The sequence below is a fragment of the Priestia taiwanensis genome (assembly GCF_014638355.1).
In the GTDB taxonomy this organism is placed as follows: Bacteria; Bacillota; Bacilli; order Bacillales; family Bacillaceae_G; genus Priestia_D; species Priestia_D taiwanensis.
In genome coordinates this window covers 1-47,149 of the sequence record NZ_BMFK01000009.1, presented here as the reverse complement: position 1 = coordinate 47,149, position 47,149 = coordinate 1, and the positions used below count along the sequence as shown (strand labels likewise).

Annotated in this window: 47 protein-coding genes and 1 pseudogene; 41 read left to right on the top strand and 7 right to left on the bottom strand. The window is 38.5% G+C overall.

Going from position 1 to position 47,149, the window contains the following annotated elements; translation table 11 throughout:
- The 24 genes from IEV41_RS19230 to IEV41_RS19115 form a co-directional block, all read left to right on the top strand.
- Nucleotides 1–1,558, top strand: a 1,558-nt coding sequence (locus IEV41_RS19230) for an N-acetylglucosaminidase (RefSeq protein WP_188390136.1), incomplete at its 5' end; no start/stop codon positions are given.
- Nucleotides 1,559–1,722: 164 nt separating this feature from the next.
- Nucleotides 1,723–2,097 carry an NADH-quinone oxidoreductase subunit A gene (locus IEV41_RS19225; RefSeq protein ID WP_188390135.1) on the top strand — a complete coding sequence of 125 codons (375 nt, stop codon included), beginning with the start codon at nucleotides 1,723–1,725 and terminating at the stop codon, nucleotides 2,095–2,097.
- Nucleotides 2,088–2,606, top strand: a complete 519-nt coding sequence (locus IEV41_RS19220) for a NuoB/complex I 20 kDa subunit family protein (protein WP_188390134.1) — start codon at nucleotides 2,088–2,090, stop codon at nucleotides 2,604–2,606. The genes IEV41_RS19225 and IEV41_RS19220 overlap by 10 nt, the downstream gene beginning before the upstream one ends.
- Nucleotides 2,603–3,973 (top strand): NADH-quinone oxidoreductase subunit C, encoded by a 1,371-nt coding sequence (locus IEV41_RS19215; RefSeq protein WP_188390133.1) that lies wholly within the window; start codon nucleotides 2,603–2,605, stop codon nucleotides 3,971–3,973. The genes IEV41_RS19220 and IEV41_RS19215 overlap by 4 nt, the downstream gene beginning before the upstream one ends.
- A gap of 6 nt (nucleotides 3,974–3,979) precedes the next feature.
- Nucleotides 3,980–5,080 (top strand): NADH-quinone oxidoreductase subunit D, encoded by a 1,101-nt coding sequence (locus tag IEV41_RS19210; protein WP_188390132.1) that lies wholly within the window; start codon nucleotides 3,980–3,982, stop codon nucleotides 5,078–5,080.
- On the top strand, nucleotides 5,080–6,081 hold the full coding sequence (gene nuoH, locus IEV41_RS19205; RefSeq protein ID WP_188390131.1) for an NADH-quinone oxidoreductase subunit NuoH: 1,002 nt from the start codon (nucleotides 5,080–5,082) through the stop codon (nucleotides 6,079–6,081). The genes IEV41_RS19210 and nuoH overlap by 1 nt, the downstream gene beginning before the upstream one ends.
- A 76-nt stretch (nucleotides 6,082–6,157) precedes the next feature.
- Nucleotides 6,158–6,577, top strand: coding sequence for an NADH-quinone oxidoreductase subunit NuoI (nuoI, locus tag IEV41_RS19200; RefSeq protein WP_188390130.1), 420 nt, complete (start codon nucleotides 6,158–6,160; stop codon nucleotides 6,575–6,577).
- The gene (locus IEV41_RS19195) at nucleotides 6,574–7,089 is read left to right on the top strand and encodes an NADH-quinone oxidoreductase subunit J (protein WP_188390129.1); all 516 of its coding nucleotides are present in this window, start codon (nucleotides 6,574–6,576) and stop codon (nucleotides 7,087–7,089) included. The genes nuoI and IEV41_RS19195 overlap by 4 nt, the downstream gene beginning before the upstream one ends.
- Complete coding sequence (gene nuoK / locus IEV41_RS19190; RefSeq protein ID WP_188390128.1) at nucleotides 7,082–7,396, top strand: NADH-quinone oxidoreductase subunit NuoK; 315 nt, start codon at nucleotides 7,082–7,084, stop codon at nucleotides 7,394–7,396. Before IEV41_RS19195 ends, nuoK begins: the two co-directional genes overlap by 8 nt.
- 25 nt (nucleotides 7,397–7,421) lie before the next feature.
- Nucleotides 7,422–9,284, top strand: a complete 1,863-nt coding sequence (gene nuoL / locus IEV41_RS19185) for an NADH-quinone oxidoreductase subunit L (RefSeq protein ID WP_188390127.1) — start codon at nucleotides 7,422–7,424, stop codon at nucleotides 9,282–9,284.
- Between the two features lie 5 nt (nucleotides 9,285–9,289).
- A complete protein-coding gene (locus IEV41_RS19180) occupies nucleotides 9,290–10,780 on the top strand; it encodes a complex I subunit 4 family protein (protein WP_188390138.1) in 1,491 nt (496 codons plus the stop codon).
- 12 nt (nucleotides 10,781–10,792) lie between these two features.
- Nucleotides 10,793–12,292 (top strand): NADH-quinone oxidoreductase subunit NuoN, encoded by a 1,500-nt coding sequence (gene nuoN, locus IEV41_RS19175; protein ID WP_275583754.1) that lies wholly within the window; start codon nucleotides 10,793–10,795, stop codon nucleotides 12,290–12,292.
- 84 nt (nucleotides 12,293–12,376) lie between these two features.
- Nucleotides 12,377–12,613, top strand: coding sequence for a DUF1146 family protein (locus tag IEV41_RS19170; RefSeq protein ID WP_188390125.1), 237 nt, complete (start codon nucleotides 12,377–12,379; stop codon nucleotides 12,611–12,613).
- A 60-nt stretch (nucleotides 12,614–12,673) separates the two neighbouring features.
- Nucleotides 12,674–13,390 carry a YwmB family TATA-box binding protein gene (locus IEV41_RS19165; RefSeq protein ID WP_188390124.1) on the top strand — a complete coding sequence of 239 codons (717 nt, stop codon included), beginning with the start codon at nucleotides 12,674–12,676 and terminating at the stop codon, nucleotides 13,388–13,390.
- Nucleotides 13,391–13,424: 34 nt separating this feature from the next.
- The gene (gene murA, locus IEV41_RS19160) at nucleotides 13,425–14,735 is read left to right on the top strand and encodes a UDP-N-acetylglucosamine 1-carboxyvinyltransferase (RefSeq protein ID WP_188390123.1); all 1,311 of its coding nucleotides are present in this window, start codon (nucleotides 13,425–13,427) and stop codon (nucleotides 14,733–14,735) included.
- Between the two features lie 234 nt (nucleotides 14,736–14,969).
- Entirely contained in the window at nucleotides 14,970–15,977 is a 1,008-nt protein-coding gene (gene spoIID, locus IEV41_RS19155) for a stage II sporulation protein D (protein ID WP_188390122.1), read from the top strand.
- A 183-nt stretch (nucleotides 15,978–16,160) separates the two neighbouring features.
- Nucleotides 16,161–16,976: a stage II sporulation protein SpoIIQ gene (gene spoIIQ / locus IEV41_RS19150; RefSeq protein ID WP_188390121.1), complete on the top strand. Its 816-nt coding sequence runs from the start codon at nucleotides 16,161–16,163 to the stop codon at nucleotides 16,974–16,976.
- Nucleotides 16,977–17,195: 219 nt separating this feature from the next.
- Nucleotides 17,196–17,468, top strand: coding sequence for a sporulation transcriptional regulator SpoIIID (gene spoIIID / locus IEV41_RS19145; RefSeq protein WP_188390120.1), 273 nt, complete (start codon nucleotides 17,196–17,198; stop codon nucleotides 17,466–17,468).
- Between the two features lie 173 nt (nucleotides 17,469–17,641).
- Nucleotides 17,642–18,643 carry a rod shape-determining protein gene (locus IEV41_RS19140; protein WP_188390119.1) on the top strand — a complete coding sequence of 334 codons (1,002 nt, stop codon included), beginning with the start codon at nucleotides 17,642–17,644 and terminating at the stop codon, nucleotides 18,641–18,643.
- A gap of 278 nt (nucleotides 18,644–18,921) precedes the next feature.
- Nucleotides 18,922–19,746, top strand: coding sequence for a flagellar hook-basal body protein (locus IEV41_RS19135; RefSeq protein ID WP_188390118.1), 825 nt, complete (start codon nucleotides 18,922–18,924; stop codon nucleotides 19,744–19,746).
- Between the two features lie 46 nt (nucleotides 19,747–19,792).
- Nucleotides 19,793–20,611, top strand: a complete 819-nt coding sequence (locus IEV41_RS19130) for a flagellar hook-basal body protein (protein ID WP_188390117.1) — start codon at nucleotides 19,793–19,795, stop codon at nucleotides 20,609–20,611.
- Nucleotides 20,612–20,626: 15 nt separating this feature from the next.
- A complete protein-coding gene (locus IEV41_RS19125; RefSeq protein WP_188390116.1) occupies nucleotides 20,627–20,893 on the top strand; it encodes a DNA-directed RNA polymerase subunit beta in 267 nt (88 codons plus the stop codon).
- Nucleotides 20,894–20,946: 53 nt separating this feature from the next.
- The gene (gene fabZ, locus IEV41_RS19120) at nucleotides 20,947–21,378 is read left to right on the top strand and encodes a 3-hydroxyacyl-ACP dehydratase FabZ (protein ID WP_188390115.1); all 432 of its coding nucleotides are present in this window, start codon (nucleotides 20,947–20,949) and stop codon (nucleotides 21,376–21,378) included.
- 60 nt (nucleotides 21,379–21,438) lie between these two features.
- Nucleotides 21,439–21,918, top strand: a complete 480-nt coding sequence (locus IEV41_RS19115) for a VanZ family protein (protein WP_188390114.1) — start codon at nucleotides 21,439–21,441, stop codon at nucleotides 21,916–21,918.
- An 85-nt stretch (nucleotides 21,919–22,003) separates the two neighbouring features.
- Here IEV41_RS19115 and IEV41_RS19110 read toward each other — a convergent pair whose 3' ends face one another.
- Together IEV41_RS19110 and IEV41_RS19105 are read right to left on the bottom strand one after the other, a co-directional pair.
- Entirely contained in the window at nucleotides 22,004–24,748 is a 2,745-nt protein-coding gene (locus tag IEV41_RS19110; RefSeq protein ID WP_188390113.1) for a DEAD/DEAH box helicase, read from the bottom strand.
- The gene (locus IEV41_RS19105; RefSeq protein ID WP_188390112.1) at nucleotides 24,738–26,354 is read right to left on the bottom strand and encodes a hypothetical protein; all 1,617 of its coding nucleotides are present in this window, start codon (nucleotides 26,352–26,354) and stop codon (nucleotides 24,738–24,740) included. Before IEV41_RS19105 ends, IEV41_RS19110 begins: the two co-directional genes overlap by 11 nt.
- A gap of 367 nt (nucleotides 26,355–26,721) precedes the next feature.
- On the opposite strand from IEV41_RS19105, the gene IEV41_RS19100 reads away from it, so the two are divergent.
- Nucleotides 26,722–27,459, top strand: coding sequence for a WecB/TagA/CpsF family glycosyltransferase (locus IEV41_RS19100; RefSeq protein ID WP_188390111.1), 738 nt, complete (start codon nucleotides 26,722–26,724; stop codon nucleotides 27,457–27,459).
- 228 nt (nucleotides 27,460–27,687) lie between these two features.
- Here IEV41_RS19100 and IEV41_RS19095 read toward each other — a convergent pair whose 3' ends face one another.
- The 3 genes from IEV41_RS19095 to IEV41_RS19085 form a co-directional block, all read right to left on the bottom strand.
- On the bottom strand, nucleotides 27,688–28,371 hold the full coding sequence (locus IEV41_RS19095) for an N-acetylmuramoyl-L-alanine amidase (protein WP_188390110.1): 684 nt from the start codon (nucleotides 28,369–28,371) through the stop codon (nucleotides 27,688–27,690).
- A gap of 142 nt (nucleotides 28,372–28,513) precedes the next feature.
- The gene (locus tag IEV41_RS19090) at nucleotides 28,514–29,734 is read right to left on the bottom strand and encodes a dicarboxylate/amino acid:cation symporter (protein ID WP_188390109.1); all 1,221 of its coding nucleotides are present in this window, start codon (nucleotides 29,732–29,734) and stop codon (nucleotides 28,514–28,516) included.
- 107 nt (nucleotides 29,735–29,841) lie between these two features.
- Nucleotides 29,842–30,612, bottom strand: a complete 771-nt coding sequence (locus IEV41_RS19085) for a polysaccharide deacetylase family protein (protein WP_188390137.1) — start codon at nucleotides 30,610–30,612, stop codon at nucleotides 29,842–29,844.
- A 297-nt stretch (nucleotides 30,613–30,909) separates the two neighbouring features.
- Between IEV41_RS19085 and IEV41_RS19080 the strand changes: the two genes are divergently transcribed.
- Nucleotides 30,910–31,974: a glycosyltransferase family 4 protein gene (locus IEV41_RS19080; protein ID WP_188390108.1), complete on the top strand. Its 1,065-nt coding sequence runs from the start codon at nucleotides 30,910–30,912 to the stop codon at nucleotides 31,972–31,974.
- 181 nt (nucleotides 31,975–32,155) lie between these two features.
- On the opposite strand, the gene IEV41_RS19075 is transcribed toward IEV41_RS19080, so the two are convergent.
- Together IEV41_RS19075 and IEV41_RS19070 are read right to left on the bottom strand one after the other, a co-directional pair.
- Nucleotides 32,156–33,418, bottom strand: a complete 1,263-nt coding sequence (locus IEV41_RS19075) for an LCP family protein (RefSeq protein ID WP_188390107.1) — start codon at nucleotides 33,416–33,418, stop codon at nucleotides 32,156–32,158.
- Nucleotides 33,419–33,586: 168 nt separating this feature from the next.
- The gene (locus IEV41_RS19070; RefSeq protein ID WP_188390106.1) at nucleotides 33,587–34,225 is read right to left on the bottom strand and encodes a YigZ family protein; all 639 of its coding nucleotides are present in this window, start codon (nucleotides 34,223–34,225) and stop codon (nucleotides 33,587–33,589) included.
- Nucleotides 34,226–34,622: 397 nt separating this feature from the next.
- Between IEV41_RS19070 and IEV41_RS19065 the strand changes: the two genes are divergently transcribed.
- From IEV41_RS19065 to csrA, 15 genes and pseudogenes are all read left to right on the top strand, one after another.
- Nucleotides 34,623–35,756 carry a sensor histidine kinase gene (locus tag IEV41_RS19065; RefSeq protein WP_188390105.1) on the top strand — a complete coding sequence of 378 codons (1,134 nt, stop codon included), beginning with the start codon at nucleotides 34,623–34,625 and terminating at the stop codon, nucleotides 35,754–35,756.
- Nucleotides 35,757–35,803: 47 nt separating this feature from the next.
- Nucleotides 35,804–36,484 (top strand): response regulator transcription factor, encoded by a 681-nt coding sequence (locus tag IEV41_RS19060; RefSeq protein WP_188390104.1) that lies wholly within the window; start codon nucleotides 35,804–35,806, stop codon nucleotides 36,482–36,484.
- 383 nt (nucleotides 36,485–36,867) lie between these two features.
- A complete protein-coding gene (gene tnpA, locus IEV41_RS19055) occupies nucleotides 36,868–37,266 on the top strand; it encodes an IS200/IS605 family transposase (RefSeq protein WP_188390103.1) in 399 nt (132 codons plus the stop codon).
- Nucleotides 37,267–37,277: 11 nt separating this feature from the next.
- Nucleotides 37,278–38,391 (top strand): annotated as a pseudogene (locus tag IEV41_RS19050) (RNA-guided endonuclease TnpB family protein).
- Between the two features lie 276 nt (nucleotides 38,392–38,667).
- Entirely contained in the window at nucleotides 38,668–39,510 is an 843-nt protein-coding gene (gene fakB / locus IEV41_RS19045; protein ID WP_188390102.1) for a DegV family protein, read from the top strand.
- Nucleotides 39,511–39,732: 222 nt separating this feature from the next.
- Entirely contained in the window at nucleotides 39,733–41,232 is a 1,500-nt protein-coding gene (locus IEV41_RS19040) for an ATP-dependent helicase ComFA (protein WP_188390101.1), read from the top strand.
- Nucleotides 41,210–41,920 carry a ComF family protein gene (locus IEV41_RS19035; RefSeq protein ID WP_188390100.1) on the top strand — a complete coding sequence of 237 codons (711 nt, stop codon included), beginning with the start codon at nucleotides 41,210–41,212 and terminating at the stop codon, nucleotides 41,918–41,920. Before IEV41_RS19040 ends, IEV41_RS19035 begins: the two co-directional genes overlap by 23 nt.
- A 62-nt stretch (nucleotides 41,921–41,982) precedes the next feature.
- Entirely contained in the window at nucleotides 41,983–42,387 is a 405-nt protein-coding gene (locus IEV41_RS19030) for a TIGR03826 family flagellar region protein (RefSeq protein ID WP_188390099.1), read from the top strand.
- A gap of 14 nt (nucleotides 42,388–42,401) precedes the next feature.
- Entirely contained in the window at nucleotides 42,402–42,674 is a 273-nt protein-coding gene (gene flgM / locus IEV41_RS19025) for a flagellar biosynthesis anti-sigma factor FlgM (protein WP_188390098.1), read from the top strand.
- Between the two features lie 32 nt (nucleotides 42,675–42,706).
- Nucleotides 42,707–43,198, top strand: coding sequence for a flagellar protein FlgN (locus tag IEV41_RS19020; RefSeq protein ID WP_188390097.1), 492 nt, complete (start codon nucleotides 42,707–42,709; stop codon nucleotides 43,196–43,198).
- A 22-nt stretch (nucleotides 43,199–43,220) separates the two neighbouring features.
- Nucleotides 43,221–44,780, top strand: a complete 1,560-nt coding sequence (flgK, locus tag IEV41_RS19015; RefSeq protein WP_188390096.1) for a flagellar hook-associated protein FlgK — start codon at nucleotides 43,221–43,223, stop codon at nucleotides 44,778–44,780.
- Nucleotides 44,781–44,790: 10 nt separating this feature from the next.
- Complete coding sequence (gene flgL, locus IEV41_RS19010; protein WP_188390095.1) at nucleotides 44,791–45,663, top strand: flagellar hook-associated protein FlgL; 873 nt, start codon at nucleotides 44,791–44,793, stop codon at nucleotides 45,661–45,663.
- Nucleotides 45,664–45,722: 59 nt separating this feature from the next.
- Nucleotides 45,723–46,298, top strand: coding sequence for a DUF6470 family protein (locus IEV41_RS19005; RefSeq protein ID WP_188390094.1), 576 nt, complete (start codon nucleotides 45,723–45,725; stop codon nucleotides 46,296–46,298).
- Between the two features lie 13 nt (nucleotides 46,299–46,311).
- Nucleotides 46,312–46,758: a flagellar assembly protein FliW gene (gene fliW, locus IEV41_RS19000; RefSeq protein ID WP_188390093.1), complete on the top strand. Its 447-nt coding sequence runs from the start codon at nucleotides 46,312–46,314 to the stop codon at nucleotides 46,756–46,758.
- 2 nt (nucleotides 46,759–46,760) lie between these two features.
- Nucleotides 46,761–47,000 carry a carbon storage regulator CsrA gene (csrA, locus tag IEV41_RS18995; RefSeq protein ID WP_188390092.1) on the top strand — a complete coding sequence of 80 codons (240 nt, stop codon included), beginning with the start codon at nucleotides 46,761–46,763 and terminating at the stop codon, nucleotides 46,998–47,000.
- Nucleotides 47,001–47,149 lie beyond the last annotated feature (149 nt).

Genomic DNA, 47,149 nt, shown 5'->3' with positions numbered 1-47,149 from the left:
AGGCGAGAAAAGCGGTTGGTACCAAGTAAAGGCAGCAGGCCAGACGGGTTGGGTATCAGCAGAGTTTGTGAAAGTGACGGACACACCAAAGCCAGACCCAAAACCAGACCCAAAACCACAACCAGAAGTGACGAAAAAGGCAGGAACAACAACGTCGAATTTAAATATGCGAACGACGAACAGCACGAGTGGGAAAATCATTACGACGCTGAAAACAGGAACATCTGTTGAAATTATAGGTGAGAAAAGCGGTTGGTACCAAGTAAAGGCAGCAGGTCAAACAGGTTGGGTATCAGCAGAGTTTGTGAAAGTGACGGATACACCAAAGCCAGATCCGAAACCAGATCCGAAACCAGAACCACAACCAGAAGTGACAAAAAAGGCAGGAACAACAACGTCGAATTTAAATATGCGTGATACAAATAGCACATCTGGAAAGATCATTACAACGTTAAAACCAGGAACATCTGTTGAGATTATAGGTGAGAATAGTGGTTGGTACCAAGTAAAGGCAGCAGGCCAGACAGGTTGGGTATCGGCAAAGTATGTGAATGTAACGGACTCACAAAAACCAGATCCGAAACCAGAAGTAACGACAAAAATGGGTAAGACAACATCAAACGTAAATATGCGTGATACAAATAGTACATCAGGAAAAATATTAGCAACTCTTCCGAGTGGCACAATCTTGAAAGTCCTTGATGAAAAGAATGGTTGGTACTATGTTGAAGCGAATGGATTAAGAGGATTTGTATCAGCTCAGTATGTAAAAGTGAACGCAGATGGAGAAACTCCAGAAGCTAGTATTACATATGCAACAGCAGATTTAAGAAAGCCATCAAACGTTACGGCAGCAGAGATTGATAGATATATCCAATCAATGCACCCTAATAGCCCGATGATTGGATTAGGAAAGTACTTTATTTCGGCTCAACAAGAATTCGGTGTTAATGCATTGTATTTAGCAGCTCATGCAATTTTAGAAACAGGCTACGGTAAATCTGAAATTTCATATCGTAAAAATAATTTATTTGGTTTAGCTGCATATGATAGCACACCATTCACAAGTGCAAAATACTTAACAAGTTATCATGAGAGTATTCGTTATAATGCAGACTTTGTACGTAAAAGTTATTTGAACCCAGGTGGTACATGGTATAAAGGTTCTGACTTAGTAAGTATGAATTTCTATTATGCGTCAGATAAAGGATGGGCAAGTAAAATAGCGAGTATTATGCAACGTATTAAACCGTTTGATGAAAAAGCATATAATAACGCTTCTATTTTACCAAGCAGTAGCAAAACATTAAGTATAAAAAATCTAAGTAATCAAATACCTTACGATATATATCCAGCTGGCAAAACAGCGGAAGTAAAGGTAGATGTTCAATATCGTACATCGCCGTTCCCGTATTCTACAACGAATATAAAGGGAGTATTAAAAGTAAATACAACAGTAAAAGTTATTAGGAAAGATCCTAAAGGATGGGTTGAAATTGTGAGCCCTACAGATGAAAGAGAGACATTCTGGGTAAAAGGTGAATTTTTAGGGATTTAATTAAATGAGCTTAGGAGAATTAGAGATTCTCCTAAGCTTTTTTTATATACTAGGCCTCTTAATCGACACTCGTCAGGTAAATTTGTTATAATAATTACAATTAAAAAAATTCTAAAAATTAGTACCGTAACTGTGTTTCACAAAGAAGAATTGAAAGATAGGGGATGAGATTTGTGAACTTGTACGAGAATAACTACCTCATTGTAACTGTATTCTTATTGTTAGGTATTTTGTTACCAGTAGTAGCGTTGTTTTTTGGGAAGCTACTTCGGCCGAACGTACCGACAAAAGGAAAGCAACTTACATATGAGAGTGGAATTGAACCGTTTCATCAGGCAAATGTTCGATTTCATGCTAGGTACTACATATTTGGGTTACTATTTGTCATCTTTGATGTCGAAACAGTCTTTTTATACCCTTGGGCAGTGGCATACGAGAAATTGGGCCTATTTGCATTAATTGAGATGCTCATTTTCGTTGTTATGTTATTAATTGGGCTTATTTACGCTTGGAAGAAGAAGGTGCTGAAATGGTTGTAAGAATGGATGGAATGTTACCAGAAGAGATGAAAGAGTTAGAGCAGAATATTTTTTTCACGACGTTAGAGCAGGTGAAGGCATGGGCGAGAAGTAATTCGTTATGGCCGATGACATTTGGTCTTGCTTGTTGTGCAATTGAAATGATGGGGGTAGGATCGTCGCACTATGACTTAGATCGTTTTGGATCATTTTTCCGAACGTCGCCACGTCAGTCAGATGTCATGATTGTATCTGGTACGGTCACGAAGAAAATGGCCCCAATTGTAAAACGTCTATACGACCAAATGCCAGAACCAAAATGGGTTATTGCAATGGGCTCTTGTGCGACAGCTGGTGGTCCGTATGTCAACTCATATGCAGTTGTTAAAGGAGTGGATCAAATTGTACCTGTTGATGTGTACATTCCAGGATGTCCACCAAATCCAGCTGCACTTATTTATGGTATTAACAAATTAAAAGAGAAAATTCGTTACGAAGCTAAGACTGGGAAGCAGGTGACGAATCGATGAGTGAAGAGAAGACGAAAGAACAGTTGAAGAAAGAAGCCGCGGAGAAAGCAAAAGCATTAGCAAAGCAAAAGTTAGCAGAACGACAAGCACAAGTAGAAATTACGGAAGCTTCTTTACAAGAGAAAGAATCGAAAGCGGTTACAGAAGATTTGGAGGGAGATGTTCCCTCAAGTATAAAATTGGAAAATACAGCACCCTCAGATGGATTATCAGTAGAAGAAGCATCAACAGAAAAAGAAGAGAATAATAAAGTAGAAGAATCTCCATCAGAAGAAGGAGACGAAAAAGCAAAGGCAATCGCTCTAGCAAAAGCAAAAGCGGCGGCGGCAGCAAAGGCAAAAGCAGCAGCATTGGCAAAGCAAAAGGGAGAAGCAGAAGTAACAGAAGAATCTCCATCAGAAGAAGGAGACGAAAAAGCAAAGGCAATCGCTCTAGCAAAAGCAAAAGCGGCGGCGGCAGCAAAGGCAAAAGCAGCAGCATTGGCGAAGCAAAAGGGAGAAGCAGAAGTAACAGAAGAATCTCCATCAGAAGAAGGAGATGAAAAAGCAAAGGCAATCGCTCTAGCAAAAGCAAAAGCAGTGGCAGCAGCAAAGGCAAAAGTAGCAGCATTAGCGAAGCAAAAGCGTGCGGGTGATACAGAAGAGTCTTCAACGGAAGAAGGGGACGAGAAAGCGAAAGCGATCGCAGCAGCGAAAGCAAAAGCAGTGGCAGCAGCAAAGGCAAAAGCGGCAGCATTAGCGAAGCAACGAGGCGATACGGAGGCGGCTGCGGAACAGTTAGCAGATGATCCGAAAGCGAAAGCAATTGCAGCGGCAAAAGCAAAAGCAGCAGCGTTAGCGAAAGCCAAGGCTGGAAAAGCTGAAGGGAAAGCAGTAGAAGAAAGTCCGTCACCAAATCAAGCAATATTAGATAAATTTGTAGAAATAATTACAAAGAACTTGGGCGAAGGCATATTAGAAGATACATATATTAATAGATTATCAAAAGATGTGCCGACGCTCGTCGCAAAGAAAGAGCATTACGGACAGCTTGCTCATTTTTTGAAGCAAAACGAACAATTGGCATTTCACTATTTATCAGAGATTCACGGCACGGATTTTGAAACGCATATGGAGGTATATATGCATCTGTATTCCCATCAATATGGTCATTCTGTTGCAGTGAAAGTAAAGATCGATCGAGAGAATCCAGTAGTAGATTCGGTAACCCCTGTTTGGGAAGGGGCAGATTGGCCGGAGCGAGAGGCGTATGATTTATTAGGTATTACATTCACGAATCATCCTTGCTTAAAGCGTATCCTACTTCCGGATGAGTGGATTGGCTATCCGCTACGAAAAGATTATGAGCCGTATGATGTGGAGGTGTAAGCTACTATGATTCGTACAGAAGAAATGCTACTGAATGTCGGACCACAGCACCCTAGTACGCACGGCGTATTTCGGTTAGTACTGAAAATTGATGGAGAAATCATTGTGGAAGCGACACCTGTTATTGGGTATCTTCATAGAGGAACAGAAAAAATTGCAGAAAGCTTGCAATATACGCAAATCATTCCGTATACAGATCGCATGGATTACTTATCAGCAATGACGAATAACTATGTTATTTGCCACGCAGTAGAGACGATGATGGGGTTAGAAATTCCATATCGTGCTGAGTATTTACGTGTACTTGTTATGGAGCTTGGGCGGATTGCAAGTCACCTCGTATGGTGGGGGACGAACCTACTAGATCTTGGAGCAGTGAGTCCGTTTTTATATGCATTTCGTGAGCGAGAAATGATTATTAATTTATTAAATGAAATATGTGGCGCACGTTTAACGTTTAACTATATGCGTGTTGGTGGTGTGAAGTGGGATGCTCCGGATGGTTGGTTAGAGAAAATAGAAGCATTTATCCCACATATGAGAGAGCAGTTAAAGGGATACCATGATCTTGTAAGTGGGAACGAAATTTTCTTACAACGTGTCAAAGGTGTTGGGAAATATACAGCAGAAGAGGCAATTGCTTATTCACTGAGCGGTGCAAATTTACGTTGTACAGGTGTAAAGTGGGATGCGAGGAAGGACGAAACATATTCAGTGTATGATCGTTTTGAATTCGATGTACCCGTTGGAGAGAATGGAGATGCATGGGATCGTTACGTATGCCGTATGCTGGAAATTGAAGAGTCACTGAAAATTGTCGAGCAATCGCTCGAACAAATCCCAAGAGAAGGGGATATTCTGGCGAAAGTACCAAAAATCATTAAAGCACCGAAAGGAGAGGCATATGTACGCATTGAATCTCCACGAGGTGAAATTGGGTGTTACATTGCTAGTGATGGGAAAAAGGAGCCGTATCGTTTGAAGTTCCGTCGTCCGTCTTTCTACAATTTGCAAATCTTACCTAAGTTACTAAAGGGAGAAAATATTGCGAACTTGATTACAATACTTGGCGGCGTTGATATTGTACTTGGGGAGGTTGACGGCTAATGATTGAGAGTTTGCTGCAATCGGAATCAGGTTGGATGAACTTTCTTATCTTTTTTGGATTAGGTGTTGTGTTCTTGTTTGTTGTTTTAGGATTTGTAACGTATGCAATTTTGGCAGAGCGTAAAGTAATGGGATTCATGCAAGGGCGTATTGGACCGAACCAAGTGGGAGGTCGCTTTGGTTTACTGCAAACGGTGGCAGATGTACTTAAACTTCTATTAAAGGAAGATACAATTCCGAAAGCTGCAGATAAGCCGTTATTTATCATTGCACCGGTTATTGCGTTTGCACCAGCTTTCATGGTGCTTGCAACAATTCCATTAACAGATCAATTACAGTTTGCAGATATTGGAGTAGGACTACTTTATTATATTGCAATTTCAGGTATTACAACGATTGGTGTCGTAGCAGCTGGTTGGGCATCGAATAACAAGTATTCGTTATTAGGTGGAATGCGTGCAGCTGCACAAATGATTTCATATGAAATCCCGCTTGTAATGAGTGTTATAGGTGTTGTCTTATTAACAGGTAGTTTGAATTTGAATGAGATTGTTGCAGCACAGGAGAATGTTTGGTTTATCTTTATTCAGCCGATTGGATTCCTTATTTTCCTTATTGCGTCTGTAGCGGAGTTGAATCGTACACCATTTGACTTACCAGAGGCAGAATCAGAGCTCGTTGCAGGGTATCATACAGAGTACTCAGGGTTCCGTTGGGCGTTCTTTATGTTAGCGGAGTATGTGTATGTGTTTGCGATGGCTTCACTAACGACTGTTTTATTCCTTGGTGGTTGGCATCCTGTTATGTTCCTAGACTTTATTCCGGGAGCCATTTGGTTTGCGTTGAAATTTAGCTTCGTGTTCTTCTTACTTATGTGGTTTCGTATTTCATTCCCACGTATTAGAGGAGACCATCTGATGGAATTTGGGTGGAAAGTACTTCTACCAGTAGCACTTTTGAACATTTTCTTAACAGCTATTATAAAGGAAATATTCTTATAGAGAGAAGCGATGCAACTGTGTGAGAGGATGTACTGGATGAGAAACAAAGTCGCTTTAAACTCAAGGGGGGTTTGAGATGATTGGATTATTGAAAGGGTTGAAATATACCCTTCAAAATTTAACGAAAGAGAAATTAACGTATGATTATCCGAATGAACCGATACCGCTACCAGATAGATTTCGAGGTATTCAAAAATTCTATCCGGAGAAGTGTATTGTCTGCAATCAATGTTCGAATATTTGTCCGACAGATTGCATTCAATTAACAGGAAAAAAGCATCCGGATCCAACGAAAAAAGGGAAAATTATCGATACGTATGATATTAATTTTGAAATTTGTATTCTATGCGATCTATGTACAGAAGTATGTCCGACGGAAGCGATTATTATGACCAATAACTTTGAGTTAGCAGAATATACACGAGATGATTTATTTAAGAATCTTGAATGGTTGGATGAAAATGATACGAATATACGGAAGGAGAATAAAGCATGAGTGGAGAGATGATTGCTTTTTCGGTCTTAGCATTCGTAGCCATCTTGGGCGGCATTATTATGTTAAATGTAAAGAAAGTCATGCATATGATGGTTGCACTCGTATTCACCTTCTTAAGTATTGCGGGCATTTATGTCTTGTTGCATGCAGAGTTTGTAGCAGTTGTGCAAGTATTAATTTATTCAGGTGCTGTAACAATTTTAATGATTTTTGGAATTATGTTGACGAAGCATAATGATGAACATGAGAATCGCGGTAGTACGCTGAAGCGAATGGGATTGTTAACGAGTGTTATTGCATTTGGAGTAGTAATGTACCTCCTTGTTCGAGATTTTCCTGTATTTGAGCAAGCGACGACGCTTCAAGAGAAGAATACAGAACAAATTGGGGTTCTTATTTATTCTCATTATGTGATTCCTTTTGAATTAACATCTATCTTGTTACTCGTTGCGCTTGTGGGAGCAATCATTTTAACGAAGAAAGATGATGAGGAGGACAATCGTGATGAGTGATATTCCAGCACAAGCATATTTATTTTTGGCAGTTATTTTGTTTTGTATTGGCTTATATGGAGCTCTTACGAAGCGAAATACAGTCATTGTATTAGTATGTATTGAACTAATGCTGAATGCAGCAAATATTAACTTAGTTGTGTTTAGTAATTATGGATTTCAGGCGAACATTACAGGGCAAGTATTTTCATTGTTTACGATTTCAGTGGCAGCGGCAGAAGCTGCAGTTGGCTTAGCCATTTTAATTGCATTATATCGTAATAAAACAACCGTCAATATTGATGAGATGGATGAATTAAAGCATTGATGGACGGACAAAGGGGCTGGATTAAATGATGGAGTTAGCATGGATTATACCACTTTTTCCATTGTTATCATTTGTGTTGCTTCTCCTTTTTGGGAAAAGGTTGAAGGAGCATAGTGGGATAGTCGGAATGGTACTTGTTGGTTTTTCGTTTCTTCTATCTATTCTTGTATTCGTAGATCGATATTCGAACGCTACGTTTAAGCAAGAATTTACATGGTTACAAATTGGAGACACAATTTTAACAGTAGGATTTGAAGTAAATGCGTTAAATGCGATGATGCTTGTAATCGTAACGCTCGTTAGTTTTCTTGTACATATGTATTCAAGAGGGTATATGCACGGGGACAAACGAATACCTGTCTTCTATGCATATTTAGGCCTCTTTACATTTGCGATGTTAGGGCTGGTTATTTCAACGAATTTATTACAAACGTATGTATTTTGGGAGTTAGTAGGTTTAGGCTCATTCCTTTTAATTGGTTTCTATTTTTATAAAGAGGAAGCTAAAGCTGCGGCGAAGAAGGCGTTCATTATGACACGTATCGGAGATATAGGCTTCTTCATCGGGATGATTCTATTATTCTGGCAAGTTGGTAGTTTTGAGTATGATGAGATTTTTGCTAGTATTTCATCAAGTTCAATCTCGCCAACGATGGTAACGTTATGCGCTATTCTTCTGTTTATTGGAGCTGTTGGTAAATCTGGTCAATTCCCGCTTCATTCGTGGTTGCCAGATGCGATGGAAGGGCCAACACCTGTATCGGCATTAATTCATGCGGCGACGATGGTTGCGGCAGGGGTGTATTTAGTAGCAACGATGTTCCCGTTGTTTGCAGCAAGTGAAACGGCTATGACGATTGTTGCTGTTATTGGAGGTTTTACAGCGATCTTTGCAGCCCTAATTGGTATGACCCAAACAGATATTAAGCGTGTACTAGCGTATTCAACGGTTAGTCAGCTTGGGTATATGATGTTAGCATTAGGTTCGGCTGGTTATGTGGCAGGAGTGTTCCATTTAACCACGCATGCGTTCTTTAAAGCGTTATTATTTTTAGCCGCAGGAAGTGTTATCCATGCGGTGCATACACAGTCAATCAATGAAATGGGTGGGCTGTACTCGAAAATGAAAACAACAGCAGTCTTGTTCTTACTTGGAACAATGGCAATTAGCGGTGTGCCGTTCTTATCTGGATTCTTTAGTAAAGATGAAATTTTGATTGCTACATGGATGAACGGCAACAAAGGATTATTTGTTCTAGCATTAATTGCGGCATTCTGTACAGCATTTTATATGTTCCGTCTATTCTTCCTTGTGTTCACAGGAGAATCAAAAGTGAAAGGGCATGTACATGAATCGCCGAAAACGATGACGATTCCGATGCTAGTATTAGGTGTGTTAGCAGTTATTGCTGGATATATGAATACACCTTGGTTTGGAGCATTTTTACATGATTTCTTAGCGCAAGATGCTGCGCATGTAGGGGAGGTTGTGCATGGTCCAGCATGGATTATGATTGTAGCAACCGCTGTATCAATGTTAGGGATTTTACTTGCTTATGTGATGTATAAAAAGCAAGCAGTGCAACGAGATTGGTTTACAAGTTATATACCAATGACATACAGTGCCGTGAAGAATAAGTTCTACATTGATGAATTGTACCGTGTAACGTTTGTGGCGTTAACAAGTGGTATTAGTAAGGTATGTAAGTATATTGAATTATACGTAGTAGAAGGAGTAGCGAAAGTTGTTACAAGTATTGTAACAGGTGTGAGCTCTATAGGATCGAAAACACAGAACGGTCAAGTACAAATGGCAGGAGCAGTCGCCTTTATCGGTCTTACTATTCTACTCGCTGTGATGGTTGTGAAAGGGGGATATTTCGGCTAATGGATATGTATTTGACTCTACTCATTTTTTCCCCGCTCGTAGGTATTATTTTGTTAGCATGTATGCGCAATAGTGAAATGAAAATAGTGAAAGTTATCGGTATGATGAGTACACTTCTTCCACTAGGGCTTACAATGGCACTATATGCATTATATGTGGGTGGTACGCCGTTACGTGAGTTTGCTGTACAAAAGGAATGGATCAAATTTGGGGATTTCCCGTTTTTACAAGGAAGGCCATTTGCGATTGAGTATGAACTAGGTATATCAGGATTATCGTTAGCGATGTTACTATTAACTAGTCTATTAGCTTTGCTCGCAGCAATTCGTTCATTTTCCATTCAAGAGGGAGCAAGAGGTTACTACATTCTTTTCTTGTTACTAGAAGTAGGGATGCTCGGCGTGTTTGCAGCAGAAAACCTTCTTTTATTCTTTATTTTCTTTGAAATTACCTTGATTCCGATGTTCTTTTTAATTGGTAAATGGGGTGGATTTAATAGTGAAAAGGCGGCTTATCAATTTCTTATTTATAACGGAGTTGGTTCGGCAATCCTCCTAATCGTGTTTACGGTTTTATTTGCAAAAATAGGTACGACGAATTTTGGATTGTTACAACATGCATTATCAACGACGGAAGTGTTAGATGCAACAACGCGTTATGGGCTTCTTATCTCGTTAATTGTAGCATTCGGTGTAAAGCTACCAATCTTCCCGTTACATCGTTGGATGGTTAGTGTGCACGTTGAGGCGCCAATCGGTGTTGTCATGCTTCATGCTGGTGTATTACTGAAGATAGGAGCATATGGTCTTGTGCGCATGGGGGCAGGCTTGTTCCCGGAAGAATTTACGCAATTAGCACCGATGCTTGCGATTTTGGGTGTTGTGAACTTGTTGTACGGAGCGTATTTAGCGCTTATTCAAACAAATTTCCGGAAAATGCTAGCTTACTCCAGTATCTCCCATATGGGTATTGTTTTGATTGGAATGGGTGCAGTAAATGATATTGGCATGCAAGGCGCAATTTTCCAAGTTGTTTCTCATGGCTTAATTGCAGCGTTCTTATTCTTCTTAGTAGGGATGATGGAAGAAAACGTTAAAACGATGGATATAACGCGTCTTGGTGGTCTAGCTAGTTCAATGCCGATTTTATCAGGATTCTTGTTAACTGGTGCAATGGCTTCATTAGGCTTACCAGGCATGTCAGGATTTGTTAGTGAATTTATGGCATTTACAGGATTATTCTCATCAAAACCAATTATTGCAGCCATTGGTACACTCGGCATTATTTTAACAGCAGCGTATTTATTACGTGCGACATTGGGAGTTACGTTTGGAGAGAGAGGAACATATCCAGAAGTGAAAGAATTGCCGATTATGCAATATGTACCAGTAATGATTTTACTTGTATGTATTATTGGAATCGGTGTATTTCCTTCCGTGTTAGCGTCTCTTGTACAACCAACAATCGAAGCAATTATGTTAGGGATAGGGGGATAAAGGCACATGGATATGGAAACGTTGCTTAGTTATGATTGGCATACAATGATGCCAGAATTCATCATCGTTGGATTTGCTATCCTCTTATCACTATTAGATTTGTTTTTAGGTAAGAAGGTAGATCGAAGAAAGTTAGGATGGGTTGGATTTGTTGGAGTACTTGTGGCATTCGTCTCGTTGCTTTTCTTACTGCCACATGAATCAACAGAGATATTGTTTAATACATTTCGTTTTGATTCATTCGGGAAAGCATTCAAGTTACTCCTTTTAGTAGGAACGATGCTTGTATTCGTACTTGCAATCCATGATGATGAGAAGGAAATACAAGATAGAGGAGAGTATTATTATCTCTTTTTAACGGCGCTCTTAGGGGCAATGTTTATGGTATCAAGTGGAGATTTAATTACATTGTTCGTTGGTTTAGAATTACTTTCAATATCTTCGTATATTCTTGTAGCTATACGTAAGAAGAATCGTAAGTCAAACGAAGCAGCTTTGAAATATGTGATTAATGGCGGTATTTCAACAGCAATTACACTGTTTGGTTTAAGTTATATTTATGGTTTGACAGGTAGCACAAATATTCAAGATATGTCGATATTTATTCAAACAGGTAACTTAGAGTCGGTACAAGGATTAATTGGAATGGCATTTCTCCTTACGTTCGTTGGGTTGTCCTTTAAGTTGGCCACAATGCCATTCCATATGTGGGCACCAGATGTGTATGAAGGGGCATCAACACCTGTTACAGCATTCCTTGGTGCAGTATCGAAAGTTGCAGGTTTTGCAATTGTACTTCGCCTTTTCTTATCTATTTTCGGGGCGATTCCGATGGATGAAGGCCAGAGTACATACCTTCTGTATATGCAAGGATTTATCGCTGTCGTAGCTGCAATTACGATGATTATTGGGAATACAATAGCACTGAAACAAGTTAGTGTGAAGAGAATGCTAGCTTACTCCAGTATTGCACATGCAGGATACTTACTTGTTCCGTTTATGGCCTTTTCGCCGTTCCTAATGGATAATATGTGGTTCTATTTACTTGCTTACTTGTTCATGAATATTGGAGCGCTAGCAGTAGTACAAGTCGTACAACGTGCGATAGGTAGCGACCATTTGACAAGTTTCTCAGGATTATACAAACGCTCGCCACTTCTTGCGGTACTGCTAACGATCTTTTTGTTATCTTTAGCAGGGATTCCAGGAACAGCTGGTTTTATTGGAAAAGTACATATTTTCTTAAGTGCCTTTGTTGTGGAACCTGCTCATTATGTGTTAGCGGCAATCTTAATGGGGACGACCGTTATTTCATATTATTATTATTTCAGTATCATTCAGCAAATGTTCTTCCGTCAACCGGATAAAGAAGAAACAATTCGTCCGCAAAGTGGCTTGTTAATTGTTGGATGCCTGTGTGCTGTTGCCACGATTGTGTTGGGTATCTTCCCATTCTTAGCGTATGAGTTCTTCTTTCAATATTTTGATGTTCTGAAAGATTTCTTAGGATAAGGGGAATTTGCTATAATAGAAAAAGTATAGAGTGAAACGCTCTATGCTTTTTCTTGTTGTAGATTGTAGAAGGAAGGTGACGTATTGACAGGTATTGTTGGCCAGCAAGCACTTTTATATATTGTATCTCATCTTGTGTTTATCTCGATTACATGGTGGGCACTACAAGCAATTCATATTGAAAAAATCATTAAAAAAAATCACATAGCACAGACACGAATGTTTCTGCTCCTTGTAACTGTCGCAATAGGCTATAATGTGAGTAATTTCTTCCTGGATTATTTACATTATGCACGAAGTTTGACGTATTTATTTCAGTGAAAAATCGTATAAGCCTCCCTCTTTTCGTTAAAAATGAAGAGGAAAAGGGAGGAATGAAAAATGGGGAAAAAACATATATTAATGCTTTTATGTGTAACTCTTATTGTATTTTTATACGGCTTTCAAACGATGGGGAAGGAAGAAAATTCGAATAAGATTTCGCAAATAGTGGAAATATATGAGAAGAATGACATTGAAGTAGAAGAGTGGGCAATGTACACAAGAGAAATGCTTGATACAACTTCATTGCAAGATGCAATGACACGCGTGGAAAAGAAATTAGGTACGCTTAATTGGCAGACAGAAGGGAAGAAAGTTTCTGCATTGGTGGAACATAATCTGTACCGGGAACGCATTGTTTTAGTATCTTCTCACCATGAGGCTGAAGGCAGTATACAGCTTATGTATGAAGCAAAAGGTAATCAATGGGACAAAAAAGGGTGGAAAGCGCTATCCTCAGAAATAGAAGGGAAAATAGATGACATTTTTCCCCACTATCCAATAATTTTCTCTTGTGTAAAAGGTGTTTTCGATGATAAGATTGAAGGTGTTTTGCAAAAGCAAGCGCAAAGGTTATTGCAGGATTTTCAAGCAGAGAGCATTGAGTCGTTAAATGAAGGGACATTTGTCTCGGTATCTGCATACAATAGCAAGTGGAATGACGCTCTCCCAACAGAAAAAGAAAAAATGAATTTGCAGCTTGGAATAAGACAAGATGAAACTAGTGAGAAAACAACCGTAACGGTTGGGACACCAATAATTACATCTGAGTACTGAATAGATAAATCAATTGGACACGGAGGGGAATACTTTGGAAAAAATCATTGTCCGTGGCGGGAATCGGTTAAACGGCACAGTTCGCGTAGAAGGTGCAAAGAATGCTGTTTTACCTGTACTTGCTGCAACTTTATTAGCGAGTGAAGGAAAAAATATCATTTCTGACGTACCTACTCTTTCCGATGTTTATACAATTAATGAAGTGTTACGTAATTTAAATGCAGATGTTGTATTTGAGAATAACCAAGTAATTGTAGATGCATCGAAAGAGCTTAATGTAGAGGCACCTTTTGAGTTTGTACGTAAAATGCGCGCTTCTATTTTAGTTATGGGACCACTATTAGCGCGTAATAGTCATGCGCGTGTAGCATTACCAGGCGGATGCGCAATTGGATCTCGTCCAATCGAACAACATTTAAAAGGGTTCGAAGCGATGGGAGCAAAAGTAACAGTTGGTAATGGCTTTGTAGAAGCAAAAGTGGAAGGACGTCTAAAAGGGGCAAAAATTTATTTAGACTTCCCAAGTGTAGGGGCAACAGAGAACATTATGACAGCTGCGGTATTAGCAGAAGGAACAACAATTCTTGATAACGTAGCGAAAGAACCAGAAATCGTAGACTTAGCGAACTTCTTAAATGCAATGGGAGCAAAAGTCCGTGGTGCAGGAACTGGAACAATTCGTATTGAGGGTGTGGAAAAATTACGTGGTACAAATCATGCAGTTATTCCAGATCGTATCGAAGCGGGAACATTCATGGTTGCAGCGGCAATTACGCAAGGAAATGTTGTTATTGAAAATGCAGTACCAGAGCATATTAGTTCATTAATTGCAAAGATGAAGGAAATGGGCGTTAACATCATTGAAGAAGAAGAAGGAATCCGTGTTATCGGTCCTGAAACATTAAAAGCAGTTGACTTAAAGACAATGCCTCATCCAGGATTCCCAACAGATATGCAATCACAAATGATGGCGCTTCTGTTAAAAGCAGAAGGAACAAGTATGATTACTGAAACAGTATTCGAGAATCGTTTCATGCACGCGGAAGAATTCCGTCGCATGAATGGTGATATTAAGATCGAAGGTCGTTCTGTCGTGATGAACGGTCCATCTACATTACAAGGTGCAGAAGTTGCTGCAACTGATTTACGTGCAGGTGCTGCCTTAATTTTAGCTGGATTAGTCGCAGATGGTCATACTCGAGTAACTGAATTAAAACATTTAGATCGTGGTTACGTTAACTTCCATCAGAAGTTAGCTGGCCTTGGTGCAGATATTGAGCGTGTAACAGAAGTCGTAGCAGAAAAAGCAACACAAGAAACAACACAATCAAATGTGCATGCGTAAATAATAAGACGGAGCCTTTTTCAAGGGCTCTTTTTTTATGTGTAATAAACCATCGTTTATAGCATTATTATAGACAGAATATATTATTAATATTCATTTTTTTGACATTTGTTCAATTGGTGTCCTCTCTAGTTAACAGAATAGAAGAGGGCACCTTTTTTGTTCTATTTGCTTGTCCATTTTCATAAGTATGAAGTATCAAATCTATCTTGGTGAAGATAGGAGGAGAAATAGATGAGCTGGTGGAAGCCGTGGATGACGATAGGAGTCATCTTCTTTTGTTTAGTCGTGCTTATACCACCTCTTCTTGTATTACCGTTTCATCAGAAAGAGGATATGCAGGTAGAAGGTGGTCAACAAAGAGATCATGGAGAAAAAGAAATAGCGGTGGATGTTGCTGTTTTCCGAAGTAAATTGGATAAGGTAGAGAATATACCATTAGAAGAATATGTAATGGGAGTAGTTTCGGCTGAAATGCCATCTACATTTGAAGTAGAGGCATTAAAAGCACAGGCGTTGAGCGCTCGCACATACATCATGAAAATACTTGTGCAGCAAGATGGTGGAGTGAAAGAGAAGAATGCAGATGTAACAGATACTGTACGGCATCAAGTATATAAAAGTCGTGAAGAGTTAAAGGTGCAGTGGAAAGATAAGTACGATGAAAACATAAAGAAAGTAGAAGGGGCTATTACAGCGACAAAAGGACAAGTTTTAACGTATGGAGAGGAGTTAATCGTAGCTTCTTTCTTTTCAATGAGTAACGGTCAAACAGAGGACTCGGAAGATATATGGGGAAGTGCGCATCCATATTTACAAAGTGTGGAAAGTAATTGGGAAGAGGAGCTTCCTAGCTTTAAGAGTCAGGTGAAGAAATCGATAGCGGAAGTAGAGAAAGTATTAGAAGTGAAAGTGAATAAGGACGGTTCAGTTGGAACAATTGTGTCACGTACAAAAGGGAATCGTGTGAAAGAAGTATCCTTTAATGGTAAGAAAATAACAGGAAAAGATATTCGGACGAAGTTGGGTTTACGCTCTACTGATTTTACATGGGAACAACAAGGTACGGATATTCTTATTACAACAAAAGGATTCGGTCATGGTGTTGGAATGAGTCAATATGGAGCCAATGGAATGGCGAAAGAAGGAAAGAAATATACCGATATTACAAACTATTACTATCAAGGAACAGAGATTATGAATATCGAAAAGTTCCAAGATAAGCTTCTTGTAAAGAAGTGATAGTATCCAAAAGTGGAGGGGATTTTGGTATAAGGACAGGAAAGTTATTTTATCGTCACACGTTGACTGATGAAGTGACTTTTTATTTTGCTTAATTTTTCAGAAAATGTCGAATAATAATTAAAGGAGGAATGTATAGTAACCTCGTTTTTTGTTCAGAATGGTTGCTGAGGTGATGATAGAATGAGAGAGGAAGAAAACAAAAAGCCTTCTCGTAACAAAAAAGTTGTAAAACTATTAAGAAAACGTTGGATTTTCCCTGCACTATATTTATCTAGTGCAGCAGTAATTATTACTGGGGCTCTTCTTTTCCAATACGCAACTGGGGATAAGACAAAACAAGCAGAAGATCCACAAACTGCACAAGTGGAGAAAGAAAATCCAGCAACTCCTGTTACAAAGGGAGCAGAAACAGTGAAAATGCCTGTTGCAGCAGAAGATGCAGTAAGTATTGCGAAACGTTTCTACCGCGAAAATGCATCAGCAGCAGAACAACAAGCAGCTCTAGTGCAGTATGGTAATGACTTTACGGCAAATACAGGGATTGATCTTGTAGCAAAAGACAAAAAGGTATTTGATGTAGTAGCGGCATTGAGTGGAACAGTTGAGCGTGCAGACGCAGATCCATTACTTGGGAATGTTGTTGTTGTGAAGCATGAAAATGGATTAACAACTTCGTATCAAGGACTTGGAAATGTGGAAGTAGCTGTTGGTGATAAAGTGAAACAAGGACAAGTACTAGGTAAGGCTGGACAAAGCACAATTAACAAAGATCTTGGCCTTCATGTTCACTTCGAAATTCGCCAAGGTGGCGTAGCACTTAACCCAGAGGACTACTTTAATAAGACAACAGCTGATATTAAAGTAGATGCTGGAAAGAAAGAAGAAGTGAAAGATTCAAAGAAACCAGCAGAAGAAAGTAAAACACCTGCTGCTGATCGTGAGAAGCAAGATGAATCGAAAAAGCCGGCTGATGAGAAAAAAGATCCACAAAATTAATGATTCTATTCTACACAACTTTTTAAATCAAAAAGTTGTGGCAGGATAAGTTGATTAAGATTAAAAAGAGCGAGATGGAAAAACTTTCTTCCATCTTGCTTTTTTTAGGTATATAACAATACTGGCCTTCATACAATTGTATAAACCTAAAAGAGAGTGGTTGAGGTGAGAGAACTCTCATTTCACGCTTCTCACATCCATTTCAGGGAGGCGAGTAGTGTGCACGATTACATCAAAGAGAGAACTATCAAGATTGGGAAGTATATTGTCGAGACGAGAAAGACGGTTCGTGTCATTGCGAAAGAATTTGGTGTGTCTAAGAGTACTGTTCATAAAGATTTAACAGAAAGGCTTCCGGAGTTAAATCCTGAGTTAGCAAATGAAGTGAAAGAAATTCTTGATTACCATAAATCAATTCGGCATTTGCGTGGTGGAGAGGCTACGAAACAGAAATATCGAAAGGACGACATAGAAAAAGTGGTGAAACAATAGTGCTAGTACGTGGTAGGGGAACGAACATTCTAATCTCCGGAAAATAACGGAATTGACTATAAATGTTTATTTTTTGTTAACATATAGCATTCTGTTTATGATAAAATTATGAATTAGTGAGTATATAGAGTCATTCCGGTTACTAGTTTATTTTCAAGGAGGATATAAATAGAATGTTTTCGAAAGATATAGGAATTGATCTTGGTACAGCCAACGTATTAATTCATGTAAAAGGTAAAGGAATTGTATTAGATGAGCCTTCTGTTGTTGCAATTGACCGCAATACAGGGAAGGTGTTAGCAGTTGGTGAAGAGGCAAGACGCATGGTGGGGCGTACGCCTGGGAATATTGTCGCAATTCGCCCATTAAAAGACGGGGTTATTGCTGATTTTGATATAACAGAAGCAATGTTAAAGTATTTCTTAAACAAATTAGATGTGAAAGGCTTATTCTCGAAGCCACGCATTTTAATCTGTTGTCCAACAAACATTACATCTGTTGAACAAAAGGCGATTCGTGAAGCTGCTGAGAAAAGTGGCGGTAAGAAAGTATACTTAGAAGAAGAGCCGAAAATTGCTGCAATTGGTGCAGGGATGGATATTTTCCAACCAAGTGGTAACATGGTAGTGGATATTGGCGGTGGTACAACAGACGTAGCTGTATTATCGATGGGTGATATTGTCACCGCCTCTTCCATTAAAATGGCTGGAGATAAGTTCGATGCGGAAATTCTGCAATATATTAAGCGTGAATACAAGTTATTAATTGGTGAGCGTACAGCAGAAGATATCAAAATCAAAGTTGGGACAGTGTTCCCAGGCGCGCGTAGTGAATCAATTGATATTCGTGGTCGTGATATGGTGAGTGGATTACCTCGTACGATTACAGTTTACTCGGATGAAATCCAAAAAGCATTAGCTGAATCAGTGGATGTAATTGTACAAGCTGCTAAGTCTGTACTAGAGCGTACTCCACCAGAATTATCAGCAGATATTATTGATCGTGGTGTTATTTTAACAGGTGGTGGAGCGTTGCTTCATGGTATCGATACATTATTAGCAGAAGAGTTAAGGGTACCTGTATTCGTAGCGGAGAGTCCAATGCATTGTGTAGCAGTTGGAACAGGCGTGATGCTTGAGAATATCGATCGTTTACCACACCGTCGCTTAAGCTAAAGAGAGATTGTTTTAGTAGAAATAGGACAAGTTATATAGCGGATGAGACCTATAGAGGTGTTATTTTCTTCCGTAATAAATAATGTATTTTTTGAAGAGCTACCTTATATACGGTAGCTCTTTTTTGTCATCGAAAGTTGTCGCATTTGGTCATATTTTCTCATGTGCCTCTTCTTTATGTTAGGTATAATGTAAGCGGGTAAAAAATATAAACGTTTAAGAAATGACATAAATAGATGCAGAATGATACATATTGTAGATGAATGAGAGGGAATGGGATGCTTAAAGGACTATATACAGCAACGTCAGGTATGATTTCACAACAACGAAAAACAGAGATGTTGACGAATAACTTAGGGAATGTAAATACACCAGGATACAAAGCAGAGCAATCTACGATGCGTGCATTTCCAGAATTGCTGATGGAGCGTTATAAGCAAGATGGTGTACCAAATACGAAGCACCAAACAAGAACTCCGATTGGTGGCTTACATACAGGGGTATATATGCAAGAGACAATCCCTAAATTCGTACAAGGTGCCCTTCGTGAAACGAATCGAAAGACAGATGTTGCACTTGTTGATGGGAATGTTCCGGGTGCAGAGGGACGAAATGGTGCATTGTTTTTCGCAGTGATGCACCCTGATGGAATACAGCGTTATACACGGAATGGTAATTTCACAATTGATTCACAAGGCTATATGACAACGAATGATGGAATGTATGTGTTAGATGAAGCGAATAATCGTATTCAATTATCGAGTGCAGAAGCAACGATTCGCGAAGATGGTACGATTACAGATGGAGAGCGTTTAGTAGGTAGAATTAAAGTTGTCTATGCGAATAATCCATATGCCCTTCAAAAAGACGAGAATGGTTTATTCCGCACAGTTGGTGGACAACCGCTGCCTAATGCAGCAGAAGCAGCAAATGTAACGTACAATGTGAGACAAGGTTATGTGGAGAGTTCAAATGTAGATATGTCACAAACAATGACAGATATGATGGTTGCATTCCGGTCATTTGAAGCAAATCAACGTATTATTCAGGCATATGACCGCAGTTTAGAAAAAGCAGTGAATGAGCTAGGGCGTATCCGATAGAGCAAGAAGGATTACGTAATCGATAGACAAGGAAGGATGATGATGAATGAATCGTATGATGTCAACGGCCACAAATACAATGGGGCAACTACAAACACAGTTAGATATTATTAGTAATAATATAGCAAATTTAAATACGACTGGATACAAACGCCGTGAAGCGAATTTTCAAGAGATGCTATATCAACAATTTAATAACCACCTAAATGGCGGAACAGAGCCAGGACGATTAACGCCAGGAGGACTGCGTTATGGTGTTGGAGCGAAGATTAGTCATACATCTCAACAGTTTACAGCTGGACCGATGATTCAAACAGGACGTCCGCTTGATGTTGCACTAGAAGGAAAAGATCATTTTTTCCGCGTTCGCGTACATGAAAATGGGCAAGATGAAATACGCTATACAAAAGACGGTTCTTTTCAATTAACACCTATACAAGGGAACCCATATGTTTTACAATTATCTACAAGTGCAGGTCATCCAGTATTAGGAAAAGATGGGCAACCGATATATGTGAATAATGATGTGAAAGAAGCTTCTTTCTCCCCAACTGGATCGCTTGTTGTAACAAATATGAATGGAACTAAAGAGGAAGTGGATCTTTCTGTTGCACATATTAACAAGCCCCATTTATTGAAAGCGGCAGGTAGTAACTTATATGCATGGCCTGAAGAATTGGAGATGGATGGTACAGTAGCGGATGCAAATGATGTTGTGTTCAGAGCGGGAACACTTGAACAATCGAATGTCGATATGGGAAAAGAAATGAGTGAACTTATCGTTACGCAGCGTTCGTATCAATTTAACAGCAAAGCTGTAACTATGGCAGATCAAATGATGGGACTTGTGAATGAAATTCGATAGTCTGGAGATGAAATTATGGCTAGTGAAGGATTAGTGAAAGAGCAGGTAGTGAATCAATCTGCAGAAGGAAGAGAAGAACGACATAAGGTTTCTAAGAAGGATACACAAGTAAGGCTTATACCTATTTGGTTACGTATCATTATATTATTTATATCTATTGTAGTTAGTGTTGTAATTGGTGCGGTAATTGGATACAGTATAATTGGGGATGGAAATGTGTCGGATGTATTTAAAATCGACACATGGACGCACATTCTCGATTTAGTAGGTAAGGGAGAATAAATACATACGAAGTAATTTCTCCAATAGAGAATGCGGAAAGGAGAACATCCGACATGTTAGATGTAACACAAATCAAAGAAATTATCGCACACCGTTATCCATTTCTATTAGTGGATCGTATTTTAGAAGTAGAAGATGGAAAGCGCGCGATTGGTATTAAAAATGTATCTGCAAATGAAGAATTCTTTAATGGACATTTTCCTGATTATCCAGTAATGCCTGGGGTGCTAATTATTGAAGCACTAGCGCAAGTAGGGGCTGTTGCTATTTTAAAGCCAGAAGAGAATCGTGGCCGTCTAGCATTCTTTGCGGGTATCGATAACTGCCGCTTTAAGCGCCAAGTCGTACCAGGAGACCAATTACGTTTAGAAGTAGAAATGACACGTGTACGTGGATCAATTGGCAAAGGAAAAGCCATTGCGACAGTAGATGGTGAGTTAGCGTGTGAAGCAGAGCTGACATTTGCATTAGGGCCAAAGAAATAACGATACAACAAGGCTATCTTCCAACAGATAGTCTTTATCTTTTTAGGAGTTAAATAGAATATGAAACAATTCCGAGCGTTGTTGCCTGTGATTTTTATCGCAGCAATTATTTTTCATTTTTCAAACCAGCCATATCAAAAGCAAGATATGCGTACTTCTATTGGAAATTATGTGAGTGAAGAATGGGTAAAAGAGAAACTGGATTTTGTTTCTTTTGATTATGCGGGAAAAGAAATTAGTATAGAAAGTATCGGTGTAGCAGGTTTTATTGAGTTCTTTATCCGTAAAGGTGCTCACTTCAGTATCTTCTTTTTATTAGGCTTTTTCTTGTTTCGTGCATTAGAGAATGTGGGTATATCAAGAAAGAAAGCGATGCTTTTTACCTTTATCGCCATCATCCTTTATGCTATTTTAGATGAACTACATCAAATGTACACAGGCGATCGTACACCATTAGTTCAAGACGTAATGATAGATGTGTTCGGTGGTATAACAGCTATTTTCTTACGTTCTATATTGGTGCGGAAGAAAGGAAGTTAGGTTGTTTAGTTTCGTAAGGTTGTTGGAGAAGCCACTTTCCATACAAAAAAGGCAAGCTAGTTACTTCTAACTGGCTTGCCCTTTTTTAACCGCCTAACAATTCTTTTAATTCTTGTGTTGATAGCTCGGTAATCCACTGCTCGCTTGTAATGATAGCGTTATTTAATGCTTGCTTCTTCTCCAACATGTCATCAATTTTTTCTTCTAGTGTGCCGGTGGTAATGAGCTTATGCACATGGACGAATTGCGTTTGTCCGATACGATAAGCGCGGTCTGTTGCTTGGTTCTCGACAGCAGGATTCCACCAACGATCAAAATGAATAACGTGATTTGCAGCAGTTAAGTTCAAACCAGTTCCACCAGCTTTTAGTGAGAGAATAAGAATTTTAATATCATTGCTTTGAAGGCGTTCGATCATGGAATCGCGTTCTTGCTTACGAACGCTACCGTTTAAGAACAATACTTCTTGCCCTGTTTGTTCGCTTAACAATGTTTGAAGAATTTCGCCCATTTGGATGTATTGGGTGAAGATAAGACAGCTCTCGTTCCTCTCTTGGATGTTTGTGATTAATTCAAGAACAGTCTCCATTTTGTTAGAACGTGAAATTACGTCTTGTGGTTCTTCTTCTTTTAGATAGAGTGCGGGATGATTACAAATTTGTTTTAACTTATTAAGCATCATCAAAATATAACCGCGGCGTTCAATACCAGATAACGTTTCTACTTTCTCAACAGTATCACGTACAAGCTGTTCATAAAGAGATGCTTGTTCAACCGTTAATGCACAATATTCTTTCTGTTCTTGCTTACTCGGTAAGTTTAGTGCAACGTCTTCATCTAACTTCGTTCGACGTAATAAAAATGGCTGAATGAAACGTTGTAGCTGTTCAATCGTCTCTTGATCACGATCTTTCTCGATTGGTGAGACGAAACGTCGTGAGAAAGCAGGGAGTGATCCTAAATAGCCAGGATTCAAGAAATCGAAGATTGCCCATAATTCACTTAAGCGATTCTCCATAGGTGTTCCTGTTAGTGCGATTTTATGATGTGCATGGAAAGAACGGATGGCTTTCGATTGTTTTGTATCTGCATTTTTAATATTTTGTGCCTCGTCTAAACAAATGGTGTTCCATGTATATGATTGGAACTCTTCTTGATCTAGTTGTGCTAAAGCGTATGATGTTAAGATGATATCTGTTTGTTTAATGGAACCTGGGAAGTCATCACCTTTCGCACGATTTGCTCCGTAATGGAGATGAACGTTTAAACTAGGTGCGAAACGCTCCATTTCCTTTTGCCAATTTCCAAGTACCGATGTTGGACAAATGATAAGAGATGGACCGTCGAGTAAGCCATTTTCTTTCGCATATAAGAAATAGGAAATGGTTTGTAGCGTCTTACCAAGTCCCATGTCATCTGCTAATAATGCGCCGAAGCCAAGTTGCTTCAAGTGAAGCATCCATTCAATCCCCTTCTGTTGATATGGACGAAGTGTTGCTTGTAAGCTTTCCGGTATTTGAACAGGTGGTACTTCACTAATCTCCGTTAACCGTTTCATTAGCTTTGAGTAGTAGTCATCTAACTCAATAATGACTGGTGTCTCAACGCCCTCTTCTTGTTCTTTCTTCGCGAATTCTTGTTCCAAAATATCTTTGAAATGAAGCCCTTCTTTATTGGCTTTATCCATCATTGTTTTTACTTGTTGTATAAATGCTGGGTCTAATTTAATCCAGCGTCCTCGAATGTTCAGTAAGCGACGATTTTCATCGACTAACTGGTGAAAGTCATCTTCTGATAATTCAATATCTTGCGTAGAAATGCGCCAGTTAAATTGAACGAGTGTATTCATGCCAACAAAGGAAGGGGCACGGCCTGTCGATGCTACTTTCGCTTTTAATGATAAGCGAGATTGCTTCAGGGCTTGCCACCATGAGGGAAGATGAATGTCAATTCCGGCATCGAGTAGCTTCTCGCTCGTTTCAGTTAAAAATGTCCATGCTTCTTGTTCCGTTATTTCGTGTTTACATGTACCATTTTCTATTAGCCATGGAGCGATATTTCCCCATCCTTCGAAGGTGCGCATAATACGGTCATGGTATTCTTCCCATCTTTTTGGTAGCTTCTTTCGCTCATCATATGCATATGAGTAGTTGCGCTTTCGTTTATCATGAAGAAATGGGGTTAGGCGCCAATAGTTACTATTTTCAAGCGGTTCATCGAGTGAGAGGCTGAAAGTAAACGGTGTATCATCTTCTAATAAACCGATTTTTGTAAGCCAATCCTCCTCATCAACAGCTGTTTGCAGTTGTGCTTTGGCATAAGATGTGTAGGTATGTAAATGTTTAATCCGTTCCCACTTTTCCGTATGTATATAATCCTCTTTGCATGCATGTTCAACAGCATACGAAAGCCAACGTTGTAGGAGAGGATCATCAATATCGTAATCCATGATTCGCCAACTCATCGTATCATTTATCCAGTCTGACATCGAAGGGATAACGTTTCCTTCACGGTACTCTTCGATGAGTGGTGCTAGTGTATAACGATAGTAATCGGCATCTTTTCCCCAGTGGATGTGAACCAATTTATTTTCAGGTGCTGTACCAAAGAAGTCAAATGCAAGATGTGGGGGGAGCAGGACACCTTGCATGTTATTTTGTTCTACTTCTTCAACAAATGAACCGTAACAACTTGCATCATGCCACATGAAGACATGATGTTTCCATGACGAAGGAGGTAGAAGATGACCGTCTGCTTCTTCCGCCCAAATGAACACGCCGTCTTCTTCTAAAAATTGACTATGTAACGTCATATTCGTTCTAGTTATCATCTATTAATTTTCCTTTCTTTAATTCTTCCTGGAATGCACGGAGACGAGAATGAGTAGCTGAAAGCCGTTTAACATATACTTCCCATTCTGACAATCGCTTCTCTTTTCGATAGATAGTACGCAACTTCTTTAAGTAACGAATCGCTTGCTTGTAGCTAGGGCGGTTCTTCATTGAAATGTAGTGCGTAATCCAGTAATGATAGAGTGGAATTAGCGCCTCACGATCGTGTTTTTCTACAATTTTGACGTATTCCGCTGCTTCATAAAAGGGATCCATTTTCACAAGCATTTGGAGTTCTGCCCATGTGCGATATTGCTTGTTGTCGATGACATAATCACAATAATACACGTAACTAAATGGAAGGAGCTCTTGTAAGATGGTGTCATATCCTTCTTTCATATGCTCTTCATATAATGGTAAAAGATGCATTATGAGCTTCTTCGCCTCATAATAACTTGTATGAGGGAGTTTCTTTTGTATGGCCTGATACCAATGTAATAGCCAATTTTGAATACGTTCGTCTTCATGTTTTTCATCTAGATATAGAATCCAATCTGTAAGAATATAGAATGGCAGCTCCTGCAGCATATCGAGTTGCTCTATAGCTGCTTTATCATTACCTAGTAGGAAGTGAAGGTGACATAATTCGTAATGGAGTTGTTCTCCTTTTACACCTTTTTGAAGAAGTACTGATAATCCTTCTACTCTTTCTTTCGTGAAACCTCGTGGATGAAGCAGTCTTGTCCATACTAAACGATACATATCGAAGGCAGGTTCAAAGTGCTCGCCGCTAGTTGATAAGACGATGTCCAGTTGTTTTTCTATTCGTTTTAATGATGCCTGATGCTCGTTTGGAAGAAGTGTCTTCGCAACGTTGTAGGTTGTATATTCAAGATCCTCTACGAAAGTATCAATGTGCTGACGTAATGTATTTGTATTGAAGAAGGATGAATTATTTTCCTTTTGAAATGATTCAAATAATTTTTCCACTGAAAATAGAAGTGCATGGAGGCGAAACATCCCATTTAACACTCCTTTTTTTGGTGCTCGTGCTTCTAATGGTTTGTAATATTCATAATAAATGGTATGGGATATTCTTTTCGTATAGTAAGAAGATTGTAACCCCTTCACATATTTGTCATATTGTTCATCGAAGTAACGGAACCAACTATCTAAATCTTCCTCTTGATACGTTGTTCGTTGTAAGAGTGAACTTGCTCTTTGAAGTCCTTTCATTACGATGGTAGGTCTCTCTTGTTGTTTCCACATGCTCAAGATATCTCCAACTGCCCCGTAACTAGAAGCGCAATAGAATAGGACAGCTAACATATGCTCACAGTTCTCTGTTTCGAAGCAATCGCATCTATTTTCATCATAGTCTAGTAAATCAATAGAGACAGATATGATTTCAGCATCGTCTTCGACTGTTGCTTCAATCAGCCCTTCATCAATAGACACATTATAGACATGCCCTTTACGATAAAGTTGTAATCCACTTTGGAAACGATGGCGATCATACTCGTTATGGGGATCTAGTGTTTCGATGCAAGAAGCGGTATATTGAAGCAATTGGTCTTTGTTTAATTGCTTTTGTAACATAATCATCTTCGGTCCTTTCTTACGTAATAGCGTATCTATCCATTATAGCCACTTTTTTTGGAAAATAATATTATAGAGTATTTCTGAAAATATATGATGAGTAAATAGGGAAGTTTTCATATGTTTATTTTGAATAATATAAAACAAGCTCAACATTATTGATAATAGATTGATAGAGTATGTCTAGTAAATTAAGGTACAATAATTATGAGAGTGCATGGTAATTTTGTGACTTACTATTATGAGGGTTGAGAAGCAATTAGTTTTTTTGTAGTAAATCTTAATTGGAGCATAGTGGGAATAGTATTCAATAGAAATGAAATTTGATATGATAAGATAATCATGTCAAATTTCATTAAGTTGGTGGAAAGAAATGAAGAAAACGATCGATGTATTAGGGGTATCATTTATATATACAACACTAGCAGAATTTATTGCAAAGCTATGTGAATATGCTAATAAAGGCGAGAAGAAATTTATTATCACAGCAAATCCAGAAATTGTGATGTTGGCACGAGAGAATGAAGAGTTCCGTGAACTTATTCAACAAGCTGATTATGTATCAGCAGATGGTATTGGTATTGTCAAAGGTGCAGCGATGCTTGGAACACCACTTCCAGAGCGGGTGTCAGGTTACGATACACTTCTTGGTATATTACGCACATCAAACGAAACAAAGCGTAGTATTTATATGCTAGGTGCGAAAGAAGAAGTTCTTGAACAAGCAGTTGTGCGTATTCGTCATGATTATCCGAATGTATGTATTGCCGGATATCATCATGGATTCTTCGATTGGGAAGATGATAGTATTATTAAAGAAATTCAAGAAACGGAGCCTGACTTTATCTTCGTAGGACTAGGTGCACCGCGTCAAGAAAAATGGATTCACCATCATCTTCATATGGTGGAAAAAGGGGTTTTTATGGGTGTAGGTGGCAGTTTTGATGGTATTGCTGGCAAAATGAAGCGTGCTCCGAAAATTTGGCGAAATCTTCATTTAGAGTGGTTATATCGTTTATTTAAGCAACCCTCACGTTGGCGCCGTATGTTGGCATTACCACGTTTCGTGTTAGAGGTGCGTAAAGAAAAGAGACGAAGAAAGAATAGATAAGTATTAATAAAGGTGTGTTTATTTACTATATTATTCGTAACTTCCACATAATGATATAGTAAGCATTTTTTCTTAGTTGTATCGCTTTTCATTAGAAAGAACATGCTGTATCAAATTTAAGCAACATTCTTTTAAATACCTGTTAAATGTATGTATTTTCTATAAAATATAGTGAAATTCGGAAATAGTGAAAAAGGAGATGTATATACATCTCCTTTTTCACTATTTCTATTCACGTTTTTTCTTATACATATACCAACCTGGAAATGCACTTTGTATCTTATTTAGTGCATCATCTACATCTGCTTCAGAGAATCCACCAACAATTATGTCATAAATAGGAGAGGATGGTGGTTGAACTGGTTTCAGTCCGAGAATTGTTGCGACTCCTCGTGCATATGCAGCGCTTAAGTCATTTAAGAATGTTTCGTTCTTCATTAGGTTTGCATCAAATGTAGTGTCGATGAATGCTGCTTCAGTAAGAATAGCATCCATGTTTGTTTTTCGTAGAACATAGAAGTCAGCTTTTTTCTTGCCGCGATCCTTTAAGCCGTACTTTTGGAGAACAGGCACGACTGCGTTATGGAAAATATCTCGTTTTTGAGCTGTTGGACCTGTGGAAGAGAGGCCACTATAGATGTAATCTTCATATCCAGTGCCACCACCAGCATTAATATGGATGCTTAGGAAGAAATCAGCGTTTGCATTATTGGCGATTTGACAACGCTGATCTAAACTTACATATGTGTCAGACCAGCGTGTTACGCGTGCATCGGCGCTTTGGTAGTAGGTAAGGAGATAGCTTTGTACTTTTGCAGCAATTGTATACGTTAAATTCTTCTCGACTAATCCGTTTCCAGTACCGCCGCTATCACTTCCACCATGTCCAGGGTCAATGATAATAATAGCCATTTTTATTCCTCCTTTTTTCTAGTAGTATATGTGATAGAAATATTTTGGTTTGTATTTCTATCCACATTATATATAGCAAAAAGAGAAAAATATGTGTTAAAAATAAAAAACCTCTCTATTTTTTAATAGAGAGGATAGGTGCTTACATTATCATTTTATTTTCTAACCAATTCTTTCCTTCTATTAGACGAGCAACCATCATACTACATACGTTGTCACCTGTTGCATTTAGCATCGTGGCTGGTGGATCGATAATGGTACTGATTGCAGCAATAATTGGTAGTGCTTCTGGGGGGAATCCATATAGTGAAATAATTAACATTTCACCAATCATCCCACCACTTGGAATTGCACCCATTACCGTGCCGCAAAGGATTGCAACGATAATAGCACTCACTAGTGTTGATGTACCAGAGAAATCCATGCCGAATACACCGAATAAGAAAGCTATTTTTAAGATTCCGCCTAATACAGAACCGTCTTTGTGCAGAACGGCACCGAGTGGGACAACCGTTTCATTCACGTCTTTTGGGACACCCATTTTATTTACTGCTTCTAAATTCGCTGGGATTGATGCAGCACTACTGCATGTTGCGAGTGATGTAATTGTTGGAGAGAACATGTTTTTCCAAAATACATTTACACCTTTTCGTTTTCCTGCCATAAAAGCGAAGATTGTGAAGAAAACGAAAAAATATAGTAATGAAATAGGATAGTATATTAATGCAGCACGTACATATGTGCCGAGTAAGGATGGTCCGAATTCACCTACTAATGCGGCAAAGTAGGCACCTAACCCGATTGGTGCGTAATACATAATCATTGATACAATTCGTAAGAAAACCTCTGCACCTGATTCTAAAAAATTCGCAAATGGTTTTCCTTTTTCACCCATCATCGTTGTGGAAATACCAACTAAAATTGAGAAGAAAATAAGTGCTAACATATTTTGTCGCGATAATAAATGTGTGAAATCAGACACAGTAAAGATACCAACGATTTGATCAGCAACTGAGATGTTTTCAGTTGTTTCGGGTGTTACTAATTCAATGTTTACACCCGCTGCTGGTGGAATGATTTTCACAACGGCAATCATGAATATAGCCGAAACAAGTCCTGTGAAAATGAATACAGCCATCATACTAGACATAATTTTACCTAGACGCTGTAAGCTTTGCATGTTTGCGATTGCTGATGCAACGCTAAAGAATACTAGTGGAATTACAACGGTGAACATTAAGTTTAAGAAAATATCCCCAAATGGCTTCAGATGTACAGCATCTGTGCCCATATAATGACCAATTATTCCTCCGATGAAGATAGAAGTCACTAAAATAATGGGGAATCGATAAGCTTTTAACAAATTTGTTCCTCCTTCATATATAATTTTCTACATGTTTTTTGACAGCAGATTTCTATTATACGTTGTGTAGGAGTGTTTTTCTAGGGTGGAAAATTGGTTCTGGTGTACTACAGACGGTGGTCTTTCCAAAAGTTTACCTGAATGTGGTGTGCTGGGTGGTATGTGACAAGTTTGTATCCTTTTTCTTGTAGCACATCAATAATTGTCGGTAGTATTGCCACAGTAATGTGGAGATCGTGCATTAAGATGACTTCAACTGGCTTGGTTGCTTGTTGTTTGACACGGTTAATAATGGTATTTGGACGATTTTTGTCACGCCAGTCGTATGTATCGATTGTCCAGTCCCATAGTTTATAGTTAGAGAGGACGATGTCATCGCGATAATGTTGCTTTAAGTAAGGCATGCTGCCATAGGGAACTCGTATAAGATTCGTATCGACATGAGCTGTACGTGCCACGAGGTTTTGTACTTCACGCATTTCGTGTAATAAATTGTTTGCGTTGCCGTTATACAATATTTTAGCATCATGGGTCATACTATGTAGACCGATATAATGTCCTTCAGAGACAATTTCTTGGACGATTTGTGAATGTTTCTGAATATTGGATCCGACTAAGAAGAATGTTCCTTTCGCTTGCTTTGTTTGTAAAATATGTAGAATTTGTTTCGTATATTTATTTGGTCCATCATCGAATGTTAAGTAGGCAATTTTGCCGCTCTGTATTTCTGCTTCATTATATAAGCCAGAATGTTGAAATGAATGTAAGGAAATTGGATTTGTGACAATCCGCTTTGAATGAGTTGGTTGTTCGTCCGCTAGTCCTTGTTGTGGTGTAAGCGTAAAGATACATATGCATAAAATCCAGGTTTTTATCATGTTTATTTGCATTGTCCGTGCCTCCTTTACGAATGGATACGTTTCTGTTGTTAGCATATACGAAAGAAGATGTTCTTACTCTTTAGATAAGTATGAAATTAGTGGTAATACAGTAAGTTTTTTATTTGTGTATTTTTATAAGTGTGGTATAATCCTGTTTGAAGTGTTTGCTAGATTGGTAGTATACACCTATATGATGGTAAAAATTTGAAAATTAGTATTAAAGATGATATTAAAGGTGATTTTATAATAATAAAAAATGAATTTTAGGATAATATATGAACGAGGAGGTTCAGCATGTATCTGGCCTTGTTAATCTGTTTCGTCGCTTCAATTGTATTGACACCATTTGTGAGAAAATTAGCCTTTAAAATCGGCGCTACGGATAGACCAAATCATCGAAAAGTGCATCAGACAATTATGCCACGATTAGGTGGATTAGCGATATATATTAGTTTCATGATTGGAAGTTTTATGATTTATCCAGATATAGATAATAAATACCTTGCTCCGCTTTTAGCCGCAAGTTCGATTATTGTGTTAACAGGAGTAATTGACGATATGTATGGAATTTCTCCGAAAGTAAAATTAAGCGGACAGTTCATAGCAGCGTTTATCGTTGTTTTTTTCGGTGGAATCTCAGTGGAAACAATTAACATACCATTCGGTGGCGAAATAGAGTTCGGTTATTTAAGTATGCCATTAGCGATTATATGGATTATCGGAATTACGAATGCAATTAACTTAATTGACGGCTTAGATGGTTTAGCAGCAGGGGTTTCGGCAATTGTCGTACTATCGATTTCAGGTGTTGCTTGGATGATGGGAGATATATTTGTTTTTAGTATTTGTCTTATTCTATTGGGAAGTATTTTAGGTTTTTTACCTTATAATTTTAACCCAGCAAAGATTTTCATGGGAGATACGGGATCGCTATTTTTAGGTTTCATGATTGCAGTGTTGTCGTTATTAGGATTTAAAAGTATGACGGTGATTTCACTTATCGTGCCAGTTATTATTTTAGGTGTACCTATTTCAGATACATTATTTGCGATTATTCGTCGTTTAGTAAACAAACAACCAGTATTCTCACCAGATAAATCACACTTACACCATTGCTTATTAAATTTAGGTTATTCACATCGTCAAACAGTGTTAATCATTTATGCAATTAGTGCATTTTTCGCGTTAATGGCAATGTTATTTGCACAGGTGAACGAAGTAGGTTCCATTTTTGTTATTGTCATGTTAGTGTTAGCAATTGAATTATTAGCGGAGAAAGTAGGACTGATTCATAAGAATTATCGTCCACTTCTGAATTTCGTTCGTGGTGTTCGCTATATGGATAATAAGAAGCAGTAAGAATATACAAGCCCTGTCTTTAAAGACGAGGGTCTTTTTATGTAGAAGATTACTTGTTATGTGTAAAAATGAGTAATTAGGCAGAAAAAGTCTAATTATAGAAGGTTGGGTAAACTTGTAAAGTTATTAAGAGAATAATGAAACAAAAGAAGCTATCGCGTGCGGTAGCTTCTTTTGTTTTTTAATTATTTGTTCCGTTTGGTACGGATTGTTTATTTGCTGAATCTGTTTTGTTTGTAGATTCAGCTGATTTATTCTTATTTGTCGATGTTATTGACGTTTCACCCATATTGTCTGATCTTTCAGATGGTTTTCCGGTCGTTCCATTTGTTGATTGTTGTTTTTCTTTCTTGGTTTGTTTTGGTTGTTCTATTTTCTGATTAACAGGTTGTTGCTTTGTTTTTTGTTGCTCTTTTTGCGTTTTTGTTGCTCCCGTCGCTGGAATAGTAGGAGTGGATTTTTTTGCTGGTAATTCTAAGTGCGTGCGTAAATCTTGTTGAAGTAATCCTAACTTCTTTGGATCAAGAATGTAATAGTAGGTACCATCAATTTTCCCATCGGTACCTTCTAATTGCAGTTTCTCCATTTTTAAACTTCCGATGGATACGGCATATTTATAGAAGGATGTGATATCCGATAACGTCATGTTGGTTTTTACGTTATCACCAAGAATGCTTAATAAATTATCTAGTTTGAAAAGTGTATTTGCAGATATTGCTTTCTTTGCAATTGCTTCAATAATAAGCATTTGACGTTTGCCTCGTTCTAAATCACTATCAATTTTGCGTGTGCGTGCTAATGCTAATGCTTCTTCACCGTTTAATGTTTGAAGGCCTTTTTCGATTTTGATAGCACCTGCTCGATCCTTGCTATCTTGTTCGGTGAAGGATACAGGAACATCTACTTCAATCCCTCCGAGTAAGTCAACAATCTCAAGGAACGATTCGAAGTTCACTTTCACATAATAATCAACAGGAACATCAAGTAAGTGCTCAACTGCGTCAATCGTACCTTCAACCCCACCATATGCATGAGCATGGTTGATTTTATCCTTCTTTTTTGTCTTCGGAATCATTGTATAAGAATCACGAGGGATACTAAGTAATTTTACGGACTTCTCCTTCATATTAAATGTTGCATACAGAAGTGCATCTGTGCGAGTGGCATCTCTATATGAATCTTTTCGTGTTTCACTTTCATCTACTCCCATGATGAGTAGTGAAACGTTATCTTTGAGCGGTTGTACAACGCTTTCGCGCATATCAGATTTCTCGCCGCGACTTAATGGCGCATTCGCCTTCTCAGCAGCATTAGCAGCTTGGTTTAATAAGTAACCAGCATAGGCGCCAGTACTACCGAAGAAGAAAACGATAACGAGAATGATATATGGGAAGATTTTTCGTTTCTTCTTTGTATAAAGTGTTGCTCTTGTTCGATCAGCCAAATGATTCTCTCCTTTGAAAAACAATAATCATGACGTTACACGGGTATGACTACCACTTTTGTTTATTCTCTCATGTGGTGGCTTGTGGCACTCTTCAGCTCTATTGGTAAGTGAATGGATGAAACGTGTAATTGTTCCAATTGTATAACTTTTTGTAAAATTGGTAAATTATTTTTTCACGTCTTCTTCTAAGTATAATTGTTCGCCTTCTTTAATAGTACTTTGTCCATTCGTTAATTCAGTCATCCAATCTACAAAAGCTAGTTTTTGACCTTCTTCTACGAATATTTCAAATTCCACATTTTCCAAGTAGTGTGTGTCTTTCACGCGGTAGATGGACGAACGCAATTCATTTTCAATTTTCCCAACCCATGTGTAATCGATCTTGGCATGCATGACACGCATTAATGTACACTCGACGACACCTGTATGGTTTAATCCTTCTGATGTGCTTTTTCCGTACGCACGAATAAGTCCACCAGCACCTAGTTTAATGCCACCAAAGTAGCGTGTTACGACGACGACCGTATTCTTCACTTGTCGCTTCTTTAGTACTTCTAACATCGGAACACCAGCTGTTCCACTTGGTTCTCCATCATCATTAGCCTTTTGAATATGATTATGTTCACCAATAATATAAGCAGAACAGTTATGTGTGGCATCCCAATGTTTCTTTTTTATAGCTTGAATGAAAGCTTGTGCTTCTTCTTCCGTTTCAATACGATTCACATAGCTAATGAATCGAGATTTTTGAATAATTATTTCGTGTTCACCGTAGCCTTTGACTGTATAATAATGTGCTAACATTTAGTTCACACTCCCTTTTGTAATCTGAATATTTCTACCTTTAGTATGTATCTTTTTTCCGTCTTGTAAGGAAGAAAGATGCAGTCGATATTCCTATCATAGCAAAAGATAGTCCGTTCGTCATAAAAGGTTGGAAAGAGTTAGACCATTTGTGAATATAATGAAATTTAGTGTATGGTTTTGCTATTTAACGTAGTATAATAAATTTATATATTAAGAAGATTGCTATTTACGTAAATGTATTTTTTGGTAGATAGTTCGTTCAATGAATTAGCTCTTGCGGAAAGCGGTCCTCCATCTTCTTTGCTAGCTTAGAACTTTGAAGTAAGTATCTTGGTGTGAGTTTACGCAGGAATGAATATATTAGTGAAGCTATACTGGGGGATTTAGAAAATCAATGCAAAAGGTCGATACGCAATCATTAGACGTTATTATTAATAAAATGATTAGTACAGTGGAAGCAAGTAAGGATGAGGTATTCGAGTTTGGAGAAAGTGTAAGAAGTGAGAATGAGCGACTTAGTAGTGAACTAGAAGTTGTGAAGATTGAGCTACGTACACTTATCGAAGAAGTAGACAGGTTCGAAATTGAGGCGAAGAAAGCACGCCAATATTTGTCAGAATTAAGTGCTAACTTCCAGAAATATAGTGAGAATGAAGTAAGAAAAGCGTATGAAATTGCTCATATGCATCATTTGAAAGTGATGACGCTTCGAAATGAAGAGAAGTCATTAGTTGTTAGGCGAAATGAGTTAGAGCAGCGTATTAAGAACGTCAAGGAACAAATCGAACGAGCAGAACGAATTAGTACACAAGTATCGGTTGTCTTAAATTACTTAAATAGTGATTTCAAACAAGTCGGGGAACTGGTGGAGAATGCGAAGCAGAAGCAAGAATTTGGTATGTGCATTATTGAAGCACAAGAAGAAGAAAAGCGCCGATTATCTCGTGAGATTCACGACGGCCCAGCGCAAATGTTAGCACATTTAATTTTACGTGCAAATCTTTTTGAACGCATCATTAAACAAAAAGGCCAGGAAGCGGTTATTGATGAAGTAAAAGGGATGAAAGAATCCATTCGAGATACGTTGTATGAAGTTCGTAAAATTATTTATGATTTACGACCGATGGCATTGGATGATCTAGGACTTGTGCCGACGCTTCGTAAATATTTCGAGACGATGTCGGATTATCATCATATTGAAATTGCGTTCCAACCAATTGGGAAGTGGAATAATACGACGTATCCACGTATGGCTGTTGCATTATTTCGATTAGCGCAAGAGTCTGTACAAAACGTATGTAAGCATGCAAAAGCAACGAAAATTGATGTGAAGCTTGAATTTATGCATAATCAAGTTTCTTTGCTTGTCCGAGATAATGGACAAGGGTTTAATTTATTAGAGCGTAAGGAGCAATCTTTTGGTTTGACAGGAATGAGAGAGAGGGTAGACCTACTTAATGGTACAATCGATATTCGTTCGAAAGTAGGAGAAGGAACATTGATTTCTGTTCGTGTCCCAATCGAATAAATGTACGCATGAGGTTGGCTGAATTGAAGTAGAAGGAGTTATATGCTGTGAAGAAGACAAATGTTATTATTATTGATGATCATAAATTATTCCGTGAAGGAATTAAGCGTATTCTTGATTTTGAAGAAGATTTAGAAGTTGTAGCAGAAGGTGCAAATGGCGAAGAGGCACTGGAGCTTGTAGCCAAGCATCAAGCAGATATTATTTTAATGGATATTAATATGCCAATCATTAATGGTATTGAAGCAACACAACGATTAGTGAAAGAATATCCAGATTTAAAGATTATTATTCTATCTATCCATGATGATGAGAACTATGTGACGCGCGTATTAAATATGGGAGCTCGTGGTTACTTGTTGAAAGAAATGGATGCAGATACATTAATTGAAGCGCTAAAAGTTGTAGCAAGTGGTGGAGCATACTTGCACCCGAAAATTGCAGACAACTTAATTAAAGAGTTTAGACGTCTATCTGAAAATGAAGATTTATATAAGAAGCAAGAAATTGAAATTCAACGTCCGCTTCATTTATTAACGCGTCGTGAATGCGAAGTGTTACAAATGTTAGCAGATGGCAAGAGCAATCGTTCTATTGGGGAGTCATTATATATTAGTGAGAAGACTGTAAAGAACCATGTAAGTAACATTTTACAGAAGATGGCGGTAAAAGACCGTACACATGCGGTTGTTGTCGCAATCAAAAAAGGTTGGGTAGAAGTGAGATAATACCAATCTTCATCAATCATTGTACATATACGACAATTACTTTGTGAGTATACGTAGCTAAGTGACTTACAAATGTACAGAGCGTGTCGAAAATGACTTGAAAAGGTTGATAGTTCTTTGGTCAGAGATAGTTTAAGAAGATACATGAAACGAGGGAAACCGTTATGATTGGTTCCCTCGTTTTTTTATCATGAGGGTGCTAGAACATGCTTTTTTAACGCTCTATCCGAAAGAATTCTCCTTCCTCAAGCTTTTGCAGGGCGATAGCCCAGCGGTAGGTGGGAGATGAATTTCGGTTTGGCGTAGCCAAAAAGCACTTAACTGTGCTTTTTATTTTATCTATCATATAATCAGTCTTATATTATATAAAGGATGGTATATAAGTGAAATTAGATAGTAATAATCATTCAGTATTCTTATTGTATTATCATCTTGTATTGGTCGTAAAATACAGAAGAACTGTATTTGATGATGATATGTCAGACTATGCAAAAGATATGTTTGTACGGTTATCCGAGAACTACAATATAACGTTGGTGGAATGGAATCATGATGTTGACCATGTACATATCTTATTCAAGGCAAATCCTAATACAGAAATGACAAAATTCATTAATGCATATAAGAGTGCAAGTTCTCGACTGATTAAGAGAGACTTTCCACAAGTGAAAAAGAAACTTTGGAAAGAGATGTTTTGGTCAAGAAGTTTTTGCTTACTAACTATTGGTGGTTCACCTATAGACGTAGTAAAGAAATATATTGAAAATCAAGGTGAAAAGTGAGGTGAAATGGTATGACAAAGCATAATAAAGCATATAAATTTCGTTTGTATCCAACAGAAGAACAAGAATTTCTTATGCGTAAAACCTTCGGTTGTGTACGTTTCGTGTATAATAGGATGTTAGCTGAACGGAAAGAAGCGTATGAGACATACAAAGATGATAAGGAACAACTAAAGAAACAAAAGTTTCCAACTCCTGCAAAATACAAAGTAGAATTTGAGTGGTTGAAAGAAGTTGATTCATTAGCTTTGGCAAACGCTCAACTAAACTTGCAAACTGCATATAAGAATTTCTTTAGTGGTCAAAATGACTTTCCTACATTTCAAAAGTAAAAAAGCCAGAAAATCATACACAACAAATGTAGTAAACGGAAATATTATGCTCCTTAATGGTCATCTCAAATTACCGAAACTGAAAATGGTACGTATCAAACAACATAGAGAAATACCCCAAGAACATATTATCAAGGCATGTACGATTTCTATGACATCTACTGGTAAATACTATGTATCCATCTTAACTGAATACGAAAAAGAGATTGTACAAAAAGAAGTAGAAACAGTTGTTGGATTAGACTTTGCGATGGATGGATTATACGTTAGTTCTGAGGATGAGAAAGCCAATTATCCTAAGTTCTATCGTAAAATGTTAGACCAATTGGCAAAGGCACAACGGGTATTATCAAGACGTACTAAAGGCTCAGAACGTTGGAACAAACAACGTATTCGAGTAGCTAAGTTACATGAAAAAGTAACTAACCAACGTAAGAATTTCCTTTATCATAAGTCTAAAGAGTTAGTTACTAATTTTGATGTAGTAGCTATTGAAGACCTAAATATGAAGGAAATGTCACAAGCACTTAATTTCGGGAAGAGTGTCGCAGATAATGGTTGGGGCATGTTTACTTTTTTTGTAGCGTATAAACTCTAAGAACAAGGCAAACAACTTGTGAAAATGGACAAATGGTTTCCTTCTACTAAAACTTGTAGTAGTTGTGGCAATGTCAAAGATATGTCATTGTCTGAAAGAGTGTATTCTTGTATATGTGGTGCAAATCTCGATAGAGATTATAATTCGGCAATCAATATCAAAAATGAAGCAATACGTCTATTAGCGTTAGCATAAATGACAATGAAATAACCTTTGGAACAAGGGAGTTAGCTCGATTGTCTTAGGACTAATTCGTTAGCTATCAAAAGTAACGACTAATCGAGAAGCCCCCACTTCAAGTAAGTTCGTAAGAGCTACTAAGTGGTGGGTAGTTCACGAGAAGGACTTAGCATTCTGATTGGATTTATGGTACAGTAGGATAGGCTACGTATTTTTACGTTTCTAAATATAAAAATAAAGGTTATAATTGAGAATAAAACTGATTTTTGATAAGAGGAAGAGGTATAAAGTATGAGAATCGCAATTGTTACTGATAGTACAGCTTATATACCACAGGAAACGAGAGAAAAGTTAAATATACATATGATTCCACTTAATGTTATTTTTGGTGATGTTTCTTATCGAGAAGAAGTGGAGATTAGTGCGGAACAATTCTACATAAAAGTCCGTGAACAAGAAGAATTACCAAAAACATCTCAACCAGCTATTGGTGAATTTGTTGAATTATATGAGAAACTTTCGAAAGAATACGATCAAATTGTAAGTATTCATCTTTCTAGCGGTATTAGTGGTACGTATCAAGGTGCTATTACAGCAGGTGAGTTAGTAGAGGGAGCAAATGTATTCGCGTTTGATTCTGAGATTAGCTGTGAGGTACAAGGGTTCTACGCTATTGAAGCAGCAGAAATGGCAGCTGCAGGCAAAACAGTAGAAGAAATTATTGCACGTCTTAACGAAATGAAGCAATCAATGAGTGCATACTTCATGGTAGAAGATCTAATGCATTTACAACGTGGTGGTCGCTTATCGAGTGCTCAAGCATTCATCGGTAGTCTTCTACAAGTGAAGCCACTATTACACTTCGTTGATACGAAAATCGTCCCATTTGAAAAGATTCGTACGCGCAAGCGTGCAATCAAACGTATGATGGAACTATTTGAAGAAGTGGCGAGCGAAGGAAAGCCAATGAAGGCAATCGTCATCCAAGCAAACCAATTAGAAGAAGCACAAGATATGAAAGCAACAATTGAAGAACGTTATCCGCAAGTGGAAGTATCAATTGGATACTTTGGTCCGGTTATTGGAACACACTTAGGTGAAGGGTCTCTTGGATTAGGCTGGTATGTGAAATAAGAATGTACATGATAAGAGGTTGTCTACGTTAGCGTGGATGGCCTTTTTTGTTTGTGGAAAAGGATGGAATTGGTTCGTTTATGGAATCTCAGATGTTCGAATAAACCATCGATTTATTGAAAGAAGTCTACGTTGTTCTAGTAAGCTCTGTTATGAAATGTTTGGATGGATTTTGCTATACTAAAGATGTAACTTATTAATTTTAGAAAAGAGGTTAACTTTATGCGCTTTGTTCTGCAAAATCATATGCTGATTCTTTCCTCCGATTCAAAGGCACAACGGATTCATTCTTTTTCAAGTTGGGAAACCCCGCTGCAAGATTCATCTTACCAATTCTCGGCCGAACTCCAGCAACTACTGAGTGGCAAGAAACTCCTCCCCGATGAACTTCCTTTCCCACATGAATTTCTTCATGAACATTATCTTCATGGCTATCTCTCGTACCATTACGGTGTCACAAAAGAAAAATATGCGCACATATGCCATCGTTGTGGTAATACGAATCCTCATCGTTTTCACACATACAATTGTGCACGGTGTCAACAAATGTGTACGTATTGTAGGCATTGTATTCAAATGGGGCGTGTGAGTCAGTGTACGCCACTTCTCACATGGACCGGATCACAAGTTACCTTTTCTCCTTATGCATATGAAATTAATTGGACAAATACTCTTTCTCCCCCTCAACAAGAGGCTTCGACTAAATTAATTGAAGCCATCTATCAAGAACAATCTCTCCTCATTTGGGCCGTTTGTGGAGCTGGGAAAACGGAAATGTTATTCCAAGCAATTCATGCTGCCATTTGTAATGGGCAGCGAGTATGTATCGCTACACCGCGTACAGATGTTGTACTCGAACTACTTCCACGCTTTAGGCGTGTGTTTCCGAAGGTGCCGATTGCTGCATTGTACGGAGGTGCACCGCCACAACCAAGCCTTGCTCCTGTTGTTCTTTCTACTACACATCAACTTCTCCGTTATGAGCAGTCTTTTGACGTCATGATTGTCGATGAAGTAGATGCCTTCCCATACTCGATGGACCCTATGCTCCAGCATGCTGTTATACAAGCGAGTAAAAACCAACATGCCATTATGTATGTCACTGCTACACCATCTGCCAAATGGCAACAAGAAGTACGACAGAAGAAACGAGCGGCAGTTATTATCCCTGCACGGTACCATCGTCAGCCCTTGCCTGTTCCGAGGTTTCAGTGGTGCGGTACATATAAGAAGCAAATTGAAAAAGGATTTCTTCCACGCCAAATGATGAGTTGGATTCACCGTTACCTCACCGAAAAGCCAATTATGTTATTCGTTCCAAATGTTGCACTCGTTGAACAAGTGGTAATTCTGCTGCAACAGCTTCATCCTTCTATTACAGGTGTGCATGCAGAGGATATAGATCGAAAAGAAAAAGTACAAGCATTCCGAGGTGGTAAGATTCCACTTCTTGTAACAACAACGATTTTGGAGCGTGGTGTTACGATTGAAGCGGTGCAAGTAGCTGTACTAGGTGCAGAGCAAGATATCTTCACGGAAAGTGCACTTGTCCAAATTGCCGGACGGGCTGGACGAAGTATACGTGAGCCGACGGGAGAAGTCGTTTTTTTCCATCACGGAAAAACGACGGCAATGTTACTAGCGAAGCATCATATTGAGAAGATGAATAAGCAGGCAAAAGAAAGGGGGATGGTGGATCATGCAGAAATGCCTTCGATGTGAGCAAGACATGGTGTTGCCGACAACATGGTTTCATGTTGTGACGTGTCCACCATTGCCTGTGTGTTGTTCGGATTGCGAGAGGCAATTGGAGCGGATAGTTGGTGAAACATGTCTTGTGTGTCATCGTCCATTTTCAAGAGCAGAACAGCATTACCGAAAAGGAGATATGTGTTATGACTGTGTTCGCTGGGAGGGAGATGCGGAATGGAAGGATGCACTTCGTATGAATCACTCCGTTTATACGTATAACGATACGATGAAGGATGTTCTTGCGACAGCAAAGTTCCGCGGAGATATTGCCCTTTTTGCAATGTTTGAATCACCATTTCAGCAAGCATATACAACACATTTTCCTCATATAGACCTTGTTGTCCCAATTCCATTAAGCAATGAACGATTGTATGAGCGGGGATTTAATCAGGCGACTGTACTTGCAGCTTTCTTACCAGCACGAATAGAAGAATTACTCACCCGTACTCATACAGAAAAACAAAGTAAGAAATCACGTGCAGAACGCATACATGTTGAGAATGTTTTCCGTTATAATAAGTCTAACCGGCTTACAGGACAGTCCATTCTTCTTATCGATGATATTTATACAACAGGTTCTACGTTACGTCATGCTGCGAATATCTTACGTGAACAAGGAGCTGGAGAAATTTTCTCGCTTACTTTAGTGAGAGGATAGTTTACAAAATAGAATAAGAGCCGATATAGTACTTAGAACGAGTTATCACGGGAGGAAGAATGATGGGGGAAGTAATAAATTGTCCAAAATGTAACGCTTTATATATGAAATCAAATATACGTGATGTTTGCGTGAACTGTTACAAAGAAGAAGAGAAATGGTTCGATGACGTATATACTTTCTTACGTAAACGTAACAATCGTATGGCACTTATACCTCAAATTGTAGAAGGTACGGGTGTAGAAGAGAAATTGCTATTCAAATGGGTGCGTGCAGGACGATTACGTCCATCGCAATTTCCGAATCTCGGCTATCCGTGTGAGAAATGTGGAACGATGATTAGTGAGGGAAAGCTCTGCTCAAGTTGCACAGGTTACATTCGAAGTGAAATCGAAAAGCAATTGAAAGAAGAAGAACATCAAAAACAACTAAATCAAGTAGCGACATATAAATTTACACAACGATAAAGGGAGGGCTTTCTATGCGAATCAATTCATTCGGAGTGAATGGAATCAATCCATACAAACAACAGATGAATAAAATGAACAACATGGCAAAAGCAATGGCGAAAGAAGATAAAGTTGAAATTTCATCGAAGGCGAAAGAAATGCATGAAGTATCGAAAGTCGTCTTAGATCGTCAAGAGCGTGTAGAACAATTGAAACAACAAATAGAGAACGGTACGTATCAAATTGATTCGAAAGACATCGCAAAGAGCATGGCTAGTTATTACCGTAGTATGAAAGACAAATAAGCTGTAACAAGTAAAAGAAAGAAGGAAGTAGTGTGTTAGCACAACAATTGGTACAGAACTTAACAAAGCAGGTTGAAGAACATGAAGCACTGCTTCTTCTGGCGACAAACAAGACAGACATCGTGAAGAGCGGAGAGATTGAAGCGTTAGAGAAGACGATGAAGCAAGAACAACGTCATGTTCTTGTCATGCAGAAGTTAGAGGCAGAGCGAAAAGAGATTGTGTACCGTCTAATGAGTGGTCGTCCCTTTGAAGGCGCAGAACCAACTTTGTCTGAGTGTATCGAAGTTATCGAAGGGCAAGGGAAAACAGAACTATTACTTTTAATGTCGAAGTTAATTGAAGTTGTAAGGCAAGTGAAGCAAGTGAATGAGTTGAACCAAGCGTTGCTTTCGCAATCCCTTCAATTCGTGAATATGACATTAAGCGCAACAACACAGCAAGAGCCACCAACAACATACAGTAAGAATCAAGAGAAACAACCGAAGCGACAACCACAGTCGATGTTTAACGTACAGGCATAAGAAGAATGGGGGAAAACAGGGAATGCGTTCAACTTTTCAATCATTAGAAACAGCGAAGCGCGGTATGGCAATGCAACAAACAGCGCTACAAACACTAGGACATAACATTACAAATGCAAATACACCAGGATTCAGTCGTCAACGGGTTAATTTCCAGACGACAACAGCTTTTCCTAAACCAGGAATGCAAGCACCATTTTTACCAGGGCAAGTAGGAACGGGCGGAGAGGCTGGAAGTGTACAACGTATACGCGATAATTTCTTAGACTTACAGTTCCGTAAAGAAGTAAATAAGCTAGGATTCTACGGCGCGAAGACAGATGCACTGAAGAAGATGGAAGATATTATGAATGAACCATCAGAAGACGGCTTATCTAAACAATTAAATAACTTCTGGAAATCACTTCAAGATTTAGCGGTTAACCCACAAAATTCAGGGGCACGTTCAGTTGTATTAGAACGAGGAAAAGCTGTAACTGAAACATTCCATTACTTATCGAACTCACTGAAAGACGTACAAAAAGATTTGAATAACCAAATTTCTGTCACAACAAAAGAAGTAAATTCACTTATTGAACAGATTAGTAATGTGAACAAGCAAATCGCAGACGTCGAGCCGCACGGCTACTTACCGAATGACTTGTACGATGAGCGTGACCGTCTTGTTGACCAATTATCAGGGTTAGTGAATGTGAAAGTATCTTATGTTGAAAGTGGCGGGATGGCGAAGCCAGAAGCGGAAGGACGAGCTTCTATTGAATTGCTTGATGCTAATGGAAGTCCAATGGGGCTACTAGTAGATGGCTTAGACTTAAATACGAAACCGAACTACTTAACGGTGAATTACGAAAGCCGTCCGCTTGGCGAAGCGAGCTACGTGACAGGTATTACAGTTGGACCGAATACTATTCCAATGAAAGATTTCGCATCAACAGGCAAGTTAAAAGGGTTAATCGACTCTTATGGATATGTAGAGAACGGTACACCTCGTACGATTAAAGGTGAATATCCAGAAATGCTACAGCAACTGGATCAATTAGCGGGATCATTTGTTATTGCATTTAACGAAGCTCACAAGCAAGGTTGGACGTTAGATGGAGATACAGGGAAAGACTTCTTCGATCCAACGAAGTTAACGGCAGATTCTATTTCTCTAGCTATTAAGAGCCCGACAGAAATTGCTTCAGCAGGTCAACCAACGACGTCAGGTGGAACAGAAAACAAAGGTAATGGAGATAATGCGCTGAAACTAGCAGAAATTCTTCGTGGCAAAATTACAATTTACGGTGATCCAGCTACGAAATCAAATCCAAAAGAAGATACGATGGATAGCTTCTATCAAGGGATGATTGGAACAATGGGTGTACGAGCACAAGAGTCAGAGCGTTTAATGAATAATAGTAACTTATTAGCAGCAAACGTGGAGGATCGTCGTATGCAGGTAAGCTCCGTTTCTTTAGATGAAGAGATGATCAACATGGTAAAGTACCAACACGCATACAACGCTGCAGCACGTAACATCACGCTAGTAGACGAAATGTTAGACAAAATCATCAATGGCATGGGCCTTGTAGGAAGGTAGGGACTAGATAATGCGCGTAACACAAGGAATGTTATCCAATAGTATGCTACGTAACTTAAGTAGTAGCTATCGACACTTAGATACATTAAATAACCAAGTTGCAACAGGAAAGAAGATTACACGACCATCTCAAGATCCTGTTATCGCAACAAAAGGAATCGGCTACCGCACATCTGTAGCGGAAGTAGAGCAATTCCAGCGTAATATCAGTGAGGCACATTCATGGATTGAATCAGCGGATGATGCGTTGAGCAAAGGTGTAGATGTACTTCAACGTTTCCGTGAGTTAACAGTGAATGCGGCAAATGGAACGAATGATGATTCTGCTCGTGAAGCAATTGCACAAGAATTAGAGCAGTTAAAAGAACATTTAGAGACAATTAGTAATACGAAATACGGTGAAAAATATATCTTCAACGGTGCAAATACGACAACACAACCTGTCGATTTAAAAGCGGGAACATTTCCTAATGGGTATACACCGGTGAATATTCAAGTATCACCTAATTCACATGTTGAAATCAGTATGGATGCGACAAGTCTTTTTAGTAAAGCAACATTTGATGGGTTAGATGATGTAATAGCGAAAGTAAGAAGCGGTGAATCGACGGCAATCAGTAACTCCATTGCGAAAGTAGATGAGATTAAAGAAGGTTTCATTTCAGAACGTTCTGCAGTAGGTGCTCGACAAAATCGTATGGAATTAATTGATGAGCGCCTGCAAACACAAGAAGTAATCGCAAAACGTGTTATGTCTGAGAATGAAGATGCAGATATTGAAGAAGTCATTACACAGCTAAAGATGCAAGAAATGGTACATCGTGCGTCACTTGGAGTAGGTGCACGTATTATTCAACCAACATTAATGGACTTTTTACGTTAAATACATGAGAGGCTATTCCTAGTGAATAGCCTTTTCTATACATAGCGGAGGTGAAGAAGATGAATTTGTCGCAAATACGTATCCAATCGACACCTATTCAGCATAGGATTAATATTGAAAAGCCTGTTCAAGATATTCAACAACCGAAAGCTGAGTTGCAAATTGAACAAGCGAAGTCGAAATTAAATATTGAAACGGAAAAAAGTGAGCTAACAATTGATAGTCAACAAGCTCGAGATGAAATTGATTTAAAGAGTATCCGTACTCGTATTGAAGAACATGCACAATTAGGATATAAAGCGTGGTTAGATGCAATAGGGAAGATGTCATCTCAAGGTGATGAATTAATGCGCATTGAGAATCGTGGGAATGTTATCGCAGCGCAAGCAGAAGAGAATGGATCTGCTCCCATTTACGATACGAATATCGCCTTTATTCCTTCATATGGTAGTGTGAAAATTAATTATAAGCCAGCGAAAGTGAATATTTCATTTGATACGACGCCAGCAAATATACAAGTGAAGTTAAATAAACCAATCTTGAATTATACGCCAGGAAAAGTAACAGGAAGCATCGAGCGTTGGAATTCCTTGCAAATTGACTATACAGGCGTAACAATTGATGTAACGAAATAAAGGAAGTGATTCTATGAACATTCAAACGAAATATAACGGCGAAGTGATAATTGGAGAAACAGACATTATCGCCTTTGAAAAAGGAATACCGGCATTTGAAGAAGAGAAAGAATTTATCATTCTGCCATTAGGAGAAGGTGTTCCATACTACGCGATGCAATCGATAAAGACACCGAGTTTAGCATTTGTTATTGCTGACGTATTCTCTTTATTCCCAACGTACGATATTGAACTATCGCAACACGAAGTAGAGGAATTAAAGATTCAACATCCAACAGACATAAAGGTATTCACAATTTTAACAATCCATGAACCGTTTGAGAAATCAACAGCGAACCTACAAGCACCGATCATCGTGAACACGAAGGAACGAGAAGGGAAACAAGTTGTTCTCTCAAACGTACCGTACACGTTGAAACATTCTATCGCCGAAGTGCTTTGTGAAAAGCAGGAGGTGTAGGGATGTTAGTACTGACACGCAAAATAAAAGAAGCAATCATGATTGGAGATGATATCGAAATTTCTGTTGCGGCTATTGAAGGTGACCAAGTGAAACTTGCTATATCTGCGCCGAAACATATCGATATACATCGAAAAGAAATCTATTTATCGATTCGAGATGAAAATAAACAAGCAGTTAATACGCCAGATAGTTTTATAAACTTCCTTCAAAATAGTAAAAAAAATAATGAAAACGATTAAACAATGGAAGGTTCGACCGATATAAGTATTGTACGGATTTATCTGTATATAAATAAACCACATGGAAGTGGGACAAACACATTCAAGGAGGAATAATACAATGCGTATTAATCACAACATTTCAGCATTAAACACACACCGTCAAATGG

What these genes read in the sequence shown, in the direction of transcription:
- IEV41_RS19225 (WP_188390135.1), top strand. Translation starts at nt 1,723, where the DNA reads ATGAGATTTGTGAACTTGTACGAGAATAACTACCTCATTGTAACTGTA.
- IEV41_RS19220 (WP_188390134.1), top strand. Translation starts at nt 2,088, where the DNA reads ATGGTTGTAAGAATGGATGGAATGTTACCAGAAGAGATGAAAGAGTTA.
- IEV41_RS19215 (WP_188390133.1), top strand. Translation starts at nt 2,603, where the DNA reads ATGAGTGAAGAGAAGACGAAAGAACAGTTGAAGAAAGAAGCCGCGGAG.
- IEV41_RS19210 (WP_188390132.1), top strand. Translation starts at nt 3,980, where the DNA reads ATGATTCGTACAGAAGAAATGCTACTGAATGTCGGACCACAGCACCCT.
- nuoH (WP_188390131.1), top strand. Translation starts at nt 5,080, where the DNA reads ATGATTGAGAGTTTGCTGCAATCGGAATCAGGTTGGATGAACTTTCTT.
- nuoI (WP_188390130.1), top strand. Translation starts at nt 6,158, where the DNA reads ATGATTGGATTATTGAAAGGGTTGAAATATACCCTTCAAAATTTAACG.
- IEV41_RS19195 (WP_188390129.1), top strand. Translation starts at nt 6,574, where the DNA reads ATGAGTGGAGAGATGATTGCTTTTTCGGTCTTAGCATTCGTAGCCATC.
- nuoK (WP_188390128.1), top strand. Translation starts at nt 7,082, where the DNA reads ATGAGTGATATTCCAGCACAAGCATATTTATTTTTGGCAGTTATTTTG.
- nuoL (WP_188390127.1), top strand. Translation starts at nt 7,422, where the DNA reads ATGATGGAGTTAGCATGGATTATACCACTTTTTCCATTGTTATCATTT.
- IEV41_RS19180 (WP_188390138.1), top strand. Translation starts at nt 9,290, where the DNA reads ATGTATTTGACTCTACTCATTTTTTCCCCGCTCGTAGGTATTATTTTG.
- nuoN (WP_275583754.1), top strand. Translation starts at nt 10,793, where the DNA reads ATGGAAACGTTGCTTAGTTATGATTGGCATACAATGATGCCAGAATTC.
- IEV41_RS19165 (WP_188390124.1), top strand. Translation starts at nt 12,674, where the DNA reads ATGGGGAAAAAACATATATTAATGCTTTTATGTGTAACTCTTATTGTA.
- spoIID (WP_188390122.1), top strand. Translation starts at nt 14,970, where the DNA reads ATGAGCTGGTGGAAGCCGTGGATGACGATAGGAGTCATCTTCTTTTGT.
- spoIIQ (WP_188390121.1), top strand. Translation starts at nt 16,161, where the DNA reads ATGAGAGAGGAAGAAAACAAAAAGCCTTCTCGTAACAAAAAAGTTGTA.
- IEV41_RS19140 (WP_188390119.1), top strand. Translation starts at nt 17,642, where the DNA reads ATGTTTTCGAAAGATATAGGAATTGATCTTGGTACAGCCAACGTATTA.
- IEV41_RS19135 (WP_188390118.1), top strand. Translation starts at nt 18,922, where the DNA reads ATGCTTAAAGGACTATATACAGCAACGTCAGGTATGATTTCACAACAA.
- IEV41_RS19130 (WP_188390117.1), top strand. Translation starts at nt 19,793, where the DNA reads ATGAATCGTATGATGTCAACGGCCACAAATACAATGGGGCAACTACAA.
- IEV41_RS19125 (WP_188390116.1), top strand. Translation starts at nt 20,627, where the DNA reads ATGGCTAGTGAAGGATTAGTGAAAGAGCAGGTAGTGAATCAATCTGCA.
- fabZ (WP_188390115.1), top strand. Translation starts at nt 20,947, where the DNA reads ATGTTAGATGTAACACAAATCAAAGAAATTATCGCACACCGTTATCCA.
- IEV41_RS19115 (WP_188390114.1), top strand. Translation starts at nt 21,439, where the DNA reads ATGAAACAATTCCGAGCGTTGTTGCCTGTGATTTTTATCGCAGCAATT.
- IEV41_RS19110 (WP_188390113.1), bottom strand. Translation starts at nt 24,748, where the DNA reads ATGATAACTAGAACGAATATGACGTTACATAGTCAATTTTTAGAAGAA.
- IEV41_RS19105 (WP_188390112.1), bottom strand. Translation starts at nt 26,354, where the DNA reads ATGATTATGTTACAAAAGCAATTAAACAAAGACCAATTGCTTCAATAT.
- IEV41_RS19100 (WP_188390111.1), top strand. Translation starts at nt 26,722, where the DNA reads ATGAAGAAAACGATCGATGTATTAGGGGTATCATTTATATATACAACA.
- IEV41_RS19095 (WP_188390110.1), bottom strand. Translation starts at nt 28,371, where the DNA reads ATGGCTATTATTATCATTGACCCTGGACATGGTGGAAGTGATAGCGGC.
- IEV41_RS19085 (WP_188390137.1), bottom strand. Translation starts at nt 30,612, where the DNA reads ATGATAAAAACCTGGATTTTATGCATATGTATCTTTACGCTTACACCA.
- IEV41_RS19080 (WP_188390108.1), top strand. Translation starts at nt 30,910, where the DNA reads ATGTATCTGGCCTTGTTAATCTGTTTCGTCGCTTCAATTGTATTGACA.
- IEV41_RS19070 (WP_188390106.1), bottom strand. Translation starts at nt 34,225, where the DNA reads ATGTTAGCACATTATTATACAGTCAAAGGCTACGGTGAACACGAAATA.
- IEV41_RS19065 (WP_188390105.1), top strand. Translation starts at nt 34,623, where the DNA reads ATGCAAAAGGTCGATACGCAATCATTAGACGTTATTATTAATAAAATG.
- fakB (WP_188390102.1), top strand. Translation starts at nt 38,668, where the DNA reads ATGAGAATCGCAATTGTTACTGATAGTACAGCTTATATACCACAGGAA.
- IEV41_RS19040 (WP_188390101.1), top strand. Translation starts at nt 39,733, where the DNA reads ATGCGCTTTGTTCTGCAAAATCATATGCTGATTCTTTCCTCCGATTCA.
- IEV41_RS19035 (WP_188390100.1), top strand. Translation starts at nt 41,210, where the DNA reads ATGCAGAAATGCCTTCGATGTGAGCAAGACATGGTGTTGCCGACAACA.
- IEV41_RS19030 (WP_188390099.1), top strand. Translation starts at nt 41,983, where the DNA reads ATGGGGGAAGTAATAAATTGTCCAAAATGTAACGCTTTATATATGAAA.
- flgM (WP_188390098.1), top strand. Translation starts at nt 42,402, where the DNA reads ATGCGAATCAATTCATTCGGAGTGAATGGAATCAATCCATACAAACAA.
- flgK (WP_188390096.1), top strand. Translation starts at nt 43,221, where the DNA reads ATGCGTTCAACTTTTCAATCATTAGAAACAGCGAAGCGCGGTATGGCA.
- flgL (WP_188390095.1), top strand. Translation starts at nt 44,791, where the DNA reads ATGCGCGTAACACAAGGAATGTTATCCAATAGTATGCTACGTAACTTA.
- IEV41_RS19005 (WP_188390094.1), top strand. Translation starts at nt 45,723, where the DNA reads ATGAATTTGTCGCAAATACGTATCCAATCGACACCTATTCAGCATAGG.
- fliW (WP_188390093.1), top strand. Translation starts at nt 46,312, where the DNA reads ATGAACATTCAAACGAAATATAACGGCGAAGTGATAATTGGAGAAACA.
- csrA (WP_188390092.1), top strand. Translation starts at nt 46,761, where the DNA reads ATGTTAGTACTGACACGCAAAATAAAAGAAGCAATCATGATTGGAGAT.